Here is a 55,293-nt window from a genome sequence, read left to right as displayed (position 1 = left end):
AGCCCGCCTCGACCGCGACGCGGGCGGCGGGCAGACCGGCCAGCAGCAGGCGGCGCGCGACCTCCACGCGGCGCCCGACGAGGTAGCGGTGCGGTGGCAGGCCGAACTCGGCGGAGAAGGCCTTGACCAGGTGGTTCGGGGTCACCTGCAGCTGCGCGGCGGCGTCGTCGAGGGTCAGGCCGTCGACGACGTGCGCGTCCAGCAGGTCGCGCAGGCCGGCGGCCGTGCGCGGGTCCCGCACCGGCCCGACGTCGGGAACGCCTCCGTCGAGGTGCGCGGTCAGCCGCGCCGTCACCAGGGCGAGCCCGGAGCTCGCCGCGAGCTCGTCGCCCGGGTGCTCGAGCACCCCGTGCAGCCGGTCCACGGCGCCGCGCAGGGCGTCGTCGACGACGGCGGGCCGGTCGACGGCGCGGCCGACCAGGGTCTCGGGGAGCGCGGAGAGGTAGAGGACCCGCTTGCGGAAGCCGCCCGGGGTCGCCGCCCGTCCGTCGTGCGCCACCCCGGGCGGCAGCAGCGTCACCGCGCGGCCGAGGGCGCCGTGCTCGGCGCGGTCGAGGTCGTAGCGGACGGCGCCGTCGTCGACGACGAGCAGGGTCCAGGTCGCGTGCGTGTGCCGCGGGTAGGCGTGCTCGACGAACCGGGCGTGGAAGACCTCCTCGATGCCGGGCACGCCCGGGTCCCACGCCCGCACCTGCTCCGGACCCACCCCAGGAACGTACAAGAACCGCGGGGCCGGCTCGGTCGATCGTGGACCCCATGAGCAGCCGCTACGAGACGAAGATCGTGATCGTCCTCCGGGACGACCTCGCCGGATGGCAGCGCAGCAACGTCGTCGCGTTCCTCGCCAGCGGGATCGCGGCGACGGTGCCCGAGCTGATCGGGGAGCCCTACAGCGATGCCGACGGCACCGCCTACGCGCCGATGTTCGGTCAGCCCGTGGTGGTGCTGGAGGGCGACGCCGACACCGTGCGGGCCGCGCACCGGCGCGCGGTCGACCGCGGGCTGCGGGTCCCGGTGTTCACCGCCGACCTGTTCGCCACCGGCGGCGACGAGGAGAACCGCGCGGCGGTCGCCGCCGTGCCGCGGGAGGAGCTGGACCTGGTCGGGGTGGCCGTGCACGCGCCGCGCAACGCCGCCGACAAGATCACGAAGGGCGCGCGGATGAGCGGGTGACCACCCGCTCAGCCCTGCGCCGGCTCGACGGCGTAGACCTCCAGCGCGTCCGGGACGCCCTTGAGATGGAGGCGCCGCCGCCGGCGGGCCGACACCGTCCGCGCGTCCAGCCGACCGAGGAAGTCGCCGCTGACCAGGACCTCGTCGGCCCGGGCGGCGTCCCCGAGCCGGGCCGCGACGTTCACCGCCACGCCCAGGTAGTCCCCGCCGACCCGGCGCGGTCGCCCGACGTGCAGACCCGCCCGCATCCGGGGCGACCAGCCGTCGACGCGCAGCGCCGCGAGCCGCCGTCGGGCCTCGAACACCGCGTCGAGGGCGCCGCGCGGGTCGGCGAAGGCGACCATCAGTCCGTCGCCGAGCCGCTTGACGACGGTGCCCGCGCGCTCGGTCATGGGCGGCTCCCACACCTCGCCGACCTGGCGCAGGACGCGGAGCACCTCGTCGTCGCCCGCCTCGAGCGACCACCGGGAGAACTCGACGAGGTCGGTGAAGACGAGCACCACCTCGTGCTCCCCGCCGCCGCGGCCGAGACGTTCGAGGAGCGACTGCCAGACCTGCACGCCGCCGAGCCCGAGTTCCCGCACCACCCCGGGCCGGTCGCCCGTGAGCCCCACAATCGCCCGCCCCGCGGCCTCGGTGTGCCGGGCCCCGCCCAGCGAGAGCGGGTCGCCGAAGTGCGCGTCGCCGGGCAACGTCTCCCGCAGCCGCTTCACCGCACGTTGCAGGGCCGGTGAGCGGTCCAGCTCGCGGGCCCGGGCCGCGCCGCGCACGGCCGCGATCCGGAAGCGCTCGGCCCGCGACGGTGCCGAGCCGTCGTCCCGGGCCGACGCCGACCCGTCGTCGGGAAGATCGAGATCCCCGGTCACCGCAGCAGCCCCTCGAACACCTGGCGGTCCACCGCCTCGACGAGGTCCGCCGTCGGCATGCGGCCCGGCCGGTACCACTCGATGAGCGAGTTGACCGTCCCCGAGAGCAGGCGGGCCGCGACGACGGGGTCGACGTCGTCGCGCACGGCGGCGACGAGGCCCGCGATCGTCTGGTCGAACTCGCGCCGGCGGGCCAGCGCCCAGCGCTCGGTCTCGGTGTTGCCGCGCAGCCGCAGCAGCAGCGTCACGTACGGCAGCTCCGTGACCAGCACCTCCACCTGCCGACGGACGATGTGGCGCAGGCGGTCGACCGGTTCCCCGGAGACGGCCCCGGGCTCGGCCAGGACGCCGAAGAGCCCGTCGAGCGCGCGGTCCAGCGCCGCCCGCAGCAGCGCCTCCTTGCCGGAGACGTGGTGGTAGAAGGACGACTTCGTGATCCCGGCGGCGCGGGAGAGGTCCTCCATGCTGGTCGCGTCGTAGCCGCGCTCGTTGAACGCCCGGGCCGCGACCTCGACCAACGAGGCGAGCGTGTACGGCTCGGTGTGCCCGGACCGACGGCCGGGTCGGCTCACCCGCCCCGGTCCGTCGCCCCGCTCGGGCCGCCCGTCACTGGTCATGATCCTCGGGACCCTAGCGTCGTGCGGCCGGATGGTTGACGCTGTCCGCCGGGACGGGTGTCGGCGGTCACCCGCCGCTGCTATCGTCCAGTCCGACCGAACGATCGTTCGGCGACGACGCGCTCCCGGGGAGAGGCCATGACGACGACCACGGGCGCGCCCCTGCTCGCCCCGGCCGGCGACCACCGCAACGCCACCCGCACGATCGGCGCCCCGCTGGCCCGGGCCCTCGCCGTCGCGCCGGACGCGACCGCCGTGACGTGCGCCGGGGTGGAGTTCACCTACGCCGAGCTCGGCGCGCGGGTGCGCCGCCTGATCGGGGCCCTGGCCGACCTCGGGCTGGAGCGCGGCGACCGCGTCGCGGTGCTGGGCGCGAACGGCCATCGCTACCTCGAGCTCTACCTCGCCGTGCCCGCCGCGGGCCTCGTGATCGTCCCGCTGAACACGCGGCACTCCGACCCGGAGCGTGTCTACGCGGTCGCCGACTCCGGGGCCCGGGTGCTGATCACCGACCGGGCCGTCGCGGGCCTGGACGACGACGTCCGGGTCGTGGGCCTGGACGACGAGTACGACCGGCTCCTCGCCGACGCCACCGAGACCTCGATCCCGGACGGGGACGACGCGCCGGCCGAGCACGACCTCGCCGGCATCTTCTACACCGGCGGGACCACGGGCGCGGCCAAGGGCGTGATGCTGACCCACGGCAACCTCGTCGCGAACGCCTTCCACTTCATGGCGTGCTGGCCGTTCACCGAGGACACGCGGTTCATGATCGTGGCGCCGATGTTCCACGCCGCGGGCACGATCGGCGCGCTCGCCACGATCTGGGCCGCCGGCACGCAGGTGATCGTCCCGGCGTTCACGCCGGCCGGGGTGCTCGACGTGGTCGAGTCCGAGGGGGTCACCGCGACCCTCGTGGTGCCGACGATGATGGACGCGCTCGCCGTCGAGCAGCGCGAGCGCCCGCGCGACGTGTCGTCGCTGCGCTGGCTCTCGCACGGCTCGTCCCCGGCGGCCCGCGAGCTGCTGCGCCGGACGCACGCGACGTTCCCCGCCGCGTCGATGCTGCACATCTACGGGCTCACCGAGACCTCGCCGATCGTCACGCTGCACCCCGACGAGCAGGTGCGCCTCGACTCGCCGCGGGCGATGTCGTGCGGGCGGCCCGCCGTCGGGGTGGAGGTGCGGATCGAGGACCCGGTCGAGCGCACCACGCTGCCGAGCGGTCAGGTCGGCGAGGTCGCGATCCGCGGCGCGAACGTGACCCCGGGCTACTGGAACAAGCCCGAGGAGACCGCGAAGGTCCTCGACGGCGGGTGGTTCCGCTCCGGCGACCTCGGCTACCTCGACGACGCGGGCTACCTGTTCCTCGTCGACCGCGCCAAGGACATGATCGTCTCCGGGGGCGAGAACGTGTACTCCGCCGAGGTGGAGAACGCGCTGTACTCGCATCCGGCGGTCGTCGAGGCGGCGGTCTTCGGCATCCCCGACGACCGCTTCGGCGAGGCCGTGCACGCGACGGTCCAGATCCGCGCGGCGGTCACCGCCGACGAGCTCGTCGCCCACTGCCGGCTGACGATCGCCGGCTACAAGGTGCCGCGCACCGTGGAGCTGCGCGAGGACCCGCTGCCCAAGTCCGGGGCCGGGAAGATCCTCAAGCGGAACCTCCGCGACGCGGTCTGGGAGGGCAGGGAGAGCCGGCTCGTGTGAGTCGTCGTGACGGTCACGACTACTCCCGGGACGACGTCCCGTGGGTCGGTCGGTACTCCTCCCCGTCCCGGGACTACTCGTCCGGCGCCGACGACCTTCTGCGCCCGGGGCGCTCTCCCTGGCGTCGGTTGCGACCCGCCGGGGCACGACGGCCCGGGCGAGGAGACCCCGGAGGACGACGTGCACGACGACCGCCACCACCCGTACCCGCAGCCCCCGCACGCCCCGCACTACGTGGTGGCCGCGCCGATGGCCCGTCCGGTGGGGCCGGACGGTGGCGGCGTGATGTACGTCAACGGGGTGCCCCAGCCGTTGAGCCGGCGCAGCTCCCGCGTCGTGATCGCGGCGATCGTCTTCGCCACCTGCGTCGTCCCGTTGATCATCATCGCGGCGGTGATGGTCATGATGCCGGACGTGGACGGCATGGTCGACGACGCGACGCGGAGCGTCCCCTCCCTCACCGTCCCGGCCCGCTGACCGCACCCGGCACCCGGACGACGACGGGCCCGGCCCCCCTCGGGGGACCGGGCCCGTTCCTCGTGCGCGGGGATCGTCAGGGCTCGTGGGGGTGGACGGCGAGCACCGTGCCGTCGGGCCTCGCCGCCACGTGGCCGCTCTCGGAGTACGCGTTGGAGGCGTAGAGCCGCACCGTCGTCCCCTCCTCGGGATCGGTGTCGACGGCGAGGTAGCGGGAGTCGGCGTCCCGGACCCCGACGCTGCGGTCGACCCCGGCGAGCAGGGCGAGCAGCGGCCGCGGGTCGACGCCCGCGAGGTCCACCGCCGGGTCCTCCGGGTCGAGGGTGGTCGCGTCCGGCGTGCCGACCCCGCCGCGGTAGGAGACGCGGTGCGCCCGCGCGGGCTCACCCGGCACCGGCAGCTCCAGCACCGCGTAGCCCGGGTAGAGGACGAGGTCGTACACCTGCGCCGAGCCGCGGGCGGCGACGAGGTCGTCGACCATGCGCCGCCAGCCCGCCTCCGAGTGCAGGTCCACGGGGGCCACCACGCGGGCGCCCGGCGCCGTGCCGCCCGACGGCGACGGGACGCCGTGGTCCGCGGCCCGGCGGACGAACGCGGACCCGACGAGGGTCAGGGCGCCGACGACCGCGAGCACCACGAGGACCACGACGAGCGCGACCGCGGCGTCGGCGGGCGAGCGCCGACGCGGCGGCCGGGCCGCTGCGGGCGGGGGATCGGGCCGTGGTCCGCGCTGCAGGTCCGCGACGAGCGCGGACAGCTCCCCGACGGACCGGGCGCGCAGGGCCGCCGCGGTGCGCTCCCGGTGCTCGGAGCCGTCGATCTGCCCCTCGGCGAAGGCGACGTCCAGGTGGTCGCAGGTGGCGGTCCGGTCGCTGTCCCGCGCGCGGGTGCGTGTCGTGGTCATGTCCGGCGACGCTAGGGGCGCGACCGGCGCCGGCGGGCCGTCGCGGACGCGGTCGAGTAGCCGGCCGGGGCGGTCGAGTAGTCCCGCGCCGGCTACTCCCCGGTCACCGTGGTGAGGCGTCGACCACCCCGGGCGCCGTTCCGATCGGCCGGATCCGTCTCTACAGTCCCCGGGGGAGCGGACCACGACGAGGAGGCCCCGCGTGCACCAGCACCTCGAGGTGCGGATCGGCGCCTGCCCGGACTACGTCTGGGCCGTGCTGACCGACGTCGCCCGCTGGCCGGACTGGTCGTCCTCGCTGCGGGCCGTGGAGCCCTTCGACGGCGGCCCGCTCGTCGTCGGCGGCGGGGTGCGGGTACGTCAGCGCCACCTCCCCGACCGGGAGTGGCGCGTCACCGAGCTCCGCCCGCACCGCGGGTTCACCTGGCGGGGCACCGGGCTGGGCTCGGCGTCGTCGTTCCGGGTGCGGCTGGGCCGGTCCGCGCAGGGCCGGGGCACCGACGTCGTGGTCGACCTCGACCGCTCGGGGTGGATGGGCAGCGTCGTCGGCGCGATGACCGGCGCGACCTCCGCGGCCCACCTCGAGGAGCTGCTCGAGGGCCTGCGGCGCCGCTGCGAGGCCGGGCAGTGTGCCCCCGCCGCGGTCGGTGTGGCGAGCGAGGCACGTCGGCGCGACTGAAGCGGGTACACCCCCCGGGTGCGACTGGTGCCCGGCCCCCGTCAGGTCGCCCGTGAGGCGCGGATGCTCACCGCGGCGCCCCTCGGGCTGCTCGCGCTCGGCCGGATCTGGGCCCTGCCCGGGGTCCGGGTCGACCACCGTGAGGAGGCGGGGGACCCGGAGACCGACGCCCCGCCGGCGCTGCCCTCGCCGGGGCCGCGCGACCAGACCCTGTTCGACGGGCACGGGCCGATGCTGCACCGCGTCTTCACCGTCCACGTCCCCGACGCCCACCTCGGCCCGCGGGAACTCGTCGCCGTGCTGGTGGCGGACATCAACGCCGCGATGATCCCGGGTGCCGCCCGCTTCGACCGCGTCACCGGCTCCGCCCACGCGCTGACGGTCGGCGACGAGTACGTGGTGCGCATCCCGGGACCGTGGGACGGGCCGGTCCGCGTGGTCGACCGCACCGACGAGGTGCGGCGCTCGTCGTTCCGGCTCGCGACCCTCGCCGGGCACGTGGAGGCCGGGCAGATCGAGTTCGCGGCCGAGGGGGCCGGGGACGAGCCGGGCGGCGACCGCACCCTGCAGTTCACCATCACCACCTGGGCGCGCGCCGGCGACCTCGTCGCCGACCTGGTCTACAACCGCCTGCGGCTCGCGAAGAACCTCCAGTTCCAGCTCTGGGTGCACTGCTGCGTCCGCGCGGCGGAGCTGGCCGGGGGCGAGCCGGAGGGCGGCGTCGAGGTCGTCACCCGCACCGTGCCCTGGTCCGACGAGGTCGCCGAGAAATTCTCCGCGGCCGGGTAACACCCCTGCCGTCCGGAACGACGTCACAGGTGGCCCCGGCGGGCCGCGGGACCCCCGACCTCGCGGCTCACCGGGGCCGTCGTCGTTCCCCGTCCGCATCCGGACGTCCTCGGCGCGCCTGCGCGGGGTGACCCGGAGGTCGACCTAGCCTCGTCCGGGTGTCCTCCGGTCGAGTCCGCGTCCCCGTTCCGGGCGCCGTCGTCGGCGTCGTCATCGCGCTCTGCGCCGTCCTGCTGCTCAAGTGGCTGGCGATCGTGGCCCTGGTCGGGTGGGGGCTGACCCTGCTCGTGCGCTGGGCATGGCGCCGCCACCGCGGCACGCCGGCGCCGCCGCTCGACGCGGGCCTGGACCTGCTGCTGCCCGCGCCGCGCGCGGAGCAGGGCCCGGCCCCCGCGTCCGAGGACTGCACCTGGTGCGGCCTCGTCGGCGGGCACCGCGACCTGCGGGGCCGCCTCGTCCGCCCGCGGCACGCGCACGCGGCCTGAGGCGGTCCTACGTCACGTCGTCGTAGTCGCTTCCCGACGGCGGATCGGTGCGGGTCGGGGCGGGTGCGGCCGTGCGGGCGGGCTCCAGCGCCGTGGGCGCGACCGGCGCCGAGGCCGTGACGGTGCCGGCCGAGGCTCCGGCGGAGGCCATCGGCGACGGACCGGCCTCGTCGTCGGCCAGGCCCTGCCAGGGCGAGGCCTTCGCGGCCCGGCGGTCGTGGAAGCGGCAGACCTGCGCGGCGATCTCGAACAGCACCGTGAGCGACACGCCGAGGGCGAGCATCGAGAACGGGTCCTGGCCGGGGGTGACCACGGCGGCGAAGACGAAGATCGCGAAGATCAGCCCGCGGCGCCAGGCCTTGATCGTCTCGTACGGGAAGATGCCGACCCGGTTCAGCATGATCATCAGCAGGGGCAGCTCGAAGCTCACCCCGAAGATCACGAGCAGGGTGATGAGCAGGCTGAAGTAGTCGTCGCCGCGCAGCGCGGTGATCTGGATGCCGCCGCCGACGGTGACCAGGAAGTACAGCGCCTTGGTGAGCACCAGGTAGGCCATCACCGCACCGCCGACGAACAGCAGCGTGCCGACGCCGATGAAGACCCGCGCGAACTTCCGCTCGTGCGCGTGCAGGCCCGGCGTGATGAACCCCCACAGCTGCGAGAGCCAGACCGGGCTGGACAGCACCACGCCCGCGGCCACGCCGACCTTGATGAGCAGCGTCAGCTGCTCGAACGGGGCGAAGGCGACGAGCTGGCAGCGGTTCGGGTCGCCGAGGGTCAGCCGCGCGCCGGGCGGCAGGGCGCAGTAGGGCTCGGTGAGCAGCTGGCCGAGCGAGGGCAGCCCGAAGACGCGGAACTGGTACCAGAGGACCCCGATGATCGTGCCGAGCAGGATCGCGATGACCCCGATCATCAGCCGACGGCGCAGCTCGTGGATGTGCTCGAGCAGCGTCATCGTGCCGTCGGGGTTGCCGGCGCGCGGCCGCAGCCAGCGGGGGACGTGCATCCACGACGGTCGTGCCACGGCCGATCAGCCTACGGGCGCCGTGTGTACCCCCGGTGACCCGGCACCGGCGGGCACGAGGCTCAGCCGCACCAGCAGGCCGCGGTGGTCGCTGCCCGGCAGGTCGAGCACCTCGGACGTCCGGGGGTACGGCCCACTGCCGTCCGGAGCAGGACGGGTCAGCACGTGGTCGATCTGCGTGCCCAGCCAGCGGGGGACGGCACTGTTCCACGTGCCGACGAGCGAGCCGCCGGTCGCCGTGCCCGCGTCCGTGCAGCCCGCGGTGCCGGCGCGGAAGGCGGAGTGGTCGGGCGACGCGTTGAGATCGCCCACCACCATCGCCGGGCCGGGCGCGGAGCACCAGCGCTGCAGCATCTCGAGCTCGCCGGGCCAGTAGGCGATCCACTGCGGCACCACCGAGACGAGGTGCACGGCGACGAGCCGGGTGGGACCCAGCAGGCCGCCGGTCACCTCCGCCCACGGGTAGCGGGTGTCGCCGTCGAGGCGCCGCGCGGTCACGTCGCCCGCCCGCGGGGAGCTGGCCACGACGATGCCGCGGACCTCGGCGGCCGACGGCGGCACGTTGGTCCAGGTGCGCCAGCCCGGGAGCAGCCCGGCCAGCGCCCGCCGCATCCGGTCACCGGCCTCGGGCAGCACCACCAGGTCCGCGCCCGCGCCCAGCGCGGTGGCCGCGATCGCGCGCGGGTCGGCGTGCCCCTCGAAGGAGTTGAGCTCCAGGACGGTGAGCGGGGTGCCGCCCGGGGGCGGGCCCGGCTCCGGGACGGCCCGCGGCACCACGATCGCCACCGCCAGGACGGCCACCGCGAGCGGCGGGGCGAGCAGGGGCCACCACCGCGGCCGCAGGGCGAGCAGGCCCACGCCGACGACCCACGTCGCGACGGCGAGCGGCAGGCGCAGCGCCGCGAACACGGCGAAGGGCAGCACGCGGTCGATCCCGAGCAGGTCGGGCAGGAGGACGAGCACCGCCGTCACGAGCGCGGCCGCCGCGCCGAGCAGGAGCCGGGTGCGGCCGGTCCGCGCCCGGTCCCCGGGCGGGGCGGCGGGACGGCTGGACCGCTCGGACAGGGGTGGCCGGGCGGTCGTGGGCATCGTCGTCGAGCCTAGAGAAGGAACGTCCGGTGCCCGTGAGACGACACAACTGTGCAGAACCGTGGTGATCGGACACCACGATCGGGTAATGCTGGACTCCCGGTGGGGAGGAGGAACGGCACGGTGGGCGATCGACGAGCGGCGGCGGAGGTCTTCCCCCTGCCCGACGGCATCGACTGGCACGGCGTGGGCCGCAGCGACGCGGACTCCGTGGAGCTCAAGATGCTGCTGACGCTCGACGGCCGACCGGTGCCCACCGAGAGCGGCCGGCGGCGCGGCGCCCGGCGCGTCTACCTGCTCGACACCCCCGAGCTCGACCTCTGCGGTGCCGGCGTGCACGTCCGGGTCCGCCGCCGGGGGCCCCGGCGGTACGACCTCGTGGTCCGTGTCCGCGACTCCGACCGGGTCACCGGTCGGCGCGGCCCGCAGGAGGCCCGCGTCGAGCTCGACGTGCTGCCCGGGAACCTGCTGCGCACCACCGAGCTGCGACGCACCCTCGACCCCGACCTCGCGGCCGGCTGCTTCGAGGCCGGCGACCCGCCCGCGTGCCTGCTCTCCGGAGCCCAGCGGCGCTGGTTGGAGACCCTGCTGCCCGAGGGGCTGTCGGCGACCCTGCTCGACGACCTCGTCCTGCACGGCCCGCTCACCACCCACCGCTACCGCGTGCCGCGGGCGCGGTTCGCCGTCGGCCGGGCGTTCCTGGAGCACTGCCGCTACCCGAGCGGGCTGGAGCTGCGCGAGCTGTCGGTCAAGTGCCGACCGGCCGACGCGCCCCGGGCGGCCGTCGCCATGGCCCGGTTCCTCGCCGACCACAGCATCGAGGTGGCACGGGGCCACCGCACGAAGACCGCCCTGTGGATCGAGGAGATCCGGGAGGCCGCCGACCCGGGCTGATCGCCCGCGACCGACCGCTCGGCGATCGCCGAGCAGCATCCTGAGAGGCCTCCGGGCCCGTCGGGCGCCCCCACGGCGGAGCGGTTGCTCCGGACGGACGAGGGCCCCGACCGGCGGGCGCGCGACGAACGCCCGTGGTCGCGACGATCTCGCGGTGCTCTCAGGTTGGCCACGGAACGGTCACGGGCACCCCTACCTTTCCGCCCCGTGACGACGACCGACGGTGCTGCGCTCCCCCTGGCCCCGGTGACCCGACAGGGTCTGCTGCGGGTCGGCCTGCACGTGCTGCTCGCCGCGTTGCCCCTGCTGGCGATCTCGGCGCACGTGTTCGGCCTCATCACGATGAACTGGTCGGCGGCGTTGCTGGTCATCCCCCTGGCCACGACGATCCTCGCGCTGTCGATCTTCGACCCGCACCCCGAGGACCGCGTCATCCTCCACGGCTTCGTCTGGGGGATCGTCGCCTGCGCGCTCTACGACGTGTTCCGGCTCGACACCGTGTACATGCTCGGCTGGTGGGCCGACTTCATCCCGACCATGGGCACCTGGATCGTCGGTCCCGGCGCCTCGACCACGACCGGGGCCTGGGTCGGCTACCTGTGGCGCTACCTCGGTGACGGTGGCGGCATCGGCGTCACCTTCTTCGTCCTCGCGGCCTTCCTCGGCCTGCACCGCCGGCCCGCCGGCGTGGTGGTCGCGGCGTCGGTCGCCTTCGCGGTGTTCCCGGTGTGGGCCGGCCTGATCGGCACGGTGTGGCTCGCCCCCCGCGGCCAGACGATGATGTTCCCCCTCACGCCGACCACGATCACGCTCTCCCTCATCGGACACCTGATCTTCGGCCTGATCATGGGGCTCGGCTTCGTCAAGACCCGCTCCGCGCACCGCTGGTGGCCGTGGACCCCCGTCGTCGACTGGTTCACCCCGGCCGACGACGCCGCCGAGGGCACCCTGCGGGTGTCCCACCCGTTCCCGACGTCCGGTCCGGTCCGGTCCGCGGCCCGGCCGGCGGTGTCGGCGCCCGCCGCCCCCGCGACGGAGCGGCCGCACGTGGTGCCCCCGCCCCCGCTGCCCGCCGGCCACCCCTCGGCGCCGATCCCGCGCCAGCACCCGTCCGGCCCGCTGCCCGTGTCCGGCCCGACGAGCGGTTCGCACCCGCGGACGGGCTCCGGCGCGTTGCCCGTGGCCGGCCCGACGACCGGTTCGCACCCGCGGACGGGCTCCGGCGCGTTGCCCGTGGCCGGCCCGACGACCGGTTCGCACCCGCGGACGGGCTCCGGCCCGCTCCCCGTCGCCGCGTCCTCGCGGTCGTCGTCGGCCACCCGGACCGGTTCCGGCCCCGCGACCGGTTCCACGCCGCGCACGGGCGCGACCCGCACCGCCTCGTCGTCGGGATCGGGGGACACGGGCAACCACACGCTCGACCCGGAGACCTGGGCCCTGTGGCAGCGCCAGCTCGCGACCACCGTGAAGGGCCGGCGCACCCACCGCTGGCGCTGACCCTGTCGCGGGAAGTCGCCGCCGGGCTGCCGCCCGGTCGCGGTGGATCACCGCGACAGGACGGCGGCAGGGGCGTGGTTCCCCGCGACGAGGCCGGCGACAGGGACCCGGCCGCCGCGACCCACCTCGCGGCCCGCCCGCACCCACCGGCCACGATGGGGCCCGTGACCCGCCGCGTGCTCCCCGTGCTGCTGCTCGTCGCCCTGCTCGCCGGGTGCGGGACCTCCCTCCCGGTGAGTCCGGCGACCGTGGTCCGGGCGGCGGTCGTGGCGACGGCCGCCGCGGGCCCGTCGCGCGTCACGGTGGACGGCCGGACGGCGGTGGCGGGCCAGCAGATCCCGCTGCAGGGCGCGGGCGTCCTCGACCCGCGCGCCCAGGCCGCCGACCTCACCCTGCAGGTGCCCTCCCTCGGCGACGTCCGCGTCGTGTTCGCGGGCGGCCGCCTCGACGCGCAGCTGCCCCCGGCGGCGTCCGGCCTGATCGGGCTCGTCGCGGGCGGGAAGCCGTGGGTGTCGGTGGACGTCGACCGGCTCGCGCGGTCCCGTTACGGCGCGCCGCTCGGTGCGCTGGGCGTCGGCACGTCGCAGAACCCGGCCCGCCAGCTCGCCTGGCTCGACGCGATCCGTGACGACGTCCGCGAGGTCGGCCCCGAGCCGGTCGCCGGCCGGGACGCCACGCACTACGCGGGCGTCGTCGACCTCGACCGCGTGCCCGGCGCGCAGGACCCCTCGACGCGGCCCGCGCTGGACCTGCTGAAGCAACAGCTCGGCGGCTCGACGTTGCCGGTGGACCTGTGGGTCGCGGACGGCCGGTTGATCAAGGTCGCCCAGACGGTCACCGTGCCCGCCGAGGGGACCGGCGCGCCCGGCTCCACGACGACGAGCCTGACCTTCACCGAGATCGGCGGCGCCCCCGAGGTCGTCCCGCCGCCCGCCGACCAGGTCGCCGACCTCAGCGGGCTCCTGCCCACCGGGTAGCGCTCAGCCCGGCACGCGGACGGTCGCGAGCACGCCGCGGTGGTCGGTGCCCGGCACCTCGACCACGTCGAACCCCTCGACCGCGGCCCCGCCGCCGACGAGCACGTGGTCGAGCTGCGCGCCGAGCCAGCGCGGCAGGCCGACCGGCCACGTCGCGAGCAGGCCCTTCCCGGCGGAGTCCCCGGCGTCGGTGCACCCCGCGGTGCCCGCGCGGAAGGCGCGAATGTCCTCGGTCGCGTTGAGGTCGCCCAGCACGACGGCGGGTCCGGTCCCGGGGGCGCACCACCGCGCGAGCGAGGCGAGCTCGTTCGGCCAGACCCCGATCAGGCCCGGCACCGGCGACGTGAGGTGCGCCCCGACCAGCCGCGTCGGCCCCAGGGCCCCGCCGGTGAGCTCGAGCCACGGGAAGCGGGCCGGGACCGGGGTCGCCCGCACGTCCCCCAGGGACGGCCCGGCGAAGATCGCGGTACCCATCGCGTCGGGTTCGGTCGCCGGCACGGACGACCACGACCGGTAACCCAGCCCGGGGATCGCCGCCGCCAGGCGCTCGCGGAACGGCTCGCCCGCCTCGGGCAGCACCAGCACGTCCGGGCGCCGCTCCTGCAGCAGTGCCGCCAGCGCGGGTACGTCCGCGCTGCCCCGGTCGACGTTCTGCACCATCACGACGAGGTCCGGGCCGGGGTCGGGTGCCGGGTCGTCCGGGACGACGCGCGGGACCAGGGCGGCCACCGACAGGCCCCCGAGCACGAGCACCGGCACCACGGTCGGCCACCAGCGCGCCCGGATCGCGAGCGCCAGCAGGCCCAGCACCACGACCGCGAGCGTCGCGGGCGCCCGCACCAGCACGAAGCCGACGAAGGGCAGGACGCCGTCGAGGCCGAGGCGGTCCGGCACGAGCAGCAGCGCGACGACCACGACGACGACGAGTCCCGCGACGACGCGCGACGGGCGGGGGAGCCGGTGCCGCCACCGGGACACCCGGATCGGCCCGGTGGTGGCCTCGACGTCGGTGCCGGCACTCGGCGGTCGAGTTCCCCGGTCGGCGTACTCCCCTCGATCCTGCGTCCCGCGCCCCGTCACGCGCGTCCCACGACGAGCGTCGCCGCGCCGGCGTTGCCGCGGTGGCCGAACCACGAGTCGTTCGCGAACGCGTAGAGGTAGCCGGGCCGCGGCAGGTCCACGGTGCCCGTCCCGACGACCGCGGTGGTGCCGCGGGTGAGCGCCCCGTCCGGGTCGAGCCGGGCGTTCGCGACCGCCGCGACCATCGCCATCCGCCGCGCGTCCCCGTCCCGGGGCGCGCCGGGGGCCTCGGCGAGACGCGTGGTGAGGCGCCGGACCACGCGGCGGTAGCCGTCGAGCACGGCACCGAGCGCGTAGTCCGGCCACGCCCGCAGCGGCCACCGCGCGAAGCCCGACGGCGGGGTGGACGCGCCGTGGTCGGTCCAGGAGCCGCTCGCGGTCAGCGTCCACCGGCCCGCGTCGAGGTAGAGCCCGGTCTCGGCCCACGGGTCGTCGGCGGGGACGACCGCGGACACCGCGGCCCCGTCGGGCACCAGCCGGCCCGGCCGGTAGGTCGTGGCCGCGCGGCGGGCGACCGCCGACGGGTGCACGTCGGGGGCGCCCTCGACGACGCGCGGCACCGACCGCGGCTGCGGGGAGAGCACCGACCAGAGGCCCCGCGGGCCGGGGTCGAGCGGCCCGAGCGGGTCACCCGCCGTCGTGATCGGCCGGTCCCAGGTGAGCCCGACGGCGGCCGTGGCCTCGTCGGCCATCCAGCGCAGCGTGATGTCGGACAGGGCGCGGGGACGGTCGTGCGAGCCGCCGACGTCGCCGTGGGTGCCGACGAACCACTGCTGGGCGAAGGAGACGTGCTCGCCCGGCGCCGGGTCGGCCCACACGGCGGGCACGAACGGCCCGCGGCGCTCGTCGAGGGCCAGCGCCTGGCGGGCGTGGCGGACGTCGGGGGCGAGCGTCAGGTCGTGGAAGCCCTGCACCCGGCGGGAGACGAGGGTGGAGAGCAGCCCGAAGGTGCGGGGGACGCCGAGCGCGCCGACGGTGTCGAAGACGCCGAGGAAGGCGATCGGCGCGGTGTCGTCGGGGCCGAAGCCGGGGGCGTGGGTGAGGTCGTCGAGGCGTTCGCCGCGCTGGTAGCCGTCGAGGAACAGGCGCCGCACGACGCGGTTGCGCTCGCGGCGGGACGTGCCGGGCGCGAAGGCGACGAGTCCGGTCGCGGCGAGCATGCCGGCGAGGCTGCGCACGGTGAAGGCCCCGCGGCTGAAGCCGAGCAGCACGATCTCGTCCCCGGGCCGCCAGGTCTCGGCGAGCCACGAGTAGGCCTCACGCACCCGGCGGTTCAGGCCGACCCCGAGGGCGCCCTCGAGCACCCGCGAGACCGGGTCGCCGTCGGCGCCGACCCCGGGGAAGTACCGGACGACCTGCGACGCGTCGGTGCGCAGCGCGTCGGCGAGCAGGGAGACGTTCGTCCGGTCGGACGGGGTGTCCCAGGTGCCGTCACAGCAGAGCACCAGGCGTCGTGCCGGTGGTTGGGTGGCGGCCATCGAGGCCGGAGGTTAGCGGTTCCCGGCCCCGGAGCCCGACGGGTCCCGTCGGGTCGGACGGGTCGCGCCGGGCCCCGTGGCTCACCAGGCCAGGGGCGAGCGCCGCGGCAGGTCGTCGGAGGACCGCGGCTCGGGGATGGCGGCGATCGCGGCCCGCACCTGGGCCTCGCGCACGCGCGCCCGCCGGACGGCGGCGCGGTGCCGGGCCTCGGCGTCGGTGGGGTCGAACCGGGCCTCGCCGCGGATGGCGGCGATCTGGCGGTCGTCCAGGCTGCCGCGGCGGCGCAGGGTGACCATCGGGACGGCGAGCCAGGCACCCAGCGCTGCGGCGGCTGCGGCGGCGGCTCCGGTGGCGGGCTTCGACATGCGGTGTACCTCCCGGTGAACGGTGGCCCGCCGTGGCGATCTCGGCGGACTCACCCGGGATGTCGTGCCACGCTCCATGACCGTTAGGCCACTCGGAGTATCGTCACCCGAGCGTGTGATGAGGCTCGGGCCGTCGACCCGGCGGAGGGCGGCCGCACCACCTCCGTAGGGTGCTCGGGCATGGACGCCGAGGTCGCCGACGAGGTCGCCGCACGGGCGGTGCCGGTCGACAGCCTCGGGCTCGCCTCCTGGCGCCCCGCCCTGCGCGGGGTCCGGGTGCTGGGCGTCGGCGCCGCGGCCTACGGCGCCCGCGAGCTGCTCGAGATGGGCCGCCGCATGGTCGAGTTCGCGGTCGACGAGCTCGGGGTGCGGCTGCTGGTGCTGGGCGCGAGCGAGGCCGGCGCCACGGGGCTCGACGCCGCGGTCCGCGGGCTCTCGTCGCCCAGCGACGCCGTCGCCGCCCTCGGCGGCTGGGAGTACGACACCCGCGAGATGGTCGGGCTCGTCTCCTGGCTGCGGGACCGCACCGAGATGGTCGACCCCGACGACCGCGTGCGGGTCGTCGGCGCGGACCCGGTCCGCCCGGCCCGTTCGGTGAAGGTCCTCGGCTCCTACCTGCGCGACGCGGCCCCGGAGCTGCTGCCGCCGGCCCGCGACGGGCTGGCCGAGCTGCTCGACCGCGAGCCCGACGAGCGCCCGCTCAAGGCGCCGTTCCGGGACGCGGTGGTCGGCCTGCACGGCGAGATAGTGGCGGCCGAGGCCCGGCTGGTCGCCGAGACGTCCCCGTCGCGGTACGCCGAGGCCCTCGACCACGCCTGGATCCTGGCGCGGGCGGCGGAGGTCGCCGCGGCGCCGCGGGGCACACCGTTCCCCACGGCCGAGCAGGCCGAGCAGCTCGACGACACGAGTGCCCCGGTGCTGCGGGCACGGATGGTCGCGGAGGCCGTCACGCGGGCGGCCGGCACCGCGACGGGCATGCCGGCCGCGGTGTTCTGGGGCCACGACGACCTGGTGCGCGTCGGCGACCCGACGACGGCGGGCCGGCACGTGCGGTCCGCGCTCGGCGACGCCTACTACGTGGTCGGCGGGTGGTTCGCCGAGGGCAGCGCGTCCGCGGTGCGCCGCCGCCTGTTGCGTCCGCTGCGCCCCCGGCCGTCGTCGCACAAGCTGCCCGCGCTGGGCGGCACCGCGGAGGCCGAGCTGCGGAGCGCGCTCGGGGGCACCGACGACCGCCTCGTGGACCTGCGCGGCGCCCGGGGCGGCCTCGCCGACTGGGCGGCGAGTCCGACGACGACCCGGCGGATCGGCAGCGTCGTCGACTCCGGTCAGCTCAAGGAGCGCATCCCGGTGGTGCCGGTCCGCGAGTACGACGCGGTGGCGCTGGTCCCGCGCGTGCACCCGGCCTGGATCCGCTGACCGGACCCGGCGTCAGGAACCGCCGGGACCCGCCGTCAGGAACCGCCGGGACCCGCCGCCAGGAACCGCCGGGACCCGCCGTCAGGACGGGGAGGTCTGCGAGGGCGGGACCGTGTCGTCGCCGTGGTCGGTGAGCTCGTCGCCGAAGCGCAGCGGCGGGATGTCCGGCTCCACGTCGACCCCGCTGGGGTCGCCCGCGCCGTGGGTCTGGCTCGAGCCGCGGTCCACGCCCGCCTCCCCGTCGCGCCGTACCCGGTTGACCAAGGTTCCGTCGTCCTCCACCGAGCAGGCGTTCCCGCGGAGATCATGTTCAACCCCCGCGCGCGGACACACGTCGGCCACACAGTCGGGCTACGGTCGGCGCGGCACTCGAACCGCCGGGAGGCTCCGTTGCCCGACCGCAGCTCCGACATCGCCTACCCCGGGCCCGGCTCGCGGCCGTTCCGCCGGGACCTCGACCCGATCGTCCCGCACGTCATCGTGCTGTTCGGCTGCACCGGTGACCTGGCCAAACGCAAGCTGCTGCCCGGCCTGGCCTACCTCGCGGAGTCCGAGCTCGCACCCGACATCCGCATCGTCGGCACCGCGATGGAGGAACTGACCACCGACGAGTTCCGGGCCCTGGCCCACGACGCGGTGCAGAACTTCGGCATGCACCGGCTCGCCGAGGCCGACTGGGACGACTTCGCGGCGAAGCTGACCTACGTCGGGCAGGGCGAGGGGCCCGAGGCGCTCGCGTCGGCGGTGAAGGAGGCCGGCGCCCAGCTGGGCGAGCGCGTCCGGCTGCTGCACTACCTGTCGGTGCCGCCGAAGGCCGCGCAGGCGGTCGTCGGGATGCTCCGCGACGCCGACCTCGTCGCCGACGCCCGCGTGGTGATGGAGAAGCCGTTCGGGTTCGACCTGCCCTCGGCGATCCAGCTCAACGACTTCGTCCACGAGGTCCTCGACGAGTCCCAGGTGTTCCGCATCGACCACTTCCTGGGCAAGGAGGCGGCGCAGAACGTCCTGGCGTTCCGGTTCGCCAACGGCCTGTTCGAGCCGATCTGGAACCGGAACTTCATCGACCACGTGCAGATCGACGTCCCGGAGGCGCTGGGCCTCGACCAGCGGGCGAGCTTCTACGAGGCCACCGGCGCGTACAAGGACATGGTGGTCACCCACCTCATGCAGGTGATGGCCTTCGTGGCGATGGAGCCGCCGACGGCACTGGAGCCGCGCGCGATCAGCGAGGAGAAGAACAAGGTCTTCCGCTCGCTGCTGCCGATCCACCCCAGCGACGTGGTGCGCGGCCAGTACGGCGGCTACCGCGAGGAGCCCGGCGTCGCCCGCGACTCGGACACCGAGACGTTCATCGCGCTGCGGGTCGGGCTGGACAACTGGCGCTGGGCGGGCGTCCCGTTCTACCTGCGCACGGGCAAGCGGCTGGCCGAGGGGCAGCGGATCGTCTCGATCGCGTTCAAGGAGGCCCCGCGGACGATGTTCCCGCAGGGCTCCGGGGTCGGCACCCAGGGCCCGGACCACCTGACGTTCGACCTCGCGGACTCCTCGCGGGTGTCCCTGTCGTTCTACGGCAAGCGGCCGGGCCCCGGGATGCGGCTGCAGAAGCTGTCGATGCAGTTCTCCACGCAGGAGACCGAGGAGGCCTCCGACGTGCTGGAGGCCTACGAGCGGCTCATCCTCGACGCGATGCGCGGCGACCACACGCTGTTCACCACCGCCGACGGCATCGAGTCGCTCTGGGACCGCTCGCAGCCGCTGCTCGCCGACCCGCCGCCGGTCAAGCCCTACCCGCCGGGCTCCTGGGGGCCGAACGCGATCCACCAGCTGATCGCGCCGAACGCCTGGCGCCTGCCCTTCGAGCGGGCCTGGCGGGAGAAGCGGGGCTGATTCCCGACGGCGGGTCGGTCCGGCTCAGTCGGTCGGCTCGGCGCCCGCCTCGGCCGTGCCCTGCTCGTCGGGTTCGAGGTCGATCTCGAACGCGGGGTCGGCGTCGTCCCCCGGGCCGGGGTGCGGCGGGTCGGCGGGCGCCTCGTCGGAGTCGAGGTCGGTGCGGTCGGTGGGGTTGCCGGGATCGGTCACCTCACGGGCTACCCGTCCCGGCCGGGTCTCACCGCGCGCCGAGCACCGCCTCGGGCCGACGCCGGTGGGCGGGCAGCGGTGCGGACGGGGAGCGCCGCGCGTCGGGGAGGCCGGGTGCCGCCGGGAACGGCCGGGTCAGCGGGTCGCGCCGCGCGACGGTGTTGTCGATGACGACCTTCGCGGGGGCGCCGCTGCGCTGGGCGGGCGTGCCGTCGATCGGGGTGGTGGCGCCGACCTGCTCGGCGCGCCGGTGGGCGCGCTCCACCCGCGCCAGGCGCCGGCGCGTCTCGTCGCGCTCCCGCTGCAGGGAGGAGTGGTGGTGACGACCGCTGTGGCGGGACAAGAGCGATCACGTCCTGGAGGTCGGGGACCGGCTGGGCGGGCCTCGTGAGGCCCCACCCAGACATCGCCCGCGACCCGGCCGAGCTGGTTCCGCCGTTCGGTGTCACCTTCGGTCACGCTCGCCGCTCACCCGGGGTGACCCGGGTGGGGAGCGGTGACCGGACGGGTGAGGTCAGGCGTGGCGGGCCGGGGCCTCGTACCCGGCCTGCGGGCGGTCGTCGAGGCGCGGCAGCGGGATCGGGCCGGTCTCGTCCTTCCACGACGCCAGCGTGCGCTGGTCGGTGGTCCCGTGGACGGCGGCGCTGACCAGCGGCGCGGTGAGCCACGCGGCCACGGAGGAACCGGCGGCGAGGAGGGCGTTGCTGGCGAAGGACATCGGGGACTCCTCGGAGGGGGAGCGGGTCGGTCGGGGAGCGGGTCAGCCGGTACCGCGCGTGGCGGGCCGGACGGGCGTGGTGCGACCGCGGGGGAGCAGGTCGTCGGCGGCGGGGCGCGGGGCGGGCACGGGGCGCAGCGGCAGCACGGGTGCGAGGGGCGCGGTGGCCGTCGTCGGCGCCGTGGGAGCCGCCGTGGTCGTGGGGGTCGCCGGGGTCGCCGCGCCCTCGCCCGCCCACGCCGCGCGCGTCCGGTCGTCGATCGACCCGTGCCGCACGAGCGCGACCAGTGGCGCCGCGAGCCAGAGCGCGGACGCCCCCGCCAGCGTCGTCAGGGCAGCTCGGCCTGCACGCATCTCGTCCCCCCGGGATGTGTCGACCGATCGCACGCGATCCGATCGGTGTGGGAACAAGATAAGGGCTCGGTGCCGGACTTCACTAGCCCGTTCGTGTGAGAGCGAGTCGGGTTGCGGCGTGTCAGATCACGATTCGGTCACGGCCGCGGAGTGGAGATCCCTCGTTGAGGGCGGACGAGATGTGCCGAACGGGGGATGCGGGTCGCGATCTCGTAACGACCAGGTCGCGACCGACGACGCACTCGTCACAGGCAGTGGTGGCAACGGGGCCGCCGGGTCGGGGCGAGGGGGCAGGTCATGGGGATCGTCGGAGCGGGTGTCGTCGCCGTCATGGTGCTGGTCGGGATCGCGGTCGTCCTCCGCGCCGGGGCCGGCGCCGAGCAGCTCGCACCGCGCCTGTCCCCGGGCTACGCGCCCACGCTGCTCGCCCGGGCGGGCTTCCCGGCCACGGCGCACAACGTCGCCGTGCTCCACGACCACCTCGGCTCGGCCTTCCTCGACGCCGCCCGCGTGACCCTGTCCGCGGAGGCCTTCGTGGCGCTGCGCGGCCGCTGCCTCGCGGCCCGCGGGGGCGTGCCGGTGCCCGGCGGGTCCGCCCGTTCCTGGCCGCAGCGCGTGCTCGACGAGATGGCGGCCGACGGTGCCGACGTCACGGCCCTGCCGCGCCGCACCCAGGACGCGCTGCTGGCCACCGCGGGAACCGGTCGTGGCCTGTTCGGCGGCTCCGTCTTCGCGCCGCTGCCCGCCCTCGCCGGGGCGCCGACCGTCACCGCGGTGCCGCGGCCGCGGACGGCGCGGCCCGTGTCGCCGGTGGTCGCGCCCGTCGCCTGAGCCGCGGCGCTCCGGCTCCGGGCCCTCCGGACGAGCGGACGGCGCCCTCGCAGCATCCCGGTGCGCGAGGGCGCCGTCCGCTCATGTCCGGGTGGGGCCCACGAGCGCCGTCCGTCACGAACGATCGTGCTGGACGGCCCGGTCGTCCGTCCGCGGGCCCGGGCCCTCGTCGGCCGGCTCGTCGTCGGCGCCACGGCGCGGCCGGGGCGGCCCGGCGGGGACGCCGCGCTGCTCGGGCAGGGGTTCGGGCACGAACCGGTCGTCGTTCCCGGCGCGTTCGTCCGCCCCGCCCTCGGTGTCCAGCTCGGCCAGCGCCCGCGCGGCGGTCAGGCCGGCGGGCTCGTCCGGCCCGACCAGCGCGAGCACGCGGTCGTAGCCGCTGCGCGCCTCGTCGGTGCGGCCGCTGCGCCGGTCGAGGTGGGCGAGGTCGAGCGTGGCCTCGGCCTCGCGGCCCGTGTCGGCGGCGACCCGGGCGGCCGCCACCGCCGCACGCAGGCACCCGCGCTGGGCGTCGAAGCGGCCCGCGTCGCGCTCCAGGCCCGCCAGCAGCAGCCCGGCGTCGGAGGCGTCGCGCGGCGGCCCGTCCCGCACGACCAGTTCCAGGTGGTGCCGCCGCTCGGCGGGGTCCGCGTCGCGGTCGAGGCCGAGCCAGAACGCCGCGCGCGACCGCAGCTCGCGGCGCGACCCGTCGTCGGGTGTGGCGGCGAGGACGGCGGCGAACCAGCGGCGGGCCTCGGCGGCCCGGCCGGCCTGCAGGGAGGCGACGCCGAGCCGGTAGCACTCGGTGGCCGCGAGCGCGCGGGGCCCGTCCGCGACCGGGGGCGGCCGCAGCAGGGCGGCGGCGAGGTCGTCGAAGCCGCGGACCACGGCGAGCACGCCGACGGTGCGCCGGTCCTCGCGGTCGGTGACGGCGCCCAGCAGATCGCCGATCACCTCCCGCAGCCGCTCCGGCGGCTCCCACCCGTCCCGGCCCAGGCGGTCGGCGGCGGCCGTGAGCAGCGGGTCCGGCACGTGGTGCACCCCGTCGGGCAGGCGCAGCCGGCGCAGCGGCCGGGTGATCCCGCGCAGCCCGCGTCCTCCGGTGCCCGCCGCGACGAGTTCCTCCACCGCCCGCGTCAGGTCCTCGACCCCGGCGGTCGGCGCGTCGTCGGGCATCTCCCGCGCGTAGGCGAGGGCGAGCCGCGCGAGCAGCGGCGTCGGGAGGGCGTGCGGGACGCCGAGCCGGGCCCAGTCCACGGCGGCCCGCAGCACCGCGGCACGGGCCGGTGCCACCGCGCGGCGACCGGGCCGGGCGAGGCGCGTCGCGACGCCCGCGCGCCCGAGCAGCAGGTCGCGGGCCGGCGCGAGGTCGACGGCGGTGCCCAGCGTGCGCCCGCCCGCGCGCTCGGTCTCGGCGCAGCTGAGCTCGGCGCCGAGCCGGATCAGCGTGACCCCCGGCGCCGGGTCGCCCGGCGTCACGTCGGGGTGGAGCAGGGCCTCGTCCACGGTCGCGAGCACCCGGGCGCCCTCCGGGGGCCGGGCGGCGAGCAGGGCGGCGAGCAGCGACGGACCGATCCCGTCGAGCCAGATCACCAGCCCGTCGGCGGGGCGCCGGCGCAGGGCGTCGACCAGCGTCGGGTCGGCGGGCCCGGACAGCGGCGCGGACCCGCCGAGCGCGGCCGGGTCGGGGCGGACGACGTGGTGGTCGCCGAGCAGCAGGCGTGCGGCGCGGGCCAGGGCGAGGGTGCCGCCGCCGAGCCGGGGCGCGGCCACGACGACGACCGGGTCCTCGCCGCCGACGGCGGCCTCGATGCGGTGGTCGGCGTCGCGCTCGACGGGCGGCGCGGGGACCGGGGGACGGACGCCCAGGGCGACGAGGTCGAGGTCGCGCAGGCGGGGCAGCGGTCCGTCGCCGGACTCGCCCGCGGGACGCCACCTCCCCGTTGCGGTCATCGCGCACTCCCACCCGTCGTCCGCCGAGGTCGACACCCACACGGGTCGTCGACGAATCGGTGTTCTACCGGGCGCCGTGGCGGTGCGGAAGCCTCGTCGCGGCGTGGCCGCCGGAGTTCCGCCGGTCGGTCGACATGGCCGATCTCACCCCGGCGGTCGCGCGGGGCGGGGCTATCGCGCGCGCGGGAGATCCATCGGGGTGCCGCGCTGCGCGGGCACGCGTGCCGCCACGAGGTGGCGCACGCGGGCGGCGGCCTCCAGGCGCTGCTCGCCCGCGGTGTCCCGGCCCACCTGTGCGGGGAGCCGGGGGGAGCTGTGGTCACCAACCATGCCCGGCTCGTCGTCCGCGACGGCCGCAACGTTTCAGCCCGGGCGGGCGAACCGGGCCGTCGTCACCCGGACGCGCGGCGTGTCGGTCACCGGTCAGGCGGCGCGGCGCGGTAGGTGGAGCCGCACGATGCGGACGGACACGTCGCGGAGGCCCTCCCCGTCGAGCGAGGCGCGCAGCGACTCGGCGGCCACCGCGGCGTCCGGGCCGCCGTACGGCCCGTGCGCGTCCACCTCGGCGGTCTGCGGGTCGATCATGAGCACCACGTACCCGTCGCAGTCGTCGAGGGCGGCCAGCGCCTCGACCCAGTCCGGCCCCTCGGCGCCGGCCTCCTCCCGGACCGGGCGCAGCGAACGCTCCAGGTCGGTGCAGGGGTGGCTGGCGAACCGGTCGCCCATGACGTCCAGCTCCTTCCGTGCTACGGCCAGTGACTGGGTGGGTGACCCTCCGTGTTCCGAAGGGGTGTCGTTCCTGGCCTCGTCACCTGGAGTGACCCGAATCAGCAGGGTTCCTGACAGGATCCCGCTTTGATTCACTCGATCGTGGCAACGGCCCGGCCTCGTCACCCGGCACCATCACCCTGACTACGCTCGCGCCGTGGATCGGACCCAGGGCGCCCGGACGGTTCGTCGGGGACCGCTCGCCCGGGAGCACGCCGAGCCGTTCGGCACCGCCGCGGTGGTCGTCATGCCCGACCGCGGTGTCGGCCCGCTGATCGCGCTCGTGCGCCGGCTCGCGCTCGCCGTCGGGGCGCTCGCGGCCGCGGCGCTGATCGTCTACCTGCAGCGCGACGGCTACGTCGACAACAACACCGACGGTCCGATCGGGCTCATCGACGCCTTCTACTACGCCACCGTCTCGCTCTCGACGACCGGCTACGGCGACATCGCCCCGGTCACCGACTCGGCGCGGCTGTGGACGATCCTCGCCATCACGCCGCTGCGCGTCCTGTTCCTCATCGTCCTGGTCGGCACCACCGTGGAGCTGCTCACCGAGCGCTCCCGCCAGGCGTTCCGCATCCGTCGTTGGAGGTCCCGCGTGCGCGACCACGTGGTCGTCGTCGGCTTCGGCACGAAGGGCAAGGCGGCGGTCGACACGCTGCTCGGCGACGACGCCCGCCCGGAGCGCATCGTCGTCGTCGACACCGACCGGGGCCGGCTGGACGCCGCGTCGGCGATGGGTCTGGTGACCGTGCGCGGCGACGCGACGCAGTCCTCGGTGCTGCGCACCGCCGGCCTGCCGCACGCGGCCTCGCTCGTCGTCGCCACCAACCGCGACGACACCGCCGTCCTGGTCACCCTCACCGCCCGCGAACTCGCCCCGCGCATCACGATCACCGCCGCGGTCCGGGAGACCGAGAACGTGCACCTGCTGCGGCAGTCCGGGGCGGACTCGGTGGTGGTGTCGGCGGAGACGGCGGGCCGGCTGCTCGGCACCGCGACGACGAGCCCGAACGTCGTGGCGGTCGTCGAGGACCTCCTCACCCCGGACGCCGGGATGAGCCTCTCCGAGCGCGACGTCGAGGCCGGCGAGCTCGGTGGCTCACCCCGTCACCTGCGCGACATCGTGCTCGGCGTCGTGCGGGGCGGGGAGATCCACCAGATCGACTCGCCCGAGGTGGACGCCCTCGAGCGGGGCGACCGCCTCCTGTTCGTCAAGCGCGTCAGCCCTGCCAAGGCCCCGAAGCCCTGAGGCGGCACTCCGGGCAGTCGGCCTGATCCGCCTGCAGGCCCGGCACCACCTGCTCCACCGGCGCACCGCACCGCGCCCGGAGCCCGGTCGGGTCGCCGGCCTCCCCGAGCGTCACGTCGACGACGTGCCGACGGCGGTCGTCCTTGCCGATCGCCACGAACGCGCGGTCCCGACGCCGGGTCGGGTCGTCCGGGCGGCCGGGCGCGGCCGGGTCGGGGATGTCGTCGGGGAGTTCGTGCGGCGGCAGGTCACCGGGGAACGGCGACCGCGGTCGGCGCGTCGGCATCGGGTCCATGCCCGAGGTCGGGCGGGACGGGTCGGGGACGGTCATCACGTCCTCCTCTCACCGCCGCCCACTGTCCCCGCACGGGTCGGCGGGCGCCACCGCGTGGCAGTCGTGTGCCACGGCTGACGTCGGGTGGCAGTCGTGTGCCACGGCTGACGTCGGGGCGGGGGGCGTGGCAGCCGTGTGCCACCGCTGACGTCGGGTGGCAGCCGTGTGCCACCGCTGACACCGAGGCCAGCGGGATGCGGGGCGACGCGGCGCGGCGCGGCGGGCTCAGCGCCGCCGGGGCAGCGGGACCACGGGCGGCGCGTCGGTGGCGGGGGACGCCTCGTCGTCGTGACCGCGCCGCTCCTGCTCGGGCAGCGACCGCAGGCCCTCGAGCACCCGCGTCAGCACGTCGACGTCCGGGGCCTCGGGGCGCTGGGCTGCACTCACGTCCTGCAGACTACGAGTTCCTCGCGGTTCGGACGAAACCGACGGCGGGCAGCGGTCGGCCCCGGGCGACGAGCGCGCGACCCGCCCCCGACGATCACGGACGGTGCGAGGTGGCTGGGCCGATCGGGCCGGACGACGTAACGTGCGCCGCCGGGCGCACGACACGGTCCACGTGACGCCGTGCCGCCGGCCGGGTCGGGGGACGAGGACACGAGGGATCGCATGAGCGTCGACGCACTGCTCCGGACCGGGGACGGGGAGCCGCCGGAGACCCCGGGCTCGCGGCGACGCCGGGGGCTGCGGGCCCTGGTGTACGTCCTCGTCGGGGTGCTCATCCTCGTGCTGCTCGCGGCCGCCGGGGTCGTGCTCGTGACCAACAAGCTCGGCGACCAGGTCGGGCGCTACCCGTCGGTGTTCGCCGGCATCGACCCGTCGTCGCGACCCACGGCCAAGGCGGGCCAGACCTTCCTGCTCGTCGGCACCGACTCCCGCTCGCCGGACGCCACCACCGGCCGCGACGCGACCGCCCCCGACTTCGTCTTCGGCGCCCAGCGCAGCGACGTCATCATGCTGGCGACCGTCGCCGACGACGGCCGCAGCGCCAGCGTCGTGTCCATCCCGCGCGACTCGTGGGTCGACATCCCGGGCCGCGGCATGAACAAGATCAACGCCGCGTACTCGTTCGGCGGCCCGCCGCTGCTGATCAACACCGTCGAGCAGCTGACGCGGGTGCGCGTCGACCACTTCGCGGTCATCGACTTCGCCGGGTTCCAGCAGATGACCGACGCGGCGGGTGGCATCGACATCAACGTCGGGCAGGCGACCGAGCGCGAGGGCGTCGTCGTCCCCGCCGGCCCGCAGCACCTGGACGGGGCGCAGGCCCTCGTCTACGTCCGGGAGCGCAAGAGCCTCCCCGGCGGCGACTTCGACCGCGTGCGCCGTCAGCAGAACGCCCTGCGGGCCCTCGTCTCGAAGGCGCTCTCCGCCGGCACGCTCTCCAGCCCGACCGCCGCCTACGGCCTCGTGGACACCGTGACCCAGCACGTCGGCGTCGACGACTCGCTGTCCAACACCGGGCTCGCCGAGCTCGTGTTCAACCTGCGCGACCTGCGGGCCTCGAACATCCAGTTCCTCACCGTGCCGACCACCGGCACCGGGATGGAGGGCGCGCAGTCGGTGGTCTACCTCGACCGCCAGGCCGGGGACGACCTCTGGTTCGCGGTCAACAACGACCAGGTCGCCCAGTGGGCGGCCGCGCGGCCCAGCGAGCAGCTCTCCGACGCCCCACGATAGGTCGATGGTCTGGGACACACTGATCGTCGGAGGCGGTTCGGCCGGCTGCGCGCTGGCCGGACGGCTCTCCGAGGATCCCGGCCGCCGGGTCCTGCTGCTGGAGGCCGGGCCCGCCCATCCCGACGTCGGGTCGTACCCGCCCGAGGTCCTCGACGTCGCCTCGCTCGGCTGTGCGGGCGAGGAGCACCCGCTGAACTGGGCGTTCGCCACGGAGCTCGCCGCGGGCCGCCGCGCGCGGACCGCCCGCGGCCGGCTGCTGGGCGGGTCCTCGGCGATCAACGGCGCGAACCACCTCCGGGCCACCCCGGCCGACGTGGCCGGGTGGCACGGCTGGACCTGGGCCGACGCCCGCGCCGCCTACATCCGCGGCGAGGACGACCACGACGTCGGCGGCCCCGAGCACGGCCACGACGGCCCGGTCCCGGTCGAGCGGCCCGCGGGGGACCTGCTCGCCCGGCTCACCGGGCGGGTGGCGGCCGGGGCCCGGGCGCTCGGCGTCCCGGCGGAGCCGGACAAGAACGGCGGGGCACCGCCCGGCGTCGGGCCGGTCCCCGCCAACGCGGTCCGCGGCGTGCGGGTCAACGCGGCGATGGCGTACGTGCTGCCCGCGCTGCACCGGGCGAACCTCACGGTGCGCGGCGACACGCCGGTGGTCCGCGTGCTGGTCGACGGCACCCGGGCGGTCGGCGTGGTGACCGCGGCGGGGGAGCGCATCGAGGCCGCCGAGGTCGTGCTGTCCGCCGGCGCCGTGAAGTCGCCCCAGCTGCTCGCGCTCTCCGGCATCGGGCCCGCCGACGAGCTGCGGGCCGTGGGGGTCGACGTGCTGCTCGACCGGCCGGGCGTGGGGCACGGGTGGAGCGACCACCCGTCGGTGTTCGTGCCCTTCGTCGACGACGAGGCGCTGCACCCCCGGGCCGTGTCCACCCAGACCGTGGTGCACCTCGACGCCGGTGCCCTCGACCCGGCCCTGCCCCCCGACCCCGCGGGGGACCTCGAGGTGCTGCTGTTCGCCCGGCCGTTCGTGCCCGGCGGGGACCGGCACCTGATGTGCGCGCTGCAGCAGCCCGAGAGCCGCGGGGCGTCCGTCCTCACGAGCGCCGACCCGGCGCAGGACCCGCGGATCTCCCACCACTACCTCGCCACGTCCCTCGACCGGGCGCGTATGCGGGCCGTGGTGCGGTTCGCGGACGACCTGCTCGCGGCCGCCGGTCTGCCGGGCCGGGCGGACCGCGGACGCTCCGACGCCGAGCTGGACGCGTGGATCGACGGGGCGCTCACCACCTCCTCGCACCTGTGCGGCAGCGCGGCGGTCGGCCCCGCGGACGACCCGGCCGCCGTGGTCGACCCGGAGTTCCGCGTGCACGGGGTGACGGGCCTGCGGGTGGTCGACACCTCGGTGGTCCCGGTCGTCCCGCGCCGGGGTCCCGCCGCGACCGCGCTGATGCTCGGCGAACGCGCCGCCGACCTGATGCGCCGGTGACGGAATCCCGTTCGTCCGGATCGTCCGCAGGTGGACGTCCGGTGACGTCCGGATCACGTCACGGTTGCGACACGATGGTGTGATCCACGGCGTCACCGTGGCGCGGCGGGCGGAGGATGACCGGCGGCCGTGCTGCGGGGGGCGGGCCTGGAGGGGTCCGACGGGTGGAAGGCAGGCCGTGATGGCGCTGTGGGGTCGCAAGAACGAGAAGGTGCTCCGACTCTCCCGCCAGGAGCGCAAGGAACTGCGGGCCCGCGCCCGCGAGGACGCCGAGCTGGCCGCCCGCATCCAGCGCGCCCAGCGCCGCCTGGCCCAGGCGACCGGGCCGCTGCCGGTCATCGAGCCGCGCGCCTCGCTCGACCAGCCGGCCCGCCGCTCCGAGATCGTCGACGGCTGACCCTCCTCGTCCGGGGACGCGCGCCGACTGCCACGCTGGACGGGTGCGCCGGGTCGGGGTCCTGCTCGTCGGGGTCCTGACGCTGCTCGTGACCGCGTGCGGCGGCGGCCCGGCGCCCGCGCCGCCCCCGGCCTTCGACCCGCCCACCGCCTTCGGCCCGTCGTCGGGAACCCTCCTGCGCGGCACCGCGGGCAGCCTCACCGGGTCCTACGGGGTGCGGCCCGAGCTGCCCGTCGCGCTCGACGGCACCACGATCTGGCTGGCCGACTCCGGCGGGCTCGCGCGCGCGGACTCCACCGGGGCCGCCGTCGCGGTGCCGCTCCCGCCCGACCGCTGGGTGGCCGGCGCGCCCCGCCCGGTCCCGGCGGCCGGGCTCGTGGTGGCGGCCGCGGCGAGCACCGTCCCCGGGTCGGGCACCACGCCGCCCGGACTCGCGCTCGAACTGCTCGCGGTCCCGCGCAGCCAGGCCGGCGAGCCCGACCCCACCCTGGCCTTCTCGGTCGGCGCGCCCCTGCCGTGGAGCGAGGCGCCGCGGTCGGTGCGGACCGCCGTCGCCGGGGTCGCCGTCGTGGGCGTGGGCCGCCGGGTCGCCGTCCTGACCGCCGCCACGAGCACCCGGCGCAGCACCGTCGCGGTGGACCTCGACGCCCGCCGCGTGCTGTGGGTGGCCGACGGGGTGCTCGCGGGAGCGGTCGTCGACGGGCGGGCCCCGGACGGCGCGCCGCCGCCGGGGACGCCCCCGGTCGACGTCCCGGTGGCGGTGGGCGCGGCCGTGCCGCCCGGCGGCGGGGCGGGCTACTCGCCGTCGTCGGTCGTGGGGCTCGACGTCGACAGCGGGGCCCGGCGCTGGAGCGCCGACGACGGCTCGACCGCGCTGTCGGTCCACCGCGCCGGCCCGGGCACCGTCACCGTCGCCGGCCGGCGCCCGACCTCGGCGCGGGCGTTCCTCACCGTGTACGACGCCGGCGGCGGCGCCCGCAACGGCGTCGACCTCGGCACGGCGACCGCGCCACCCGAGTGCACGTGGGACGAGGCGGCGACCACCGTGTGCTCCGGGTCCAACCGGACCTTCGCCCTGGACGCCCCGACGGGCGCGGTCCTCTGGTCGCTGCCGGCCGGCGGGCGGGTCGCGCCGGCGGTGACGACGGCCTGGCACGGCGCGGTCTACGGCACCACGGTCAACGGGCCGGTGGTGGTCGACGCCCGGACCGGGCGGGACCGGAACCCGGCCCCGGGGGCGGCCCCCGTCGTCGTCGACGCCTACCTCGGGGTGGGCGCGGGCGCGGGCCTGCTGGGCGGCGTGGTGGTGACCCCGGCCACCGGGTAGCCGCGTCGATGGCCGACTACGAGCACACCGCCCACCTCGAGACCGATCCCGACACCGCGTTCGCCTACCTCGCCGACGTGACCCACCTGCCGGAGTACTTCTCCGGCCTCGAGTCGGCGCGTGCGACCGAGGGGGAGTCGGTCCACGTCGTCGCCGTCGTGGAGGGCGAGCGCTACGAGGGCGAGGCCTGGCTGCGCAGCGACCCGGGGTCGCGGGCGCTGCGCTGGGGCGCCGACCGGCCGAGCGGCTACCACGGCGAGCTGTTCGTGCGCTCCGTCGGCGACACCGCGTCGTCGGTGACCGTCACGCTGCACACCGAGCAGGCCGACGGCCCCGGGATCGAGGCCGGTCTGGCGGGGACCCTGGCCCAGCTGAAGCAGAACCTGGACGGGCGGAGCACCGACCCCGTCGCGTGACCGATCCACATGAGCAGCATCACTCTGGCACACTGGGGTGATCCTGCTCACGTCAAGGGTCCGGTGATCATGCGCAATCCCCTCGCCGTCCTCGCGCCACGTCGCTTCGGTGCGGCCGCGCGGACCGACCTCGCCGACCCACCGGCGCGCGTCCCCGCGCCCCGGCGGGTCCCCGGGCCGGACGTCCTCGCGGGTGTCGAGTTCCTGCAGCACGGCTGCACCGGGGAGGGCGAGGACCACGCGCCGGAGGTGTCGGTGCGGGGGATCGACCCGCGCAACGACCGGGGGCCGACGGCCGCCTCGGTGCACCTCACGGCCCGGCCGGGTGCCCCGTGCCCGGACACGGTCGAGGAGCTGCTCGCCACCGCCGCGCCGGGTGACTTCCGCCTGCGTCGGCTCACGTTCGACGTCCGGCACCTCGACGAGGTGCTCGGGGCCCGCGGCGGCCGGACGCTGCTCGAGCAGCTCGTGGCCGCGCCGTCGGACCGGGTGACGAACGCGGTGTTCCGCGCCGCGGTCGACACCGACCCGGCGGGCGACCTGGACTGCGACGTGCGCGTCGTCGGGGACGGGGACTCGGTGGCGGGCCGCTGCCGCACGGACCTCGGGCGCGCCCGGCTGACCGTCACCCCGCTGCTCACCGGCTCCGAACGGCTCGCGCGCCGGCTGGCCGAGGCCAGGGCCAGGCCGCGCGACCGTGCCGTGCGCCGCTGCCTGGAGCACGCCCTGGCCTGCGACCTCACGGCGGTGCCGCTCGCCGCCCTGATCGGCGTCCACCCGGACGCACCCGCCTGCGCGGTGCCGCTCACGCGCTGAGCGGCACCGGCGGGGCTCAGGTGGTGTGGACGATGAGGACGTCCGTGCGGGACTTCCGCGAGACCGCCTGCGGCACCGAGCCGAGGAAGCGGCCGGCGAAGCTCGCGAGCCCCTTGTTGCCGACCACCACGAGGTCGGCCTTGTAGAGCTCGGACTTCTCGACGATGGCCTCGGTCGGGTCGCCCTGCACCGCGACGGTGTCGACGTTCTGCGCCCCGGCGCGGATGGCCTCGTCGCGCGCGGAGCGCAGCGTCTCCTCGGCCGGGCTCGCCCCGATGATCTTGTAGGCCTCGTCGCCGAGTGCGCGCTCGGCCTCGGCCTGGTCGCGGTGCGACGACGGGTCCCGCGTCTCGTACGCGCAGATGATCATCAGGCGGGCGCCGGAGTCGGCGGCCACCTCGGCGGCCCGTACGACGGCCTTGCGAGCGGACGACGAGCCGTCGGTCCCGACGGTCACGACCTTGTAGTCACCCATGTCCGCCCAGCCTCTCCTGGTCAGCGCGGTGGTCAGGTCGGCCACCCTAGTGACCCGGCGGTAACGGGTGATCACGACACCCCGGGGTCGCCACCCGGTCGAGGATCCGACAGACTGTCACCACCCGGACCGGCGTCTACCGCCGTCCGGGCCATCCGAAGACTCCAGAGGGGCAGGTGCGCGGGCCGATGGTCCTGGCGAGCGGCAGCTACTTCGTGCTGTCCCCCATCCCCCACGAGATCGTCGTGGGACTCGTGGTGTTCGCCGCGCTGTACTTCGTGCTCAGCAAGGTGCTGCTGCCGAAGCTCGACGCGGTGTACACCGAGCGGCACGACCGGATCGACGGCACCCTCGAGCGGGCCGAGCAGGCCCGAGCCGAGGCGCGCCGGGCCGACCAGGAGTACCGCACCCGGATCGGGGAGGCCCGCGAGGAGGCCGCGCGGATCCGCGACGCCGCCCGCGAGGAGGGGCGTCGCCACTCCGAGGAGGTGCTCGCGGCGGCCCGCGAGGAGTCCTCGCAGCTCGTCGCCGAGGGACGCGGCGAGCTCGACGAGGAGCGTTCGCGCCTGCGGACCGACCTCCAGCCCGACATCGCGCGGCTCTCGCGGGACCTGGCGGGACGCATCCTCGGCCGGCAGGTCGGCGAGGACGAGTACCGCGAGACGGTGGACTCCTACCTGGCGCAGCGCGCCTGACCGCAGCACACCCGTACGACCCCGGCACCGTCGGCCCCCGTGGCCGGCGGTGCCGTCGTCGTTCTCGGGGTCCGGACGCCGGATCGGCGCAGTCGCCGGGTCCGGTTCGTCCGTTTCCGATCACGGGATGGTCTCGATGCGGCCTCCGAGAGAGCGAAACGGTCGTGATTGCGTAACGACGACCACACGCCACAGCGATCCCCGGGCAGAACTGCTCGGGGAGAGGTGGACGTCGATGACGGGTCGTGGCTGGGTGCGCAGGGCGCTCCTGGGGGCGGTCATGATCGTGCTGGCCGGACTGGGCTTCGCGGGGGTGGCGTCCGCCCAGGACACCGCGCCGGGACCGCAGCCCTACGGCGGGCAGCTCGGGCAGATGGACCCGGGCGACGAGGTGTCCTCGGAGCAGGTGCTCGAGGTCGGCATGCTGACCCTGGGCACCGTGAACGGGCTCGCGTTCGTCGCCGCGATGGTGGCGAGCCGGCTCCGCGGCCCGACGACCGCGCAGACCCGTCGCGCCCTGATCAACCGCACCGGAGCCGGCACCGTCTCCGAGTCCCGCCGCGCCCGGCGGGCCCGCGGCGTCGCGCGGACGCCCGAGGTCGCACCGGCCGTGCCGGCCATGCCGGTCGGTATGACGGTCGAGCCGCTGCACGCGCCCGACGGCGCGGTGCCGCAGCAGACCGGCCCCGCCGCCCCGGAGGGCCTGGTGCCCGCGGCGCGCGGGACCACGCCGCCGCCCCGACCGGTCGTGCCGCGCCCGGCCCCGCTGTCGCCGCCGACCGGGGTGCGCAGCCCGGTGCGCCGCTGACTCCGTCGCCGCGGCACTGGACCGAGCGGGGCACTCCGTTGCTCCCCATCGTCGATGGCGACGCCCACGACGGCGGTTACGCTCGGGCGGACCGGCTCGCCGGGTGCGACGACGCGCCCGCCCGGTCCCGCGCGGCCCGGCCGCGCCTCCCACCACCGTCTCCCGAGGAGCGTCGTTGACCGGCACCGTGGCCGCACGGCCCGACACCGAAGCATCCGGTGCGGGCCTCTCCGCCCCCGTGCGGGAGGCCCGTGCCCGGCTGGAGCCACCGACCGTCCCCGTGCCCGCCCCGCGCAGCGCCGAGGGGGTCGTGCCCCCACCGGCCCTGGCGTCGTCGGCCGACGCCCCGTCCGAGGAGCTGCTCGCCGAGGTCGACGACCTCGCCGCGGCGCTCGAGGCCGTCGAGACCGCCGGCGAGGACGCCCCGACCCACCGCGTGGTCGCCCGGATCGTCCAGCTCGTCGCCCAGGGGGTGCCGGAGGCCGGGTGGTCGGCCGAGGAGGGCGTCGACGTGGCGGTCCTGCGCGAGGCGTCGGACGCCGCGCGCGGGCTGCAGGAGCGTGCCGCCAAGCTCCTCGCCCGGCTCGACACCGAGGAGCGTCCCGGGCCCGCCGCGGCCATCGCCCCGCTGACGACGACCCTGCAGGTGGTCGTCGTGGTCGCCGATCTGGAGCAGTTCGAGCGCGCCCGCCACTGACGCGACACGCCTCCGCGGGCGTGACCTGGAGCGCACGACTCGCATCCGGGTCACCGTCCTGGGACGATCGCGCCATGAGCGCGGGCACGGACTCCTCGCCGGAGGTCTTCCGGATGCTGTTCGTGTGCACGGGGAACATCTGCCGGTCCCCGTTCGCCCAGTTCCACACCCGCTTCCTGCTCGGTGCCCGCCTCGGGCCGTGGGCGCGGGCCTTCGCCGTCCACAGCGCCGGGACCTCGGCCGTCCGCGGCCACGGGATGCACGACGACTCCCGCGCGCAGCTGACCACGCGCCGCGACCACCCGGACGTCGCCGCCTTCGCCGCGCGCCAGCTCCCGGACCGGGACGTGCTGCTCGCCGACCTCGTGCTGACCATGACCCGCGAGCACCGGTCGACGGTGCTCGGTGACGTGCCGAAGGCGCTGCCGACCACGTTCACGCTGCGCGAGTTCGCGCGCCTGCTCCGCGCGGCCGACCCGGCCGAGGTCGCCGCGCTCCCGCGCCACCCCGTCCGGCGTGCGCACGCGCTGGTCGCCCTCGCGCGGGGCGCCCGGGGCACCGTCCCTGCCGTCTCGGCGGAGGAGGACGCGGTGCCCGACCCGGTCTCCGGCGGACCGGAGGCCCACGAGGCGGCGGCCCGCGTCATCGACGAGTCGCTGCGCGTCGTCCTCGACCTGCTGGTCCCGCCGCCCCCGCCGCGGCCCGCGCCGCCGCGGCCGGTCCCGCCCGGTGCCGGTCACCCGCGGCCGGCCCCCGGTCCCCGGCCGCCGCAGGGCGGCCCCGGCCCCGCCGGCCCGCCCACGCCGGGTCCGGCCGCCCCGCCCCCGGCGGGCCCCGCGGCACACCCGGGGGCACCGGTGTCCCCGCCGGCCCCCGTCCAGCGCTCGCCCCGGGACGCCGAGGCCCCGGCCCGGCGCAGCGAGGCCGACGACCTGGTCCCCGAACGCTCCTGAGGCCGTCGAGCGGCGATCGGACTGGTCCGGACGAGTGGCCTGTGCCCGTCCTCGATGTCGGTCCGGACACGGCGTGCAACGTCCGGGGGTGCTGCGGCGATGACCGGTGCGTCCCCGAGGTCCGTGGAAGCCGCCACGGCCCGGGGGTGACCAGGGAGCGTGGATGGACGGGCCTGCAGCCGGACCGGACCTCCCGGCCTGGCGTGTCCTGCCGGCCCTCGCCCTCGCGGCGCTGGCCGACGCCCGGTGCGCCTCGCTCGCCCCGACGACGACCCCGCCCGCGCCCCCGGACGCCGTAGCCGCCGCCCGGCTCGCGCGCGGGGTGGCCGACCTGACCGCGGCGCTCGGGGACGCCCGGCGGTGCGGGGGCGTGCCTCTCGACCCGCACCGGGCCCTGACCACCACGGCCGAGGTCACCGCGCTCCTCGCCGAGGCCGCCCGGCACGTCGCGTGGACGGCCGGGTTCTCCGGTCAGGAGCAGGCCGCCGAGGTGGCCGACGCGATCATGACGACGGCGTGGGCGCTGCGGGTCCTCGCCGAACTCGGGCTGCGCGTCGTCCCGGCGCCCGACGCCGGGGAACGCGCGCCCGGTCGGGATCCTGCGCCCTGACGAGCAGGGCCCGCCACACCGCGGCCGCCTCGAGGTCGCCGCGCGTCACGGGCAGACCCGACGCGTCCGCGACCGCGTCCACGAACGCGGCCCCGGGCTCGATCGCGCCGGGCGGGCGCACCACGTGTACCCGCAGGCGCTCGCAGCCGACGGTGACCCGGATGCCGCCACGGCCCCGCCACGGCAGGCTCACGTCGAGGTCCGGGGCGTCGAGGGACTCGTCGAACACGACCCCGCGGCTGGACAGGAAGCTGAGGCGCCCGTGCGCCAGGCGCAGGATGCCCGGCACGTGCGTGACCTCGCGGACGATCCAGGCCGGGCCGATGCACCCCGGGGCGTCGGGCGCGTCCGCGACGTCGGGCTCGGCGCCGCGCGGGTGCGGGAGGGCCACGGGGACGCGCGAGGCGGGGTGGGCCACGACCGGGTGCGCGCGGGACACGGACGGGTGCACGGGTGTGCCTCCCTCCGCGACGCGGGTGCCGGGGCGCAGTGTGGCGGCCGGGCCCGACGGGTGTCCATCCATCGACCACTCAACGCCCGACCAGGGGGTGGCGTCATGCTCCGCTCGGGGGAGGACGGTGTGGCAACGGGGTGGACCTCACGCCCGGACCCTTCAGCGACGACACCGTGCGTCCGAACGGGTGGCGGTCCGGGAACGATCCGAACAAAGCTCTCCCTGTCGTCACGCTGCGCTGGCATCATCCCGCGCATGAGTGGAGAAGGTGCTCCGTACGGAGCCAGGCCGTCGGACGGCCAGGGCGGTGTCGGGGGCTACGGCCCGCCGAGCGACTACTCGGCGCAGTCGGCGTCGGCGACCGGTCCGGGGACGGGCGGACAGCCCGCCTACGGTCCGCCGTCGTCGGGTGGATACACCCAGCCGGGCTACGGCGCTCCCCAGCAGGGGCACGGCGCGCCCGCTCCGGGCTACGGCGGTCAGCCCGGGTACGGGGCCCCGCAGCAGGGCTACGGCGGCCAGCCCGGGTACGGCGCCCCGCAGCAGGGCTACGGGCAGCCGGGCCACGGCGCACCGGGGTACGCCCAGCCGCCCGGCTACGGGCAGCCCGGCGCCGGCGTCGCCCCGGGGGCACCCGGTTCGGTCGAGGTCGTCGGCCTCCGGGTCGGCCAGTACCTGCTCGACGCGGTCTGCATCGTGGTGCCGCTGCTCGTGGTCGCCCTCGTCGGCGGGTTCCTGGGCGCGATGGTCGACGGCGGGGTCGGGTTCGTCAGCCTGCTCGTCAACCTCGTGGTGTGGGTGATCGCGGTCGGTGGCTCCTTCGGCGTCTACGCGTGGTGGCCGTCCACCCACGGCGGCCAGACCCCGGCCATGGGCTGGCTCGGACTGCGGATCGTCCGCGAGGCCGACGGCGGGGTGCCCTCGCTGGGTGAGTGCGCCCTGCGCTGGGTGCTCCTCATCGTCGACGGCGCCTTCGCCGGCATCGTCGGGCTCATCATCATGTCCACCTCGCAGCGCAAGCAGCGGCTGGGCGACATGGCGGCCCACACCCTCGTCGTCAAGGCCTGACGACCGCCACGCGGACGGCGCGCCCACTCCGCCGTCCGCGTGCGCGCCGCCCCCCGGGGCGCCGGTGGGTGACGCGGTGCCCCCGAACAGGCGATATCGGTCCCATCACCCCGACGTGGCGAAACGGACACGGCGTGTCCGACGACGACGGAGACACGAGAGCGCATCCGGCCCCTCGTGAGACTTCAGGAGACGGCATGGATGCCGGACGAACGGCGGACGCACCGGACCATCGCGGCGGCTACGCCCGCTGGGTGGCCTGGATCGACGGGTTCCGCCACGGCGACGACCACGGGCTCGAGTCCCTCCCGCCGATCGACGGCCGCATGGGCACCTACGTCGAGGCCCGCCTGGTCGAGCGGCTGTCCACCGCCTTCAGCGAGCGCGTCCGGGCCTGGCAGACCGCGCTGGGCGAGCGGATCGTCACCACGCCGCCCGTGGACGAGGCCGAGGTGGCCGCGCTGCTGCGCGACGCCGCGCCCGGACTGGAGCCGCTGGCGCGCGTCGCCGCCTCCTCCCGGCTGCCCCGCCCGATGGCGGCCGCGATGCACGAGCTCCTCGCCCACACCCGTGCGGGCGCCCGGGACGCCGTCCGGGAGAGCGCCCGCCGGCTCCGCGAGCCCGAGCTCCAGCCGCGGCTGCGGCGCGCCCCGCGCCGCGCGCCGGCCCCGCAGTCCCCGGAGGTCCCCGCCGCCGTCGTGCCCGCCCCGCGGGACCCGGGCGCGCTCGGCTCGGTCCGGCCGGTCCCCGGGATGCAGCGGGTGCGCTGACCCTCACCACGACCGGGGCGGGCCCGGAGCGGTCAGCCCGACCCGATGCGCGCCAGCACCGCCCGGTGGTCGGTGCCGCCGACCCGGGCGACCTCGAACCCGAGCGGCTGCGGGCCCCCGGCGACGAGCACGTGGTCGATCTGCGCCCCGAGGAACCCGGGGACCCAGGACGGCCAGGTGCCGGTGACGCCGTCCCCGGTCGCCGACCCGGCGTCGGTGCAGTTCGCGGTGGACGACCGGAACAGCGCGTGGTCGGCGGTCGCGTTCATGTCGCCGGCGATGATCGTGGGCCGGTCGGCGTCGCACCACCGGGCGAGGCGGCCGACGTCGCGGACCCAGCCGTAGGTGTCGCCCGGCTTCGGCGAGCGCGGGTGGTCGGCGACGAAGCGCAGTCCGGACGCCACCCCGGGGGCAGAGCGCGGCAGGTCGACGACGATCGCCGGGTACGTCCCGTCGCGGTCCTGGGTGACGGTGGGCCGGCCCAGCGAGGAGCGCACGAACACGGTCATCCCGGAGGCGTCGTCGGCGTCGTCCGCGGAGTAGGAGCGGTACCCGGAGCCGCCCTGACCCTCGTCGAGCCGCGACTCCAGCCGACGGCGCAGGTCGCCGCGGGCCTCGGGGAGGGAGACGAGGTCGGGGTTGCGGGCCTGGATCAGCGCGGCGAGGTCGTCGGCGTCGGCGAGCCCGGTGTAGGTGTTCAGCGCGAGGACGACGAGTCCGCCGGACGTGTCCTCGACCGTCGTCCCGCCGAGTCCGCGGCCCGCCGCCTCGGCAACCCCGACGCCGCCGACGAGCCCCACCGCCAGCGCGACCACGAGCGTGCCCGACGCCGCCCGGCGCCAGGCCCCGAACGCCGCGAGCACGGCGAGCACGAACGCGACCGTGGCCAGTTGCGGGCGGAACGCCACGACCTGGACGAACGGCGAGCGCTCGTCGAGCCCCAGCGCCTCGGGGAACAGCACCACGCCGACGATCCCGGCGAGCACGGCCGCGCCGACGACCGCCGGTGCCCCCGGCACGCGCCACCGCGAGGTCGGGCGTCGCCGCGGCGCCGGCGGCGGACCGCCGCGGGGCGGGGCCGGCGGCGGCACGTGCCACCCGGGCGGGCCGTCGTAGCGCGCGGTGGGCGCCGGGCGGGGACCCGCAGGTCCCCCCGGGCCGCCGCGCGGCGGCCCGGGGGGACCGGACCTGCCGTCAGGAGCGCGCTGACCGCCGGGTGGGCGTGGGCCCCCCGGACCCCGGCCGCCGTCGGGCCCGGGTCCCTGCTCCCACCAGGCGGGCCGGGTCACCCTCGGGTGACGCGCAGGACCACGTCGTCGTCGCCGTTGTCGGTGGTGAGGTAGAGCGCGCCGTCGGGGCCGACCCGGGCCCCGCGCAGCCGCCCGAACTCGCCGTCGAGCTCGGCGGGGGTGGACACCGACACGATGCGCTGCGCGTCGGGGCCGGTACCGGGGCGCATGAACAGCAGCTTCTCACCCTTCTGCGCGGTGACCGCGAGGGCCCCGTCGAGGTCGCCCCACGCCGGACCGGAGACGAACGCGCCGCCGCTGGTGGCGATCGTCGGGTCGCCGGAGCTCCACGCGGCGGGCACGGCGTCGGGGTAGCGGCGCAGGTCGGTCATCGGGACGTCCTCGTCGTACCCGCCGGGCGTCTCGCCGCCGCGGGCCGGGTCCCAGCCGTAGTTGCGGCCGGGGATGACGACGTTGACCTCGTCGTCGACGTCGGGACCGTGCTCGACGCTCCACCCGGTGCCGGTGCCCGGCTGGAACGCGACCGCCTGGACGTTGCGGTGGCCGTAGCCGGAGATGAGGCGCTCCGCCGCGCTGCCGGACGAGGCGAACGGGTTGCCCGCCGCGGGGCCACCGGTCTCCGGGTCGACGCGCAGCACCTTGCCGCCGAGCGCGGTGCGGTCCTGCGGGATGGTGGCGCGGGCGGTGTCGCCGGTGCCGATCCACAGCGCGCCGTCGGGGCCGAAGGTCGGCCGGCAGCCGGAGTGGCGTCCCGAGGGGTTGATCGGCAGCCCGCCGACCAGCGGGTCCTTCGTGCGCGTGGCGCTCGTGCCGTCCTCGGCGAGCTGCCACGCCACCACCCGGACGTCGACCGGTCGGCCGCCCTCCTGGTGGGTCTGGCAGGTGACGAAGCGCCCCGAGTCGTCGGGGTAGGCGGCGATGCCCATGAGCCCGCCCTCGCCGCGGGCGTAGACGCTCGCGAGGTCGGCCCGGACCGGCTGCACCCGCCCGTCGGCGATCGTGGAGAGGGTGCCCTCGCGCTGGGTGACGAGCATGCGGCCGCGGGCCCACGTGACGTCCCAGGGCTTGTCGAGGCCCTCGGCGACGCGTTCCACGCGCAGCGGCCCGGTGGCGGGCGCCGCCGGGGCGCTGGAGCCGGAGGACGGGGCCGCCGTGGTCGGGGCCGTCGGGGCGGGCGCCGAGGAGCAGGCGGTGGCGACGACGGCCGCGAGCGCGACGGTCGTCAGCAGGGGAGCGACACGCACGGGTGAATCATGCCCGTCCGGGCGTGGGCGTCCGGTGTGGGCGGGTCAGTCCCGGCGGCGGGCGTGCGCGGGCGGGAGCCGTGCGAGCACCGCGGCGACCTCCCGCGGCGAGCGGTAGGTGCGGGCGGGCAGCTCGAGCAGGGCCACCCGGGTGCGCAGGTCGACCCCGCCCGCGTCGGCCGCCGCCAGGATCTGCCAGGGCCGGGCGGGCCACGGCGCGTCCCGCCAGGCGGCGGCGAACCCGCGCTCGATCTCGTCGACGTCGCGCCCCGCCGGCCCGACCTGCACCCACCCCGGTCCGGGGCCCCGGACGGGCGCGGCCGGGAGGGGGCGTCGGGGCAGCGGGAAGGGGGCGGTCGCCGGGGTGAAGAGCAGGCCTCCGGGCGGTCCGTGGTGGCGGTCGGTCGGGGTGCTCACGACTGGCGGACGCTACGGGGGTTGCCCCCTGCTCACCAGGGAGTTCACTCCCGGTTGTCGAGGGGACCTAGGTCCCGTCCGCGTAGACCGGTGGGCGGCAGGTCTGCGACTCTTCGGCCGTGCGGCGTTCGATCACCGGCGCGCCGGTCACGGCGCTGTGGCAGCTCGGGGCGTTCGGGCTGGCCGGCGGGGTCGTCGTGGCGCTCCTGATCGTCCCGACCACGGCCGCGATCGCCGCGTCGGGACTCTCCTACGTGGTGACCGCGTGGATCTATCTCGGGGCCGGCCTGGTGGCGTGGTCCCGACGGCCGGGGAGCCGGATCGGGCCGCTGCTGAGCGCGGGCGGCGGGGTGTGGCTGCTCTGCGCGCTCGCGGCCACCCCGGTCCCGGCCCTGGTCGGCGTCGGCATCGTCGTCGCGACCGTGCCGGTGGCGATCCTGCTGCACGTCCTGTTGTCGTTCCCCTCGGGCCGCGTGCGCGAGCGGGGTCCGCGTGTCCTCGTCGCCGGGGGGTACGTGACGACCACCGTGCTCCAGGCACCGGTCTGGCTGTGGTCCCCGGCGTCGCCGTTCGTGGTCGCCGACCGCCCGGACCTGCTGTTCGTCGGCCGGGCGGTCAATTCCACCTGCGCCTTCGTCGTGATCCTCGCGACCGCGTTCCTGCTGGTGCGCAGGCTCCGCGCCGCGTCCGCCGCCGACCGCACCGTCCTGGCACCGCTCTACCTCTACGGCGGTGGCGCCGTCGTCGCCGTGGTGGTCTCCGGCAACCTCTACCGCGTCATGACGGTCGACCCCGGGCTCGTCGACTGGTTCCAGGTGTCCGTCCTGGCCGGGGTGCCGGTCGCGTTCGCCACCGGCATCGCACTCGGCGGCTTCGCCCGCACGATGGGGATCGAGGAGCTCGGGATGTGGCTGGGGACGACCGACCGCGGCCGCGGCGAGGTCGGGCCCGCACTGGCCCGGGCGCTGGGGGATCCGTCGCTGACCCTGGCCTTCCGCGGCGATGACGGCCGCTGGGTGGACGGGGAGGGCCGACCCGCCGTCGTCCCGCCGGGCCGGGAGCTCGTGCCGATCGAGCTGGGGGGCCGGGCCGTGGGGGCGATCGTCCACGACCCGACGCTGCAGCCGGATCCGGAGACGGTGCGCGCGGCGGGCCGTGTCGTGGCGATCGCCGTGGACCGGGAGCGGCTCACGGCGCGGCTGCTCGCCGAGCAGGAGCAGCTGCGGGAGTCGCGGACCCGCCTGGTCGAGGCGGGGGACCGCGAACGCCGCCGGCTCGCGCGCGACCTGCACGACCGCCTGCAGAGCCGGCTCGTGCTGCTCGCCCTGCGCGCCGGCACCGCGCAGGGCACCCCGGCCGAGCTCGAGGCCTTCCGCCGGGACGTCGACGAGGTGGCCGCGGAGGTCCGCCTCATCGTCGCCGGCGTCATGCCCGCGCTTCTCATCGAGCGTGGGGTGCGGGCCGCCGTCGAGGACATGCTGGCCCGGACCCCGCTGCGCGCCACGCTCGACGCCACCGACGACGCGGACGGGGCACGGCTGCCGCCCTCGGTCGAGGGCACGACGTTCCACCTGGTCGCCGAGGCCATCACCAACGCCGTCAAGCACGCGGGGGCGTCCACGCTCGAGGTCGGCCTGCACCGGGCGGCGGGGACGTTGCGGGTCGTCGTGGCCGACGACGGGTGCGGCGGGGCCGTCGCCACGGGCGGGACCGGGTTGCGGGGCCTGCGCGACCGGGTCGAGGCGCTCGGCGGCCGCTTCCGGGTGGACAGCCCCGACGGGCGCGGGACGACGTTGAGCGCGGAGCTGCCGTGCGGGTCGTGATCGGCGAGGACGAGGCCCTGCTGCGCGAGGGGCTGTCCCTGCTCCTGCGGCGCGAGGGCTTCGACGTCGTGGCCGCCGTCGGTGACGCGACATCGGTGGTCGACGCGGCCGTGCGCCTCGGCCCCGAGCTCGTGCTGACCGACATCCGCATGCCGCCCGACCGCACCGACGACGGGCTGCGGGCGGCGATCCGTGTGCGGGCCGTGCGCCCCGACGTCGGGCTGGTGGTCCTGTCCCAGCACGTGCACGGGCAGTACGCGCTCGAACTGCTCGGCGCGCGGCCGCGCGGGGTCGGCTACCTGCTCAAGCAGCGGGTGGCCGACGTCGAGAACTTCGTGCGCGACCTGCGGCGGGTCGGGGCCGGGGACGTCGCGCTCGACCCCGAGGTCGTCACCGCGATGCTCGACCGGCGCGACGACGGGGTGGAGCGGCTCTCGGCCCGGCGGCGCGAGGTGCTGGGGCTCGTGGCGGAGGGGCGCAGCAACGCGGCGATCGCCCGTCGGCTCGGGATCACCGAGAAGGCGGTCGTCGCGCACGTCTCGGGGATCTACGAGGCGCTGGGCCTGCCCGACGACGCCGACGACCACCGCCGCGTCCTGGCGGTGGTACGCCATCTGACGCGGTAGTCACTCGTTCGGACGCATGTGACAGGACTTAGGTCGCTTGTCGATCTGCCGTGCGTGATCACAGTCTTGATCACGCGTGCGACGGGGTGGTCGGGGGACCGGGTCCTGTCGCGGGGTCTCACGAGGGGTAACAGCCGTGGCGGGTCGTCATCGGAAGGTTTCTCGACGTCGGGTGGCGGCGGCTTCGGTCGGCGTCCCGGCCGCGCTGGCGTTGGCGCTGGGGTTCGCGCCGTCGCCGCCGGAGGTGTCCGTGCCGGTGGCGCTGTCCTCGGCGCTCCCGTTCTCGGTGCTGCCGTCGTCGGGGACGGTCGGACCGCAGGTGGTCCGGTCGGGTGGGTCCTCGGCCCCGGCGGTGGGGTCGGCGCACGGGGTGGCGGTGGACCAGGTGTCCGGGACGGTGTTCCAGGCCGACCCGGTCGCGTCGGTGGTGCGGGTGTTCGTCCCGGACGGCCGGGGCGGGCTGCGTCAGGTCGCGACGGTCGGGGTCGGGGCGACGCCGGTGGCGGTGGTGTGGGACGCGGTGTCGAAGCGGGTCCTCACGGCGGACACGGGTTCGGGCACCGTCTCGGCGATCGTGCCGACCTCCTCCGGCGGGTGGACCTCGGGCGGGTCGGTGCCGGTCGGGTTCGCCCCGACGGTGGTCGCGGTGGACCGGACCGGAGCGGTGCACGCCGCCGCGAGGGACCAGGGCACCGGGCCGGTCGCGACGCTGACACGTACCGGTGGGAACTCGCCGGCGTCGTCGGGGAAGCAGGCCCCGAGGGGGTGGGCCCCGACGTCCTGGTCGGGCTACACGGTGACCCGCGGGGACGGCTTCGTGACGTACTCCTCGAAGACCGGGAACACCGAGTTCTGCTTCGGCACCTGCACCGACGTCGCGGTGGGGAAGCCCGGGGTGAACGGGGGCCGGGGCGGCACCGCCTACTGCATCGGCACCTGCACCAACGTGGCCATCGGAGCCGACGGCCGGGCCGGGGAGAACGGCGGCAACGGCGGCACCGCGTACTGCCTCGGGGTGTGCACGAACGTCGCGAACGGCGGCCGGGGCGGGGACGCCACTGGAACGAACGCGATCGGCGGCAACGGCGGCAGCGGCGGCACCGCGATCTGCTACGGCCAGTGCCGGAACCTGGCGGCCGGTGGTCGGGGCGGGGACGCCACCGCGACCGGCGACGACGGCACCGACGCCACGACCGGGAACGGGACCGCGGGGCAGGACGCCACCGCGACCGGCGGCCGCGGCGGTGACGGCGGACTCGTGCTCACCGGGACGGGGCTCGGCCGCGGCGCGGGCGGGGTCGGCGGGAACGCGACCGCCACCGGCGGTACCGGAGGGGACGGCGCCGACCAGGACATCGTCGGCGCACGGGGCCAGGACGCCACCGCGACGGGCGGCGACGGCGGGCAGGGCGGCAACGCCACCGCCACGGCCGGTCAGGGCGGCATCGGCGCCGGCGGCCGCGCCGCCTCCGGGACCGCCACCGCGAACCCCGGCGCGGGCGGACGAGGCGGCGACGCCACCGCCACCGGCGGAGCCGGCTGGTCCGGCCCGGGCGGGCCGAGCGTCATCAGCGGCGTCGACGGTTCCGCCGTCGAGGGTCCCGGTGGGACAGGTGGCGCGGCGACCGCGGCGGGCGGTCGGGGAGGAGCGGGAGGCACCGGGACGGAGATCCGCGACGGCGCCTCCACGACGACGGCGGGTGCCGGCGGGGACGGCGGCGACGCCACCGCCACCGGTGGTGCCGGCGGCGCCGGCGGCTCCGCCGACAGCGCCAACGTCCGGCCGGGCGGTTCCCTCGACGTCACCGGCGGTGCGGGCGGTGCAGGCGGCGCCGCGACCGCCGACGCCGGACAGGCCGGCAGCCCGGGCGGCTCCGACGGCGAGGCCACCGCCACCGGTGGCGCCGGGGGCCAGGGCGGCAACGCGTCGGCGACCACCGCCGACGGTGCCCCCGGCTCGGCCGGGTCGGACGGCGGCGACGCCGGGGCCGCGAGCGCCACCGGCGGGGCGGGCGGCAACGGCGGTACCGCCACCACCAGCCCGGGCGGCACGGCGACCGACGGCGAGGGTGGTCGGGGCGGGAACGCCACAGCCGGCGCCGGCGACGGCGGCGCGGGTGGCGTCGGGACGGGGACCTACGACTCCGCGACGAACACCGTGGTCGCCACCGGCGGCGACGGCGGACGGGGTGGGAACGCCTCCGCCACCGCCGGCCGGGGTGGGACCGGCGCCGGCGGGTTCGCGCCGAACGGCACCGCGTCGGCCGATCCCGGCGTCGGGGGCGCCGGCGGCTCCGCCACCGCCCGCGGCGAGAACGGCACGGACGGCGCCGCGGGCGCACCGGCGACCCCGGCCGTCGGGAACGAGCAGAACTTCGGCGGCGCCGGCGGTTCCGGTCTCGCCGGCAGCGCCGGACAGAACGCCACTGCCACGGGCGGCGACGGCGGGGCGGGCGGCACCCGCACGGTCGACGGCGTCCAGGGCGAGCCGGGCACCACGGGCACCGGCGGGGCGGCGACCGCCGCCGGCGGCGACGGCGGCTCCGGGGGCTCCGGAGGCGTCGGCGGGTCGACCGGACCGGGCGAGGTGAACCTCGGCGGGACCGGCGGGTCCGGTGGCGCCGGCGGGGCGGGCGGAACGGCGAGCGCCACGTCGGGCACCGGCTCCAGCGCCGGCGCCGCGACCGCGACCGCAGGCACGGGCGGGACGGGCGGCACGGGCGGGGCCGGCGGGTCCGCCGGAGACAGCTCCGCCGGGTCCAGCAGTTCGCTCTCGGCCGGCGGGCGAGGTGGCGCCGGGGGCACCGGCGGGGCCGGGGGGAACGCCACCGCGACCGGTGACGGCGCGGCCGTCGCCGACCCCGGGGACGGCGGGGACGGCGGCGACGGCGGGGACGGCGGCGACGCCGGGACCTCGACCAGCGGCTTCCCCAACAGCGTCGGCGGTGACGGCGGGGCCGGTGGCGCGGGCGGTGCCGGCGGGACGGGCAGCGCCGAGAGCGCTGACACGACCACCACCTCCCCCGGGACGACCGGCTCGGGAGGCGACGGCGGAGACGGTGGCGACGCGAGCGACGTCGACACCATCGACGCGCCCGGGGCGTCGGGGGGAGGCACCGGTGGCGCGGGCGGGTCACCCGGCGGCGAGCGTGGCGCCGACGGCGCGTCGGGGACGGCGGACTGAGCCGACCCCTGCCCGTCGTCGGGAACGCCCCGACTGACGTGAGTGAACGGCACTCTCGACGCATCTATGTGCGCGAGAGGGCCGTTCGCTCGTTCCGGGACGTGCGACGCTGGACCACGTGACGGGCACCACCACGCTCATCGAGTCCCTGCGGCAGGTGGTCGGGGAGGTCAAGGACCGCCCGATCGACCTCGCGGCCCACGCCAACGACGCGAGCCACTACCTGCTGCACCCGCAGGCGGTGGTGGTGCCGGACAGCACGGCCGAGATTGCGGCGTTGCTGCAGCTCGGCGTGCGTGACCGGCTGAGCCTGACCTTCCGCTCCGGGGGTACGAGCCTCTCGGGCCAGGGCGTGTCCGACGGCGTGCTCGTGGACACCCGCCGGCACTTCCGCGGCTTCGAGGTGCTCGACGACGGGCGCGCCGTGCGCCTGCAGCCGGGGCTCACCGTCAACGAGGTCAACGCCCGGCTCGCGCCGTACGGCCGCAAGATCGGGCCCGACCCGGCGTCGAGCGTCGCCTGCACGATCGGCGGTGTCGTCGCGAACAACTCCTCGGGCATGAGCTGCGGCACCGAGTTCAACACGTACTCGACGCTGCGCAGCCTCACCCTCGTGCTGGCCTCCGGCACGATCATCGACACCGGTCGCCCCGACGCCGACGACGAGCTCCGCCACCGCGAGCCCGCCCTGTACGAGGGCCTCGACCGGCTCCGGCAGCGGGTCACCGGCAACGCGCACTCCGTCGAACGCCTGCGCCACCTGTTCTCGATGAAGAACACGATGGGCTACGGGCTGAACAGCTTCCTCGACTTCGAGAAGCCGATCGACGTGCTCGCCCACCTGCTCGTCGGCTCCGAGGGGACGCTCGGGTTCGTCGCGGACGTGGTGCTCGAGACGCTGCCGGTCCTCCCGCACGCGGCCACGTCGATGCTGGTCTTCGCGAACACGAGCGACGCCACCGACGCGCTGCCCGCCCTGCTCGAGGCCGGGGCGAAGACCCTCGAGCTGCTCGACGCCCGCGCGCTCGTCGTCGCGCAGTCCGACCCGCGGGCCCCGTCCACCGTCAAGGACCTCGAGGTCGACGGCCACGCCGGCCTGCTCGTGGAGTTCCAGACCGCCACCGCCGCCGAGCTCGACGGCGTGCAGGCCGACGCCGAACCGGTGCTCGCGGGCCTGCCGCTCACCCGTGACGCCGGGCTGACCCGCGAGCCCGCCGCCCGGGCGTCCCTGTGGGCGCTGCGCAAGGGCCTCTACACGGCGGTCGCGGCGGCGCGCCCGAGCGGCACGACCGCGCTGCTCGAGGACATCTCGGTGCCGGTCCGCACCCTGCCGAGCACCTGCGACGGGCTCACCGAGCTGTTCGACCGCCACGGCTACGAGGGCTCGGTGATCTTCGGCCACGCGAAGGACGGCAACGTCCACTTCCTGGTCAACGAGCGGTTCGACGACCCCCGTGAGCTCGAGCGCTACCGCGTCTTCACCGACGAGATGGTCGACCTCGTCCTCGCGCAGGACGGCACGCTCAAGGCCGAGCACGGCACCGGGCGGATCATGACGCCGTTCGTCCGCCGCCAGTACGGCGACGAGCTGTACGGCGTGATGCAGGAGCTCAAGGCCCTGTGCGACCCGACCGGCCTGCTCAACCCCGGCATCATCCTGTCCGACCGGGCCGACGCCCACCTCACCGATCTCAAGACGGTCCCGACGGTCGACCACGAGGTCGACGCCTGCGTCGAGTGCGGCTACTGCGAGCCGGTCTGCCCGTCCCGGCGGGTCACGACGACGCCGCGCCAGCGGATCGTCCTGCGCCGCGCGGCGGCGAAGGACCCGGCGCTCGCCGCCGAGATCGAGGCCGACTACGCCTACGACGCCGTCGACACGTGCGCCGCCGACGGCATGTGCGCGACCGCGTGCCCGGTGCGGATCAACACCGGCGACCTCATGAAGCGGCTGCGCTCGGAGCGGCACTCCGAGCGGGCGCAGCAGGCGGGCGAGGTGGTCGCGAAGCGGTGGCAGGGCGTCTCCGGCACCGCCCGCGTCGCCCTGAAGGTCGCGGCGACGGTGCCGGGCCTGACCGCGGCGGCGTCGGCGGCGGCCCGGAAGGTCCTGCCCACCGACCTCGTCCCGCTGTACTCCGCCGAGGTGCCACCCGGCGGCGACACGCGCCCCGACCCCGTCTACCCGGTCAACCCGGACGTGGTGTTCTTCCCGACCTGCCTGCACCAGGTGTTCGCCCCGGAGGCGGGCGACGGGTCGGCCCATGCCTTCCTGCGCCTCGCCGAGCGGGCGGGCCTCGTCGTCGCCGTCCCGGAGGGCATCGGGCAGATGTGCTGCGGCGTGCCGTGGGAGTCGAAGGGCTTCACGCAGGGCAGCCGGACGATGGCCGCGACGGTCGTGGACGGGCTGTGGGGCTCCACGCAGCAGGGCCGCCTGCCCGTGGTGGTCGACGCGTCGTCGTGCACCCACGGGCTGGAGGGGATCGCGAAGCTCCTGCCCGACGACCCCCGGGTGCCGTCGCTGCGCTTCGTCGACGCCGTCGAGTACACCGCGCGGGAGATCCTGCCGAAGCTCGCCGTCCCGACGAGGGCGGCCTCGCTGACGCTGCACCCCACCTGCTCGACGACCCACCTCGGGATCGGCGACGACCTGCGGCTGCTCGCCGAGGCCGTGGCCGACGAGGTCGTGGTGCCGACGTCCTGGGGCTGCTGCGGCTACGCCGGTGACCGCGGGATGCTGCACCCCGAGCTCACCGAGGGCGCGACCGCCGAGCAGGCCGCCGAGGTCCGCGCGCACCCGACGGAGCTCTACGCGAGCTGCAACCGCACCTGCGAGATGGGCATCTCGCGGGCGACCGGGCAGACCTACCGCCACGTCCTCGAACTGCTCGACGAGGTGGCTTCGCCCCGTGAGTACTTGTGACGGTCATACCCGTCACAACTACTCACGAGGGCGCAGCCCACCTCACCCGGTAGGTCACCGGCCAGCGCTTGCCCGTCACCAGGAACTGATCCGTGCCAGGGATCGCCGCGATGCCGTTCAGCACGGCGTCGGGGTCGTCCCGGGTCTCCGCCGGCCGCAGCGCGGCCGCGTCCACCACCGCGGTGACCCGTCCCGACGCCGGGTCCACGCCGACGATCTCGTCGGTCTGCCACACGTTGGCCCAGATCGTGGTCGGCGTGCACTCCAGCTCGTTCAGCATCCGCACCCCGGTGTCGACCGTGCGCCGCGGCGCGAACGTCGCCGGGTCGCGGAACACCAGCGTCGAGGAGCCGTCGGAGGTCACCAGATCGGTCGCCGTGTGGCAGATGCCCCAGCCCTCCCGGTCGTTCGGGAAGGTCGCGGTGACGGCGAGCGTGGCCGGGTCGCGCCGGTAGACCACGCCGTCCTTCCACGTGAGCTGCCAGATGGCGGTCGGCGTCACGGTGATGCCCTCGCCGAACTGCTCGGGCGGCAGGTCGACGGCCCGGCGCACCGCGCCCGTCGTCGGGTCGGTCTCGCGCAGCTGCGACCGCCCGACCAGCCCCGTCCCCTCCCACAGCGCGTCGCCCGCGATCTCGAAGCCCTGCGTGAAGGCCGCCGGATCGTGCGGCATCGTCCCGAGGACCCGCACCGTCGACCGGGGCACGGCCTGCCCCTCGGCGGGCACGGACGAGGAGCAGCCGGCGAGCACGAGAACCAGCGCGAGGAGCCACCGCACCCGCGGAGACTCCCACGCCCGGCGCCCGGTCGCGGTCAGGCACAATCGGACGGGTGCAGGACCTCGCCGACAGCGCCGCGCCCACCACCGTGCTCGCCGACGCCGTCGACCTGGCGCGCGCCGCGGCGGTCGAGGCCGCCGACGGCGAGACCGCGCAGGTCGGTGAGCACCTCGAGGTCGTCCGCGAGGACGACACCGCCGCCACCCACTACTTCGCCGCCGACAAGCCCGGCTACCGCGGCTGGACCTGGGCCGTCACCGTCATGGGGGCCGACGAGGTCACCCTCGGCGAGGTCGCGCTGCTGCCCGGCGCCGACGCGGTCGTCGCGCCGGAGTGGGTCCCGTGGACCGAGCGGGTGCGCGCCGAGGACCTCGCGCCCGGCGACCTGCTGCCCGTCGACGAGGACGACGAGCGTCTCGTCCCGGCCCACGCCGCCCTCGACGACGACGAGCCCGGCGCCGAGGAGATCCGCGCCGTCGCCGACGAGCTCGGCTTCGGCCGCCCCCGCGTCATGAGCCCCGAGGGCCGCTTCGACGCCGCCGAGCGGTGGACCAGCGGCGACTTCGGGCCCGGCGCGGAGATGGCGCGCGCGGCCTCCGCGCACTGCGGGACCTGCGGCTTCTACCTCTCCCTCGGCGGCTCGCTGCGCGGCGCCTTCGGCGTGTGCGGCAACGGCAACGTCCCTGCCGACGGCCACGTGGTGCACGCCGAGTACGGCTGCGGCGGGCACTCCGAGCTCCAGGTCGACACCGGGTCGGTGGTGATGGTCGCCGAGCTGGTCTACGACGACGGGGTCGAGATGGACCCCGTGCCCGCGACCGACTGACGTCGGGGGGACGGTGTCGGGGGACCCGTTCGGCACGGAGACGCTGCGGCGGGCGGTCCTCGACACCTGGACCGCCTCGGCCGCCCGCCTCCGTGAGGATGCGAACGCCGAGGAGGACCTCGTCCGCGGTGGCTACCGCGGCCGCTGGTTCACCGAGCTGGCCCAGAACGCCGCCGCCGCCGGCGCGGCGGCGGGCCGACCCGCCCGGCTGCGGGTGCGTCTGGACGACGGCGAGCTGCGGGTCGCCAACACCGGTGCCCCGCTCGACGCCGAGGGTGTCGCGGCCCTGGCCTCGCTGCGCGCGTCCGCGAAACACGCCGGGGGCACCGTAGGGCGGTTCGGCGTCGGCTTCAGCGCCGTCCTCGACCTGACCGACGAGCCCCGGGTCGTCACCCACGGCGCGGGCGTGGCCTTCAGTCGCGCCCGCACCTGGGCGGAGGTCACGACGGCGGGTGGGCCGCTCGCCGCGGAGGCGCGGCGCCGCGGTCCCGACGGCGTCCCCGCCCTGCGACTGCCCTGGCCCGTCGAGGAGGACCTCGACCCCGACGTCGCGACGGAGGTCCGGCTCCCGCTGCGCGATCCCGCCGTCGACGTCCTGCGGGCGGCCCGGGAGCAGGCGCCGGACCTGCTGCTCGCCCTGCCGTGGCTGGCCGCCGTCGAGGTGGCGGGGGAGACGGTCGAACGGGTCGACGGCGACGACGGCCGGGTGCGGATCGGCAACACGACCTGGACGACCCTCCTCGTCGACGGCGAGCTGCCCGCGGGCCTGCGCGGGAGCACCGCCCTCGCCGTGGAGGACCGCGACCGCACCGGATGGCAGGGCCGGTGGGCCTATCCCGCGCCCCGTCCGGACACCCTCCACGCGCCCACCGCGACCGCCGAGACGACCACGCTGCCCGCCCGCCTCGTCGTCACCGTGCCCCTCGACGCCGACCGCCGTCGGGTGCGCCGCGGCCCGGTCACCGACCACGTCCTGCGCGCGGCGGCCGCCCGCTACCCGGACCTCGTCCGCCGCGTCGACCCCACGGTGCGCACCGCGCTGGTCCCGGACGCCGCCCTGCCGGGGTCGGAGGTCGACGCCGTGCTGCGCGAGGGCGTCCTCGCCGCCCTGCGGGGCGCGGCCTGGCTGCCCGGCGCGGCCGGACCCGACGTCGTGCCGGCCCGCGCCCTCGCGCTCCCGGAGCCGGCCCCCGCGCTCGTCGCCGCCCTCGCCGACACCCTCGACGGGCTGACCCCGCAGCCCTGGAGCGCCGCCCTCGGCGACCTCGGCGTGACCCGGCTCGACCCCGCGGCGCTCGTCGAGCGGCTGGCCGGGCTGCGCCGCCCGCCGTCGTGGTGGCGTGGGCTCTACGCCGCGCTGGCCGGGCTCGAGGGACTCGACCGGACCGAGCTGGCCGCGCTGCCGGTCCCGCTCGCCGACGGCCGCCTGGCGGTCGGTCCCCGCGGCCGGCTCCTGCCCGGGCCGGAGCTGTCCGACCTCGACCTCGAGGGCCTGGACCTGCACGTGGTGCACCCCGACGCCGTCCACCCGCTCCTCGAGGCGCTCGGCGCGCGCCGGGCCGACGGCCCGGCCCTGCTCGACGAGCCCGAGGTCCGCGAGGCCGTCGAGCGCTCCGTCGACGACGCCGAGGCCGGGCTCGACGTCGACCCGATCGCGCGGCTGGTCCTCGCGGTCGTGACGCCGGGTGCGGTGGGACTCGGGGCACTGGCCCTGCCCGAGCACGACGGCGGGTACCGGCGCGCCGACGAGCTCGTCCTGCCCGACGGCGCGCTGCGCGCGGTGCTCGCGGCGGACTCGCCGATCGGGGTGCTCGCCGACCGCGCCGCGGCTGCGCACCCGCGCGACGCGCTGCTCGCGGTCGGGGTGCTCAACGGGTTCGCGGTGCTCCGCGACGAGGACCCGACCGGTCCCGACCACGACCTCGACGACGAGGAGGCGTGGTGGGCCGAGGAGGTCGACCCCGAGCCGGGCCGCGGCGGCGTCGAGACGGCCGAGCCCCCGCCGCCGCCGAGCACGGTCGTGGCGGTCCGCGACCTCGAGCTCGTCGCCGACTGGGACGCCGCGTGGCCGGTGCTCGCCGCGGACCGCGAGGTCCGGGCCGCCCTCGTCCGCCTGCCGGGGGAGCCCCTGCCCTACACGGCCTGGTGGCTCGCCCGGCACGGGCGGCTCGCCGGCCGCCGACCCGGGGCCTGGCGGCTGCCCGGACCTGCCGTCGGGAACGCTCTCGCGGCCCTGTACGACCCGGCGCCGGTCGACCTCGACGCCGGATTCCTGACGGCGATCGGGGTCCGGACCGACCTGCGGGTCGCGGGTCCGACGGACGCCGACGACCTGCTCGCACGCCTCGCCGACCCGAACCGACCCGTGCCCGCCGCGGCCGCCCTCGCGGCCCACACGGCGCTCGGCGAGGCGGTCGACGCCCGGCGGGTGGACGTGGCCGACGTCGTCCCGCCGGACCGGGTCCGCACCGCGGGCGGCGGCGTGGTGACGGCCGACCCCGACCGGACGCCGACGCCCGTCGTCCTCGACCGCCCGTGGCTGCTGGGCGCCGTCGACGCGAGCTGCGTGGTGCCCGTGTCGGCCCGACACGCGGCGGCGCTGGCCGAACTGCTGGACCTGCCGGTCGCGTCCGAGGTGGTGCACGGCGAGGTCCGGTCGCCCGGAACGCCGACGGCGTGGTGCGCGCTGGCCGACGCGGCGGTGTGGGCGGCCGCCGCGGGCCGGGAGCTGCCGGACGGGGAGGTCGTGGTGCACGAGCGGCTGCGGGTCGCGGTGACGGTCGACGGTGCCACTCGGGAGATCTTCCCGGTGGTGTGGGTGGCGGACGGTGTGCTCCACACCGACGACCCGGTGCGGGCCCTGCTCGCCTGGCCCACGGGCCAGCCAAGCTGCTGACGGCATACGCGCAGCATGGAGCGCCCTGCCCGCGTGCTCGTGGTCGAGAACGTCCGTTCCCGGAGATCCTGGCCCGGCCGGAGATCGTGATGGTTTCGTGATCTCGGCGCTTGTCGTGGGTTCCGGGGTCGCGAGGTGTACGTGAGGCAGGTTCTTTGGGCCGGATTCCTGCCTGGTGTACCTCTCGCGTCGCTCCCGGCCGTGGCCTGGGGTTTCGGGGTGCCGGTGACTGTCGGGGGTTCGAACTACAGTTCGAGTCACGGCGGTGGAGGCGGGGTTCTCGGGTGGTGGCGGGGTGTTCGACACCTCGCCGCCGGCGGTGCCGTGGACCGACCCGCGGGATGCGTGCGGGCAGGAGTGCGAGGCCGGGTTGGTGGCCTGGCAGGCGCGGTTGGTGCATGACGAGTGGCGTCGGGCGTGTTGGATGCTCGAGACTGCCCGGGCGCGCGCGGACACGCTGGAGCGGTGGCCGGAGCCGGATCCGCGGGTGATCGCGGCGTGTCTGGGGTGGTCGGTGGCGATGGCGGCCTCCCGGTTGGAGACCGCGGCCGGTGCGTTGGAGCGGTTGCCGCGGCTCGGCGAGGCGATGCGCGAGGGCCGGTTGGAGCAGGCGAAGGTCGCGGTGTTCGTCTCCGGGCTACGGGATGTGACCGACGCGCAGGCGGCGGTGGTGGTGGACGCGCTGATCGACGATGCGCCGGGGCTCGGCCTGTGGGAGTTGGCGCAGCGGGTCGCGGCGGCGGTGGTGGACGTGGATCCGTTGGGTGCGGAGAACCGTCGGGCGGCGGCGGTGGCTCGGTCGCGGGTGTCGACGCGGATCGCGCCGTCGGGGGCGGCGGAGATTCACGGCTTGGATTTGGATCCGGGGATGGCGGAGCCGGCGTTCGAGCGGA

Annotated in this window: 57 protein-coding genes and 1 pseudogene (1 of these 58 only partly in view); 33 read left to right on the top strand and 25 right to left on the bottom strand. The window is 76.6% G+C overall.

All coding sequences use genetic code 11. The features are described from left to right. Window positions 1–706, bottom strand: a pseudogene (locus tag LN037_RS23920) (helix-turn-helix transcriptional regulator) (its annotated part extends 65 nt beyond the left edge of the window); the annotation flags it as partial. 50 nt (window positions 707–756) lie between these two features. Here LN037_RS23920 and LN037_RS23915 point away from each other — a divergent pair. Continuing rightward, a complete protein-coding gene (locus LN037_RS23915) occupies window positions 757–1,173 on the top strand; it encodes a DUF2000 domain-containing protein (RefSeq protein WP_230758056.1) in 417 nt (138 codons plus the stop codon). A gap of 8 nt (window positions 1,174–1,181) precedes the next feature. On the opposite strand, the gene LN037_RS23910 is transcribed toward LN037_RS23915, so the two are convergent. Both LN037_RS23910 and LN037_RS23905 read right to left on the bottom strand, forming a co-directional pair. Next, a complete protein-coding gene (locus tag LN037_RS23910) occupies window positions 1,182–2,039 on the bottom strand; it encodes an adenylate/guanylate cyclase domain-containing protein (RefSeq protein WP_230758054.1) in 858 nt (285 codons plus the stop codon). Continuing rightward, window positions 2,036–2,656: a TetR/AcrR family transcriptional regulator gene (locus tag LN037_RS23905; RefSeq protein WP_230758052.1), complete on the bottom strand. Its 621-nt coding sequence runs from the start codon at window positions 2,654–2,656 to the stop codon at window positions 2,036–2,038. Before LN037_RS23905 ends, LN037_RS23910 begins: the two co-directional genes overlap by 4 nt. Window positions 2,657–2,794: 138 nt before the next feature. Here LN037_RS23905 and LN037_RS23900 point away from each other — a divergent pair, with 138 nt between their 5' ends. Together LN037_RS23900 and LN037_RS23895 are read left to right on the top strand one after the other, a co-directional pair. Next, window positions 2,795–4,366 (top strand): class I adenylate-forming enzyme family protein, encoded by a 1,572-nt coding sequence (locus tag LN037_RS23900; protein WP_230758050.1) that lies wholly within the window; start codon window positions 2,795–2,797, stop codon window positions 4,364–4,366. Between the two features lie 180 nt (window positions 4,367–4,546). Next, window positions 4,547–4,843 (top strand): hypothetical protein, encoded by a 297-nt coding sequence (locus tag LN037_RS23895; protein WP_230758048.1) that lies wholly within the window; start codon window positions 4,547–4,549, stop codon window positions 4,841–4,843. A gap of 76 nt (window positions 4,844–4,919) precedes the next feature. On the opposite strand, the gene LN037_RS23890 is transcribed toward LN037_RS23895, so the two are convergent. Then, entirely contained in the window at window positions 4,920–5,747 is an 828-nt protein-coding gene (locus LN037_RS23890; protein WP_230758043.1) for a DUF1707 SHOCT-like domain-containing protein, read from the bottom strand. 202 nt (window positions 5,748–5,949) lie between these two features. On the opposite strand from LN037_RS23890, the gene LN037_RS23885 reads away from it, so the two are divergent. The 3 genes from LN037_RS23885 (at window position 5,950) to LN037_RS23875 (ending at window position 7,700) form a co-directional block, all read left to right on the top strand. Then, entirely contained in the window at window positions 5,950–6,426 is a 477-nt protein-coding gene (locus tag LN037_RS23885; RefSeq protein WP_230758039.1) for an SRPBCC family protein, read from the top strand. 27 nt (window positions 6,427–6,453) lie between these two features. Then, entirely contained in the window at window positions 6,454–7,215 is a 762-nt protein-coding gene (locus LN037_RS33840; protein ID WP_230758035.1) for a DUF1990 family protein, read from the top strand. A 158-nt stretch (window positions 7,216–7,373) separates the two neighbouring features. After that, a complete protein-coding gene (locus tag LN037_RS23875; RefSeq protein WP_230758034.1) occupies window positions 7,374–7,700 on the top strand; it encodes a hypothetical protein in 327 nt (108 codons plus the stop codon). Between the two features lie 7 nt (window positions 7,701–7,707). On the opposite strand, the gene tatC is transcribed toward LN037_RS23875, so the two are convergent. Further along, window positions 7,708–8,706, bottom strand: coding sequence for a twin-arginine translocase subunit TatC (gene tatC / locus LN037_RS23870; protein WP_372460520.1), 999 nt, complete (start codon window positions 8,704–8,706; stop codon window positions 7,708–7,710). Window positions 8,707–8,730: 24 nt separating this feature from the next. Continuing rightward, on the bottom strand, window positions 8,731–9,813 hold the full coding sequence (locus LN037_RS23865; RefSeq protein ID WP_230758029.1) for an endonuclease/exonuclease/phosphatase family protein: 1,083 nt from the start codon (window positions 9,811–9,813) through the stop codon (window positions 8,731–8,733). 123 nt (window positions 9,814–9,936) lie between these two features. On the opposite strand from LN037_RS23865, the gene LN037_RS23860 reads away from it, so the two are divergent. The 3 genes from LN037_RS23860 (at window position 9,937) to LN037_RS23850 (ending at window position 13,181) form a co-directional block, all read left to right on the top strand. Then, window positions 9,937–10,707: a hypothetical protein gene (locus LN037_RS23860; protein ID WP_230758028.1), complete on the top strand. Its 771-nt coding sequence runs from the start codon at window positions 9,937–9,939 to the stop codon at window positions 10,705–10,707. Between the two features lie 207 nt (window positions 10,708–10,914). Continuing rightward, entirely contained in the window at window positions 10,915–12,204 is a 1,290-nt protein-coding gene (locus tag LN037_RS23855) for a hypothetical protein (RefSeq protein WP_230758027.1), read from the top strand. Between the two features lie 164 nt (window positions 12,205–12,368). After that, a complete protein-coding gene (locus tag LN037_RS23850; RefSeq protein WP_230758025.1) occupies window positions 12,369–13,181 on the top strand; it encodes an SCO4651 family lipoprotein in 813 nt (270 codons plus the stop codon). Between the two features lie 3 nt (window positions 13,182–13,184). Here the strand turns inward: LN037_RS23850 and LN037_RS33835 are convergent, their stop codons facing one another. From LN037_RS33835 to LN037_RS23835, 3 genes are all read right to left on the bottom strand, one after another. Next, on the bottom strand, window positions 13,185–14,261 hold the full coding sequence (locus LN037_RS33835; RefSeq protein ID WP_230758022.1) for an endonuclease/exonuclease/phosphatase family protein: 1,077 nt from the start codon (window positions 14,259–14,261) through the stop codon (window positions 13,185–13,187). After that, window positions 14,258–15,739 (bottom strand): T6SS phospholipase effector Tle1-like catalytic domain-containing protein, encoded by a 1,482-nt coding sequence (locus LN037_RS23840; protein ID WP_230758020.1) that lies wholly within the window; start codon window positions 15,737–15,739, stop codon window positions 14,258–14,260. Before LN037_RS23840 ends, LN037_RS33835 begins: the two co-directional genes overlap by 4 nt. An 81-nt stretch (window positions 15,740–15,820) precedes the next feature. Beyond that, a complete protein-coding gene (locus LN037_RS23835; RefSeq protein WP_230758017.1) occupies window positions 15,821–16,105 on the bottom strand; it encodes a hypothetical protein in 285 nt (94 codons plus the stop codon). Between the two features lie 180 nt (window positions 16,106–16,285). Here LN037_RS23835 and LN037_RS23830 point away from each other — a divergent pair, with 180 nt between their 5' ends. Next, window positions 16,286–17,521, top strand: coding sequence for an erythromycin esterase family protein (locus tag LN037_RS23830; protein WP_230758014.1), 1,236 nt, complete (start codon window positions 16,286–16,288; stop codon window positions 17,519–17,521). Window positions 17,522–17,602: 81 nt separating this feature from the next. Here the strand turns inward: LN037_RS23830 and LN037_RS23825 are convergent, their stop codons facing one another. Further along, the gene (locus LN037_RS23825) at window positions 17,603–17,749 is read right to left on the bottom strand and encodes a hypothetical protein (RefSeq protein ID WP_230758011.1); all 147 of its coding nucleotides are present in this window, start codon (window positions 17,747–17,749) and stop codon (window positions 17,603–17,605) included. Between the two features lie 162 nt (window positions 17,750–17,911). On the opposite strand from LN037_RS23825, the gene zwf reads away from it, so the two are divergent. Then, window positions 17,912–19,408: a glucose-6-phosphate dehydrogenase gene (zwf, locus tag LN037_RS23820; RefSeq protein ID WP_230758009.1), complete on the top strand. Its 1,497-nt coding sequence runs from the start codon at window positions 17,912–17,914 to the stop codon at window positions 19,406–19,408. Window positions 19,409–19,432: 24 nt separating this feature from the next. On the opposite strand, the gene LN037_RS23815 is transcribed toward zwf, so the two are convergent. From LN037_RS23815 to LN037_RS23800, 4 genes are all read right to left on the bottom strand, one after another. Then, entirely contained in the window at window positions 19,433–19,600 is a 168-nt protein-coding gene (locus LN037_RS23815; protein WP_230758007.1) for a hypothetical protein, read from the bottom strand. 28 nt (window positions 19,601–19,628) lie between these two features. Beyond that, window positions 19,629–19,943, bottom strand: a complete 315-nt coding sequence (locus tag LN037_RS23810) for a hypothetical protein (protein ID WP_230758005.1) — start codon at window positions 19,941–19,943, stop codon at window positions 19,629–19,631. A 171-nt stretch (window positions 19,944–20,114) separates the two neighbouring features. After that, a complete protein-coding gene (locus LN037_RS23805) occupies window positions 20,115–20,318 on the bottom strand; it encodes a hypothetical protein (RefSeq protein ID WP_230758002.1) in 204 nt (67 codons plus the stop codon). 42 nt (window positions 20,319–20,360) lie between these two features. Further along, the gene (locus tag LN037_RS23800; RefSeq protein ID WP_230758000.1) at window positions 20,361–20,672 is read right to left on the bottom strand and encodes a hypothetical protein; all 312 of its coding nucleotides are present in this window, start codon (window positions 20,670–20,672) and stop codon (window positions 20,361–20,363) included. Window positions 20,673–20,969: 297 nt separating this feature from the next. On the opposite strand from LN037_RS23800, the gene LN037_RS23795 reads away from it, so the two are divergent. Then, a complete protein-coding gene (locus LN037_RS23795) occupies window positions 20,970–21,503 on the top strand; it encodes a hypothetical protein (RefSeq protein WP_230757998.1) in 534 nt (177 codons plus the stop codon). Between the two features lie 114 nt (window positions 21,504–21,617). Here LN037_RS23795 and LN037_RS23790 read toward each other — a convergent pair whose 3' ends face one another. The 3 genes from LN037_RS23790 to LN037_RS23780 all read right to left on the bottom strand — a co-directional run bounded on the left by LN037_RS23790 (window position 21,618) and on the right by LN037_RS23780 (window position 24,161). Then, window positions 21,618–23,435: a hypothetical protein gene (locus tag LN037_RS23790; RefSeq protein ID WP_230757993.1), complete on the bottom strand. Its 1,818-nt coding sequence runs from the start codon at window positions 23,433–23,435 to the stop codon at window positions 21,618–21,620. 171 nt (window positions 23,436–23,606) lie between these two features. Then, a complete protein-coding gene (locus tag LN037_RS23785) occupies window positions 23,607–23,765 on the bottom strand; it encodes a hypothetical protein (RefSeq protein WP_230757991.1) in 159 nt (52 codons plus the stop codon). A 93-nt stretch (window positions 23,766–23,858) separates the two neighbouring features. Beyond that, a complete protein-coding gene (locus LN037_RS23780) occupies window positions 23,859–24,161 on the bottom strand; it encodes a hypothetical protein (RefSeq protein ID WP_230757990.1) in 303 nt (100 codons plus the stop codon). Window positions 24,162–24,360: 199 nt separating this feature from the next. Here LN037_RS23780 and LN037_RS23775 point away from each other — a divergent pair, with 199 nt between their 5' ends. Continuing rightward, window positions 24,361–25,455 carry a potassium channel family protein gene (locus LN037_RS23775; protein WP_372460518.1) on the top strand — a complete coding sequence of 365 codons (1,095 nt, stop codon included), beginning with the start codon at window positions 24,361–24,363 and terminating at the stop codon, window positions 25,453–25,455. On the opposite strand, the gene LN037_RS23770 is transcribed toward LN037_RS23775, so the two are convergent. Both LN037_RS23770 and LN037_RS23765 read right to left on the bottom strand, forming a co-directional pair. After that, window positions 25,427–25,786, bottom strand: coding sequence for a hypothetical protein (locus tag LN037_RS23770; protein ID WP_230757989.1), 360 nt, complete (start codon window positions 25,784–25,786; stop codon window positions 25,427–25,429). The two genes, LN037_RS23775 and LN037_RS23770, sit on opposite strands and share 29 nt — an antisense overlap. Window positions 25,787–26,014: 228 nt before the next feature. Continuing rightward, window positions 26,015–26,176, bottom strand: coding sequence for a hypothetical protein (locus LN037_RS23765; RefSeq protein ID WP_230757988.1), 162 nt, complete (start codon window positions 26,174–26,176; stop codon window positions 26,015–26,017). A 222-nt stretch (window positions 26,177–26,398) separates the two neighbouring features. Here LN037_RS23765 and LN037_RS23760 point away from each other — a divergent pair, with 222 nt between their 5' ends. The 6 genes from LN037_RS23760 to LN037_RS23735 all read left to right on the top strand — a co-directional run bounded on the left by LN037_RS23760 (window position 26,399) and on the right by LN037_RS23735 (window position 31,905). After that, on the top strand, window positions 26,399–27,469 hold the full coding sequence (locus tag LN037_RS23760) for an LCP family protein (protein ID WP_230757987.1): 1,071 nt from the start codon (window positions 26,399–26,401) through the stop codon (window positions 27,467–27,469). Between the two features lie 4 nt (window positions 27,470–27,473). Then, on the top strand, window positions 27,474–28,949 hold the full coding sequence (gene mftG / locus LN037_RS23755; RefSeq protein WP_230757985.1) for a mycofactocin dehydrogenase MftG: 1,476 nt from the start codon (window positions 27,474–27,476) through the stop codon (window positions 28,947–28,949). A gap of 181 nt (window positions 28,950–29,130) precedes the next feature. Next, a complete protein-coding gene (locus LN037_RS23750; RefSeq protein WP_230757982.1) occupies window positions 29,131–29,346 on the top strand; it encodes a hypothetical protein in 216 nt (71 codons plus the stop codon). A gap of 43 nt (window positions 29,347–29,389) precedes the next feature. After that, a complete protein-coding gene (locus LN037_RS23745; protein WP_230757980.1) occupies window positions 29,390–30,673 on the top strand; it encodes a PQQ-binding-like beta-propeller repeat protein in 1,284 nt (427 codons plus the stop codon). Window positions 30,674–30,681: 8 nt separating this feature from the next. Further along, complete coding sequence (locus LN037_RS23740; protein WP_230757979.1) at window positions 30,682–31,089, top strand: SRPBCC family protein; 408 nt, start codon at window positions 30,682–30,684, stop codon at window positions 31,087–31,089. Window positions 31,090–31,158: 69 nt separating this feature from the next. Next, window positions 31,159–31,905, top strand: a complete 747-nt coding sequence (locus LN037_RS23735) for a hypothetical protein (RefSeq protein WP_230757978.1) — start codon at window positions 31,159–31,161, stop codon at window positions 31,903–31,905. A gap of 16 nt (window positions 31,906–31,921) precedes the next feature. Here the strand turns inward: LN037_RS23735 and LN037_RS23730 are convergent, their stop codons facing one another. Further along, window positions 31,922–32,380: a universal stress protein gene (locus tag LN037_RS23730; RefSeq protein WP_230758224.1), complete on the bottom strand. Its 459-nt coding sequence runs from the start codon at window positions 32,378–32,380 to the stop codon at window positions 31,922–31,924. A gap of 188 nt (window positions 32,381–32,568) precedes the next feature. Here LN037_RS23730 and atpF point away from each other — a divergent pair, with 188 nt between their 5' ends. The 5 genes from atpF to LN037_RS23705 all read left to right on the top strand — a co-directional run bounded on the left by atpF (window position 32,569) and on the right by LN037_RS23705 (window position 36,143). Continuing rightward, window positions 32,569–33,075 (top strand): F0F1 ATP synthase subunit B, encoded by a 507-nt coding sequence (gene atpF / locus LN037_RS23725; RefSeq protein ID WP_230757976.1) that lies wholly within the window; start codon window positions 32,569–32,571, stop codon window positions 33,073–33,075. Between the two features lie 235 nt (window positions 33,076–33,310). Then, on the top strand, window positions 33,311–33,883 hold the full coding sequence (locus LN037_RS23720; RefSeq protein WP_230757974.1) for a hypothetical protein: 573 nt from the start codon (window positions 33,311–33,313) through the stop codon (window positions 33,881–33,883). 175 nt (window positions 33,884–34,058) lie between these two features. Then, complete coding sequence (locus LN037_RS23715; protein ID WP_230757970.1) at window positions 34,059–34,580, top strand: hypothetical protein; 522 nt, start codon at window positions 34,059–34,061, stop codon at window positions 34,578–34,580. A gap of 74 nt (window positions 34,581–34,654) precedes the next feature. Further along, complete coding sequence (locus tag LN037_RS33190) at window positions 34,655–35,533, top strand: arsenate reductase/protein-tyrosine-phosphatase family protein (RefSeq protein WP_305059324.1); 879 nt, start codon at window positions 34,655–34,657, stop codon at window positions 35,531–35,533. Between the two features lie 163 nt (window positions 35,534–35,696). After that, window positions 35,697–36,143 carry a hypothetical protein gene (locus LN037_RS23705; protein WP_230757968.1) on the top strand — a complete coding sequence of 149 codons (447 nt, stop codon included), beginning with the start codon at window positions 35,697–35,699 and terminating at the stop codon, window positions 36,141–36,143. Here the strand turns inward: LN037_RS23705 and LN037_RS23700 are convergent. Continuing rightward, the gene (locus LN037_RS23700) at window positions 36,037–36,594 is read right to left on the bottom strand and encodes a hypothetical protein (RefSeq protein ID WP_230757965.1); all 558 of its coding nucleotides are present in this window, start codon (window positions 36,592–36,594) and stop codon (window positions 36,037–36,039) included. The two genes, LN037_RS23705 and LN037_RS23700, sit on opposite strands and share 107 nt — an antisense overlap. 258 nt (window positions 36,595–36,852) lie before the next feature. Between LN037_RS23700 and LN037_RS23695 the strand changes: the two genes are divergently transcribed. Beyond that, complete coding sequence (locus tag LN037_RS23695; protein ID WP_230757964.1) at window positions 36,853–37,665, top strand: RDD family protein; 813 nt, start codon at window positions 36,853–36,855, stop codon at window positions 37,663–37,665. A 197-nt stretch (window positions 37,666–37,862) separates the two neighbouring features. Further along, window positions 37,863–38,435: a hypothetical protein gene (locus LN037_RS23690; RefSeq protein WP_230757963.1), complete on the top strand. Its 573-nt coding sequence runs from the start codon at window positions 37,863–37,865 to the stop codon at window positions 38,433–38,435. A gap of 32 nt (window positions 38,436–38,467) precedes the next feature. Here the strand turns inward: LN037_RS23690 and LN037_RS23685 are convergent, their stop codons facing one another. From LN037_RS23685 to LN037_RS23675, 3 genes are all read right to left on the bottom strand, one after another. Then, window positions 38,468–39,454 (bottom strand): endonuclease/exonuclease/phosphatase family protein, encoded by a 987-nt coding sequence (locus tag LN037_RS23685; protein ID WP_230757962.1) that lies wholly within the window; start codon window positions 39,452–39,454, stop codon window positions 38,468–38,470. 266 nt (window positions 39,455–39,720) lie between these two features. Continuing rightward, window positions 39,721–40,929 carry a PQQ-dependent sugar dehydrogenase gene (locus LN037_RS23680; protein WP_230757961.1) on the bottom strand — a complete coding sequence of 403 codons (1,209 nt, stop codon included), beginning with the start codon at window positions 40,927–40,929 and terminating at the stop codon, window positions 39,721–39,723. Window positions 40,930–40,974: 45 nt separating this feature from the next. Continuing rightward, on the bottom strand, window positions 40,975–41,346 hold the full coding sequence (locus LN037_RS23675) for a DUF2795 domain-containing protein (protein WP_230757960.1): 372 nt from the start codon (window positions 41,344–41,346) through the stop codon (window positions 40,975–40,977). Window positions 41,347–41,465: 119 nt separating this feature from the next. Here LN037_RS23675 and LN037_RS33830 point away from each other — a divergent pair, with 119 nt between their 5' ends. The 4 genes from LN037_RS33830 (at window position 41,466) to LN037_RS23655 (ending at window position 49,899) form a co-directional block, all read left to right on the top strand. After that, window positions 41,466–43,169, top strand: coding sequence for a sensor histidine kinase (locus tag LN037_RS33830; protein ID WP_230757958.1), 1,704 nt, complete (start codon window positions 41,466–41,468; stop codon window positions 43,167–43,169). Next, a complete protein-coding gene (locus tag LN037_RS23665; RefSeq protein ID WP_230757952.1) occupies window positions 43,157–43,795 on the top strand; it encodes a response regulator in 639 nt (212 codons plus the stop codon). Before LN037_RS33830 ends, LN037_RS23665 begins: the two co-directional genes overlap by 13 nt. Window positions 43,796–43,967: 172 nt before the next feature. Then, window positions 43,968–46,979 carry a YncE family protein gene (locus tag LN037_RS23660; RefSeq protein WP_230758235.1) on the top strand — a complete coding sequence of 1,004 codons (3,012 nt, stop codon included), beginning with the start codon at window positions 43,968–43,970 and terminating at the stop codon, window positions 46,977–46,979. 118 nt (window positions 46,980–47,097) lie between these two features. Then, window positions 47,098–49,899, top strand: coding sequence for an FAD-binding and (Fe-S)-binding domain-containing protein (locus LN037_RS23655; protein ID WP_230757950.1), 2,802 nt, complete (start codon window positions 47,098–47,100; stop codon window positions 49,897–49,899). A gap of 22 nt (window positions 49,900–49,921) precedes the next feature. Here LN037_RS23655 and LN037_RS23650 read toward each other — a convergent pair whose 3' ends face one another. Then, entirely contained in the window at window positions 49,922–50,677 is a 756-nt protein-coding gene (locus LN037_RS23650; RefSeq protein WP_230757948.1) for a glutaminyl-peptide cyclotransferase, read from the bottom strand. Between the two features lie 53 nt (window positions 50,678–50,730). Between LN037_RS23650 and LN037_RS23645 the strand changes: the two genes are divergently transcribed. From LN037_RS23645 to LN037_RS23635, 3 genes are all read left to right on the top strand, one after another. Beyond that, a complete protein-coding gene (locus LN037_RS23645; RefSeq protein ID WP_230757947.1) occupies window positions 50,731–51,504 on the top strand; it encodes a DUF3027 domain-containing protein in 774 nt (257 codons plus the stop codon). A 13-nt stretch (window positions 51,505–51,517) separates the two neighbouring features. Next, on the top strand, window positions 51,518–54,400 hold the full coding sequence (locus tag LN037_RS23640) for a sacsin N-terminal ATP-binding-like domain-containing protein (protein ID WP_230757944.1): 2,883 nt from the start codon (window positions 51,518–51,520) through the stop codon (window positions 54,398–54,400). A 373-nt stretch (window positions 54,401–54,773) separates the two neighbouring features. After that, window positions 54,774–55,293 (top strand): DUF222 domain-containing protein (locus LN037_RS23635; protein ID WP_230757941.1); only part of this gene is annotated, 520 nt, incomplete at its 3' end.

This window comes from Actinomycetospora soli, from assembly GCF_021026295.1.
Lineage (GTDB): Bacteria > Actinomycetota > Actinomycetes > Mycobacteriales > Pseudonocardiaceae > Actinomycetospora > Actinomycetospora soli.
Note: the sequence above shows the minus strand (reverse complement) of the source record. Positions and strands in the feature narration are given on the sequence as shown.

Excerpts from the sequence above, each read along its gene's own strand:
- LN037_RS23730 (WP_230758224.1), bottom strand. The coding sequence starts at position 32,380 with ATGGGTGACTACAAGGTCGTGACCGTCGGGACCGACGGCTCGTCGTCC.
- LN037_RS23750 (WP_230757982.1), top strand. The coding sequence starts at position 29,131 with ATGGCGCTGTGGGGTCGCAAGAACGAGAAGGTGCTCCGACTCTCCCGC.
- LN037_RS23705 (WP_230757968.1), top strand. The coding sequence starts at position 35,697 with ATGGACGGGCCTGCAGCCGGACCGGACCTCCCGGCCTGGCGTGTCCTG.
- LN037_RS23760 (WP_230757987.1), top strand. The coding sequence starts at position 26,399 with ATGAGCGTCGACGCACTGCTCCGGACCGGGGACGGGGAGCCGCCGGAG.
- LN037_RS23830 (WP_230758014.1), top strand. The coding sequence starts at position 16,286 with ATGGACGCCGAGGTCGCCGACGAGGTCGCCGCACGGGCGGTGCCGGTC.
- LN037_RS23915 (WP_230758056.1), top strand. The coding sequence starts at position 757 with ATGAGCAGCCGCTACGAGACGAAGATCGTGATCGTCCTCCGGGACGAC.
- LN037_RS33190 (WP_305059324.1), top strand. The coding sequence starts at position 34,655 with ATGAGCGCGGGCACGGACTCCTCGCCGGAGGTCTTCCGGATGCTGTTC.
- LN037_RS23790 (WP_230757993.1), bottom strand. The coding sequence starts at position 23,435 with ATGACCGCAACGGGGAGGTGGCGTCCCGCGGGCGAGTCCGGCGACGGA.
- LN037_RS23835 (WP_230758017.1), bottom strand. The coding sequence starts at position 16,105 with ATGTCGAAGCCCGCCACCGGAGCCGCCGCCGCAGCCGCCGCAGCGCTG.
- LN037_RS23785 (WP_230757991.1), bottom strand. The coding sequence starts at position 23,765 with ATGGTTGGTGACCACAGCTCCCCCCGGCTCCCCGCACAGGTGGGCCGG.
- LN037_RS23735 (WP_230757978.1), top strand. The coding sequence starts at position 31,159 with ATGCGCAATCCCCTCGCCGTCCTCGCGCCACGTCGCTTCGGTGCGGCC.
- LN037_RS23890 (WP_230758043.1), bottom strand. The coding sequence starts at position 5,747 with ATGACCACGACACGCACCCGCGCGCGGGACAGCGACCGGACCGCCACC.
- LN037_RS23800 (WP_230758000.1), bottom strand. The coding sequence starts at position 20,672 with ATGCGTGCAGGCCGAGCTGCCCTGACGACGCTGGCGGGGGCGTCCGCG.
- LN037_RS23690 (WP_230757963.1), top strand. The coding sequence starts at position 37,863 with ATGGATGCCGGACGAACGGCGGACGCACCGGACCATCGCGGCGGCTAC.
- LN037_RS23805 (WP_230758002.1), bottom strand. The coding sequence starts at position 20,318 with ATGTCCTTCGCCAGCAACGCCCTCCTCGCCGCCGGTTCCTCCGTGGCC.
- LN037_RS23865 (WP_230758029.1), bottom strand. The coding sequence starts at position 9,813 with ATGCCCACGACCGCCCGGCCACCCCTGTCCGAGCGGTCCAGCCGTCCC.
- LN037_RS23780 (WP_230757990.1), bottom strand. The coding sequence starts at position 24,161 with ATGGGCGACCGGTTCGCCAGCCACCCCTGCACCGACCTGGAGCGTTCG.
- tatC (WP_372460520.1), bottom strand. The coding sequence starts at position 8,706 with ATGCACGTCCCCCGCTGGCTGCGGCCGCGCGCCGGCAACCCCGACGGC.
- LN037_RS23740 (WP_230757979.1), top strand. The coding sequence starts at position 30,682 with ATGGCCGACTACGAGCACACCGCCCACCTCGAGACCGATCCCGACACC.
- mftG (WP_230757985.1), top strand. The coding sequence starts at position 27,474 with ATGGTCTGGGACACACTGATCGTCGGAGGCGGTTCGGCCGGCTGCGCG.
- LN037_RS23840 (WP_230758020.1), bottom strand. The coding sequence starts at position 15,739 with ATGGCCGCCACCCAACCACCGGCACGACGCCTGGTGCTCTGCTGTGAC.
- LN037_RS23900 (WP_230758050.1), top strand. The coding sequence starts at position 2,795 with ATGACGACGACCACGGGCGCGCCCCTGCTCGCCCCGGCCGGCGACCAC.
- LN037_RS23795 (WP_230757998.1), top strand. The coding sequence starts at position 20,970 with ATGGGGATCGTCGGAGCGGGTGTCGTCGCCGTCATGGTGCTGGTCGGG.
- atpF (WP_230757976.1), top strand. The coding sequence starts at position 32,569 with ATGGTCCTGGCGAGCGGCAGCTACTTCGTGCTGTCCCCCATCCCCCAC.
- LN037_RS23695 (WP_230757964.1), top strand. The coding sequence starts at position 36,853 with ATGAGTGGAGAAGGTGCTCCGTACGGAGCCAGGCCGTCGGACGGCCAG.
- LN037_RS23905 (WP_230758052.1), bottom strand. The coding sequence starts at position 2,656 with ATGACCAGTGACGGGCGGCCCGAGCGGGGCGACGGACCGGGGCGGGTG.
- LN037_RS23770 (WP_230757989.1), bottom strand. The coding sequence starts at position 25,786 with ATGACCGTCCCCGACCCGTCCCGCCCGACCTCGGGCATGGACCCGATG.
- LN037_RS23720 (WP_230757974.1), top strand. The coding sequence starts at position 33,311 with ATGACGGGTCGTGGCTGGGTGCGCAGGGCGCTCCTGGGGGCGGTCATG.